Source organism: Bulleidia extructa W1219 (genome assembly GCF_000177375.1).
In the GTDB taxonomy this organism is placed as follows: Bacteria; Bacillota_I; Bacilli_A; order Erysipelotrichales; family Erysipelotrichaceae; genus Bulleidia; species Bulleidia extructa.
In genome coordinates this window covers 1-57,671 of the sequence record NZ_ADFR01000003.1, presented here as the reverse complement: position 1 = coordinate 57,671, position 57,671 = coordinate 1, and the positions used below count along the sequence as shown (strand labels likewise).

58 protein-coding genes and 7 tRNA genes (1 of these 65 running past the window's edge) are annotated in these 57,671 nt (G+C 36.6%); 13 read left to right on the top strand and 52 right to left on the bottom strand.

Annotated elements, in window-relative coordinates; all coding sequences use genetic code 11:
* A protein-coding gene (locus HMPREF9013_RS02760) for a penicillin-binding transpeptidase domain-containing protein (RefSeq protein WP_006626849.1) crosses the window boundary here: on the top strand, positions 1 to 222 show its end. The gene continues 1,101 nt to the left of window position 1, outside the view; 222 of the gene's 1,323 nt are visible here — the last part of the coding sequence; its start codon lies off the left edge, out of view; it ends in the stop codon at positions 220 to 222.
* A 4-nt stretch (positions 223 to 226) separates the two neighbouring features.
* Here HMPREF9013_RS02760 and HMPREF9013_RS02755 read toward each other — a convergent pair whose 3' ends face one another.
* From HMPREF9013_RS02755 to HMPREF9013_RS02725, 7 genes are all read right to left on the bottom strand, one after another.
* Entirely contained in the window at positions 227 to 1,486 is a 1,260-nt protein-coding gene (locus HMPREF9013_RS02755) for an AraC family transcriptional regulator (RefSeq protein ID WP_006626848.1), read from the bottom strand.
* Between the two features lie 78 nt (positions 1,487 to 1,564).
* Positions 1,565 to 3,025 carry a YfcC family protein gene (locus HMPREF9013_RS02750; protein ID WP_006626847.1) on the bottom strand — a complete coding sequence of 487 codons (1,461 nt, stop codon included), beginning with the start codon at positions 3,023 to 3,025 and terminating at the stop codon, positions 1,565 to 1,567.
* A gap of 37 nt (positions 3,026 to 3,062) precedes the next feature.
* The gene (gene arcC / locus HMPREF9013_RS02745) at positions 3,063 to 4,004 is read right to left on the bottom strand and encodes a carbamate kinase (protein ID WP_006626846.1); all 942 of its coding nucleotides are present in this window, start codon (positions 4,002 to 4,004) and stop codon (positions 3,063 to 3,065) included.
* A 2-nt stretch (positions 4,005 to 4,006) separates the two neighbouring features.
* Positions 4,007 to 4,999: an ornithine carbamoyltransferase gene (gene argF, locus HMPREF9013_RS02740; RefSeq protein ID WP_006626845.1), complete on the bottom strand. Its 993-nt coding sequence runs from the start codon at positions 4,997 to 4,999 to the stop codon at positions 4,007 to 4,009.
* A 38-nt stretch (positions 5,000 to 5,037) separates the two neighbouring features.
* Positions 5,038 to 6,267: an arginine deiminase gene (gene arcA, locus HMPREF9013_RS02735; RefSeq protein WP_006626844.1), complete on the bottom strand. Its 1,230-nt coding sequence runs from the start codon at positions 6,265 to 6,267 to the stop codon at positions 5,038 to 5,040.
* Positions 6,268 to 6,432: 165 nt separating this feature from the next.
* On the bottom strand, positions 6,433 to 8,091 hold the full coding sequence (gene argS, locus HMPREF9013_RS02730) for an arginine--tRNA ligase (protein ID WP_006626843.1): 1,659 nt from the start codon (positions 8,089 to 8,091) through the stop codon (positions 6,433 to 6,435).
* Between the two features lie 79 nt (positions 8,092 to 8,170).
* A tRNA-Arg gene (locus tag HMPREF9013_RS02725) sits at positions 8,171 to 8,244 on the bottom strand.
* Positions 8,245 to 8,455: 211 nt separating this feature from the next.
* On the opposite strand from HMPREF9013_RS02725, the gene guaC reads away from it, so the two are divergent.
* A complete protein-coding gene (gene guaC, locus HMPREF9013_RS02720; RefSeq protein WP_006626842.1) occupies positions 8,456 to 9,442 on the top strand; it encodes a GMP reductase in 987 nt (328 codons plus the stop codon).
* Between the two features lie 17 nt (positions 9,443 to 9,459).
* Complete coding sequence (locus HMPREF9013_RS02715; protein ID WP_006626841.1) at positions 9,460 to 9,969, top strand: phosphatase PAP2 family protein; 510 nt, start codon at positions 9,460 to 9,462, stop codon at positions 9,967 to 9,969.
* A gap of 102 nt (positions 9,970 to 10,071) precedes the next feature.
* On the opposite strand, the gene HMPREF9013_RS02710 is transcribed toward HMPREF9013_RS02715, so the two are convergent.
* The 13 genes from HMPREF9013_RS02710 to HMPREF9013_RS02650 all read right to left on the bottom strand — a co-directional run bounded on the left by HMPREF9013_RS02710 (position 10,072) and on the right by HMPREF9013_RS02650 (position 23,359).
* Complete coding sequence (locus tag HMPREF9013_RS02710) at positions 10,072 to 10,863, bottom strand: HEAT repeat domain-containing protein (protein ID WP_006626840.1); 792 nt, start codon at positions 10,861 to 10,863, stop codon at positions 10,072 to 10,074.
* 408 nt (positions 10,864 to 11,271) lie between these two features.
* Positions 11,272 to 11,342: transfer RNA gene (locus tag HMPREF9013_RS02705), tRNA-Gly, on the bottom strand.
* A gap of 2 nt (positions 11,343 to 11,344) precedes the next feature.
* A tRNA-Asp gene (locus tag HMPREF9013_RS02700) sits at positions 11,345 to 11,421 on the bottom strand.
* A gap of 6 nt (positions 11,422 to 11,427) precedes the next feature.
* Positions 11,428 to 11,518, bottom strand: a tRNA-Ser gene (locus HMPREF9013_RS02695).
* A 160-nt stretch (positions 11,519 to 11,678) separates the two neighbouring features.
* Positions 11,679 to 13,250: a UDP-N-acetylmuramoyl-tripeptide--D-alanyl-D-alanine ligase gene (locus HMPREF9013_RS02690; protein WP_006626838.1), complete on the bottom strand. Its 1,572-nt coding sequence runs from the start codon at positions 13,248 to 13,250 to the stop codon at positions 11,679 to 11,681.
* Positions 13,247 to 14,011 (bottom strand): alpha/beta fold hydrolase, encoded by a 765-nt coding sequence (locus tag HMPREF9013_RS02685; RefSeq protein WP_006626837.1) that lies wholly within the window; start codon positions 14,009 to 14,011, stop codon positions 13,247 to 13,249. Before HMPREF9013_RS02685 ends, HMPREF9013_RS02690 begins: the two co-directional genes overlap by 4 nt.
* Before the next feature lie 7 nt (positions 14,012 to 14,018).
* Entirely contained in the window at positions 14,019 to 15,269 is a 1,251-nt protein-coding gene (locus tag HMPREF9013_RS02680) for an ATP-binding protein (RefSeq protein WP_040333359.1), read from the bottom strand.
* On the bottom strand, positions 15,266 to 15,922 hold the full coding sequence (locus HMPREF9013_RS02675) for a response regulator transcription factor (RefSeq protein WP_006626835.1): 657 nt from the start codon (positions 15,920 to 15,922) through the stop codon (positions 15,266 to 15,268). Before HMPREF9013_RS02675 ends, HMPREF9013_RS02680 begins: the two co-directional genes overlap by 4 nt.
* A 28-nt stretch (positions 15,923 to 15,950) precedes the next feature.
* On the bottom strand, positions 15,951 to 17,276 hold the full coding sequence (gene glmM / locus HMPREF9013_RS02670; RefSeq protein ID WP_006626834.1) for a phosphoglucosamine mutase: 1,326 nt from the start codon (positions 17,274 to 17,276) through the stop codon (positions 15,951 to 15,953).
* Between the two features lie 17 nt (positions 17,277 to 17,293).
* On the bottom strand, positions 17,294 to 18,649 hold the full coding sequence (locus HMPREF9013_RS02665) for a CdaR family protein (RefSeq protein ID WP_006626833.1): 1,356 nt from the start codon (positions 18,647 to 18,649) through the stop codon (positions 17,294 to 17,296).
* Positions 18,636 to 19,733 carry a diadenylate cyclase CdaA gene (gene cdaA / locus HMPREF9013_RS02660; protein WP_006626832.1) on the bottom strand — a complete coding sequence of 366 codons (1,098 nt, stop codon included), beginning with the start codon at positions 19,731 to 19,733 and terminating at the stop codon, positions 18,636 to 18,638. The genes HMPREF9013_RS02665 and cdaA overlap by 14 nt, the downstream gene beginning before the upstream one ends.
* 57 nt (positions 19,734 to 19,790) lie before the next feature.
* Positions 19,791 to 20,837 (bottom strand): ribonucleotide-diphosphate reductase subunit beta, encoded by a 1,047-nt coding sequence (locus tag HMPREF9013_RS02655; RefSeq protein ID WP_006626831.1) that lies wholly within the window; start codon positions 20,835 to 20,837, stop codon positions 19,791 to 19,793.
* Between the two features lie 11 nt (positions 20,838 to 20,848).
* On the bottom strand, positions 20,849 to 23,359 hold the full coding sequence (locus HMPREF9013_RS02650; RefSeq protein WP_006626830.1) for a ribonucleoside-diphosphate reductase subunit alpha: 2,511 nt from the start codon (positions 23,357 to 23,359) through the stop codon (positions 20,849 to 20,851).
* Between the two features lie 119 nt (positions 23,360 to 23,478).
* Between HMPREF9013_RS02650 and HMPREF9013_RS02645 the strand changes: the two genes are divergently transcribed.
* A complete protein-coding gene (locus HMPREF9013_RS02645; RefSeq protein WP_006626829.1) occupies positions 23,479 to 24,240 on the top strand; it encodes an Abi family protein in 762 nt (253 codons plus the stop codon).
* Between the two features lie 59 nt (positions 24,241 to 24,299).
* Here HMPREF9013_RS02645 and HMPREF9013_RS02640 read toward each other — a convergent pair.
* A tRNA-Thr gene (locus HMPREF9013_RS02640) sits at positions 24,300 to 24,370 on the bottom strand.
* A gap of 41 nt (positions 24,371 to 24,411) precedes the next feature.
* Positions 24,412 to 24,969 carry a Maf family protein gene (locus HMPREF9013_RS02635; protein ID WP_006626828.1) on the bottom strand — a complete coding sequence of 186 codons (558 nt, stop codon included), beginning with the start codon at positions 24,967 to 24,969 and terminating at the stop codon, positions 24,412 to 24,414.
* A 71-nt stretch (positions 24,970 to 25,040) separates the two neighbouring features.
* Between HMPREF9013_RS02635 and HMPREF9013_RS02630 the strand changes: the two genes are divergently transcribed.
* Entirely contained in the window at positions 25,041 to 25,955 is a 915-nt protein-coding gene (locus tag HMPREF9013_RS02630) for a nucleotidyltransferase family protein (protein WP_006626827.1), read from the top strand.
* 180 nt (positions 25,956 to 26,135) lie between these two features.
* Here the strand turns inward: HMPREF9013_RS02630 and HMPREF9013_RS02625 are convergent, their stop codons facing one another.
* From HMPREF9013_RS02625 to HMPREF9013_RS02580, 10 genes are all read right to left on the bottom strand, one after another.
* Positions 26,136 to 28,334, bottom strand: a complete 2,199-nt coding sequence (locus HMPREF9013_RS02625) for an InlB B-repeat-containing protein (RefSeq protein WP_006626826.1) — start codon at positions 28,332 to 28,334, stop codon at positions 26,136 to 26,138.
* Positions 28,335 to 28,712: 378 nt separating this feature from the next.
* A complete protein-coding gene (locus HMPREF9013_RS02620) occupies positions 28,713 to 29,339 on the bottom strand; it encodes a hypothetical protein (protein WP_006626825.1) in 627 nt (208 codons plus the stop codon).
* A gap of 4 nt (positions 29,340 to 29,343) precedes the next feature.
* Complete coding sequence (locus HMPREF9013_RS02615; RefSeq protein ID WP_006626824.1) at positions 29,344 to 29,961, bottom strand: hypothetical protein; 618 nt, start codon at positions 29,959 to 29,961, stop codon at positions 29,344 to 29,346.
* Between the two features lie 140 nt (positions 29,962 to 30,101).
* Positions 30,102 to 31,718 carry a putative manganese-dependent inorganic diphosphatase gene (locus HMPREF9013_RS02610; protein ID WP_006626823.1) on the bottom strand — a complete coding sequence of 539 codons (1,617 nt, stop codon included), beginning with the start codon at positions 31,716 to 31,718 and terminating at the stop codon, positions 30,102 to 30,104.
* A 94-nt stretch (positions 31,719 to 31,812) separates the two neighbouring features.
* A complete protein-coding gene (locus HMPREF9013_RS02605; protein WP_006626822.1) occupies positions 31,813 to 32,238 on the bottom strand; it encodes a flavodoxin in 426 nt (141 codons plus the stop codon).
* A 69-nt stretch (positions 32,239 to 32,307) separates the two neighbouring features.
* Complete coding sequence (gene nrdG / locus HMPREF9013_RS02600) at positions 32,308 to 32,832, bottom strand: anaerobic ribonucleoside-triphosphate reductase activating protein (protein WP_006626821.1); 525 nt, start codon at positions 32,830 to 32,832, stop codon at positions 32,308 to 32,310.
* A 43-nt stretch (positions 32,833 to 32,875) separates the two neighbouring features.
* Positions 32,876 to 35,074 (bottom strand): anaerobic ribonucleoside-triphosphate reductase, encoded by a 2,199-nt coding sequence (nrdD, locus tag HMPREF9013_RS02595; RefSeq protein WP_006626820.1) that lies wholly within the window; start codon positions 35,072 to 35,074, stop codon positions 32,876 to 32,878.
* 544 nt (positions 35,075 to 35,618) lie between these two features.
* Positions 35,619 to 36,581, bottom strand: coding sequence for a 3-hydroxyacyl-CoA dehydrogenase (locus HMPREF9013_RS02590; RefSeq protein ID WP_006626819.1), 963 nt, complete (start codon positions 36,579 to 36,581; stop codon positions 35,619 to 35,621).
* 141 nt (positions 36,582 to 36,722) lie between these two features.
* Complete coding sequence (bcp, locus tag HMPREF9013_RS02585; RefSeq protein ID WP_006626818.1) at positions 36,723 to 37,175, bottom strand: thioredoxin-dependent thiol peroxidase; 453 nt, start codon at positions 37,173 to 37,175, stop codon at positions 36,723 to 36,725.
* A gap of 27 nt (positions 37,176 to 37,202) precedes the next feature.
* Positions 37,203 to 37,727: a phosphatase PAP2 family protein gene (locus HMPREF9013_RS02580; protein WP_006626817.1), complete on the bottom strand. Its 525-nt coding sequence runs from the start codon at positions 37,725 to 37,727 to the stop codon at positions 37,203 to 37,205.
* Positions 37,728 to 37,967: 240 nt separating this feature from the next.
* On the opposite strand from HMPREF9013_RS02580, the gene HMPREF9013_RS02575 reads away from it, so the two are divergent.
* The 5 genes from HMPREF9013_RS02575 to HMPREF9013_RS02555 are packed head-to-tail and all read left to right on the top strand — an operon-like array spanning position 37,968 to position 41,313.
* A complete protein-coding gene (locus HMPREF9013_RS02575; protein ID WP_006626816.1) occupies positions 37,968 to 38,372 on the top strand; it encodes a Fur family transcriptional regulator in 405 nt (134 codons plus the stop codon).
* A gap of 26 nt (positions 38,373 to 38,398) precedes the next feature.
* Positions 38,399 to 39,385 carry a metal ABC transporter substrate-binding protein gene (locus tag HMPREF9013_RS02570; RefSeq protein WP_040333355.1) on the top strand — a complete coding sequence of 329 codons (987 nt, stop codon included), beginning with the start codon at positions 38,399 to 38,401 and terminating at the stop codon, positions 39,383 to 39,385.
* Positions 39,386 to 39,398: 13 nt separating this feature from the next.
* On the top strand, positions 39,399 to 40,064 hold the full coding sequence (locus HMPREF9013_RS02565) for a metal ABC transporter ATP-binding protein (protein ID WP_006626814.1): 666 nt from the start codon (positions 39,399 to 39,401) through the stop codon (positions 40,062 to 40,064).
* Complete coding sequence (locus tag HMPREF9013_RS02560; protein WP_006626813.1) at positions 40,061 to 40,891, top strand: metal ABC transporter permease; 831 nt, start codon at positions 40,061 to 40,063, stop codon at positions 40,889 to 40,891. Before HMPREF9013_RS02565 ends, HMPREF9013_RS02560 begins: the two co-directional genes overlap by 4 nt.
* Positions 40,888 to 41,313 (top strand): hypothetical protein, encoded by a 426-nt coding sequence (locus tag HMPREF9013_RS02555; RefSeq protein ID WP_006626812.1) that lies wholly within the window; start codon positions 40,888 to 40,890, stop codon positions 41,311 to 41,313. The genes HMPREF9013_RS02560 and HMPREF9013_RS02555 overlap by 4 nt, the downstream gene beginning before the upstream one ends.
* Positions 41,314 to 41,324: 11 nt before the next feature.
* On the opposite strand, the gene HMPREF9013_RS02550 is transcribed toward HMPREF9013_RS02555, so the two are convergent.
* Positions 41,325 to 42,785 carry a DUF438 domain-containing protein gene (locus HMPREF9013_RS02550; RefSeq protein ID WP_006626811.1) on the bottom strand — a complete coding sequence of 487 codons (1,461 nt, stop codon included), beginning with the start codon at positions 42,783 to 42,785 and terminating at the stop codon, positions 41,325 to 41,327.
* A gap of 99 nt (positions 42,786 to 42,884) precedes the next feature.
* Between HMPREF9013_RS02550 and HMPREF9013_RS02545 the strand changes: the two genes are divergently transcribed.
* Positions 42,885 to 44,051, top strand: a complete 1,167-nt coding sequence (locus HMPREF9013_RS02545) for a CapA family protein (RefSeq protein ID WP_006626810.1) — start codon at positions 42,885 to 42,887, stop codon at positions 44,049 to 44,051.
* A gap of 118 nt (positions 44,052 to 44,169) precedes the next feature.
* Here the strand turns inward: HMPREF9013_RS02545 and HMPREF9013_RS02540 are convergent, their stop codons facing one another.
* The 7 genes from HMPREF9013_RS02540 to HMPREF9013_RS02510 form a co-directional block, all read right to left on the bottom strand.
* Positions 44,170 to 44,943: a DUF554 domain-containing protein gene (locus tag HMPREF9013_RS02540; RefSeq protein ID WP_083793758.1), complete on the bottom strand. Its 774-nt coding sequence runs from the start codon at positions 44,941 to 44,943 to the stop codon at positions 44,170 to 44,172.
* A complete protein-coding gene (locus HMPREF9013_RS02535; RefSeq protein ID WP_006626808.1) occupies positions 44,933 to 45,511 on the bottom strand; it encodes an NUDIX hydrolase in 579 nt (192 codons plus the stop codon). The genes HMPREF9013_RS02540 and HMPREF9013_RS02535 overlap by 11 nt, the downstream gene beginning before the upstream one ends.
* A 79-nt stretch (positions 45,512 to 45,590) precedes the next feature.
* Positions 45,591 to 46,244 carry a hypothetical protein gene (locus HMPREF9013_RS02530; protein ID WP_156780623.1) on the bottom strand — a complete coding sequence of 218 codons (654 nt, stop codon included), beginning with the start codon at positions 46,242 to 46,244 and terminating at the stop codon, positions 45,591 to 45,593.
* A 320-nt stretch (positions 46,245 to 46,564) separates the two neighbouring features.
* Positions 46,565 to 46,648: transfer RNA gene (locus tag HMPREF9013_RS02525), tRNA-Leu, on the bottom strand.
* Positions 46,649 to 46,674: 26 nt separating this feature from the next.
* Positions 46,675 to 46,923, bottom strand: a complete 249-nt coding sequence (locus HMPREF9013_RS02520; RefSeq protein ID WP_006626806.1) for a DUF1653 domain-containing protein — start codon at positions 46,921 to 46,923, stop codon at positions 46,675 to 46,677.
* Complete coding sequence (locus HMPREF9013_RS02515; RefSeq protein ID WP_006626805.1) at positions 46,920 to 47,201, bottom strand: hypothetical protein; 282 nt, start codon at positions 47,199 to 47,201, stop codon at positions 46,920 to 46,922. The genes HMPREF9013_RS02520 and HMPREF9013_RS02515 overlap by 4 nt, the downstream gene beginning before the upstream one ends.
* A 61-nt stretch (positions 47,202 to 47,262) precedes the next feature.
* A complete protein-coding gene (locus HMPREF9013_RS02510) occupies positions 47,263 to 48,450 on the bottom strand; it encodes a cation:proton antiporter (protein ID WP_006626804.1) in 1,188 nt (395 codons plus the stop codon).
* Positions 48,451 to 48,575: 125 nt separating this feature from the next.
* Between HMPREF9013_RS02510 and HMPREF9013_RS07430 the strand changes: the two genes are divergently transcribed.
* A complete protein-coding gene (locus HMPREF9013_RS07430; protein ID WP_006626803.1) occupies positions 48,576 to 48,995 on the top strand; it encodes a hypothetical protein in 420 nt (139 codons plus the stop codon).
* A gap of 10 nt (positions 48,996 to 49,005) precedes the next feature.
* Here HMPREF9013_RS07430 and HMPREF9013_RS02505 read toward each other — a convergent pair whose 3' ends face one another.
* From HMPREF9013_RS02505 to HMPREF9013_RS07180, 8 genes are all read right to left on the bottom strand, one after another.
* Entirely contained in the window at positions 49,006 to 49,263 is a 258-nt protein-coding gene (locus HMPREF9013_RS02505) for a hypothetical protein (RefSeq protein ID WP_006626802.1), read from the bottom strand.
* 37 nt (positions 49,264 to 49,300) lie between these two features.
* Positions 49,301 to 50,929: a DUF5605 domain-containing protein gene (locus tag HMPREF9013_RS02500; protein WP_006626801.1), complete on the bottom strand. Its 1,629-nt coding sequence runs from the start codon at positions 50,927 to 50,929 to the stop codon at positions 49,301 to 49,303.
* An 11-nt stretch (positions 50,930 to 50,940) separates the two neighbouring features.
* Positions 50,941 to 51,585, bottom strand: a complete 645-nt coding sequence (locus HMPREF9013_RS02495) for a trimeric intracellular cation channel family protein (protein WP_006626800.1) — start codon at positions 51,583 to 51,585, stop codon at positions 50,941 to 50,943.
* A gap of 43 nt (positions 51,586 to 51,628) precedes the next feature.
* Positions 51,629 to 51,940 (bottom strand): single-stranded DNA-binding protein, encoded by a 312-nt coding sequence (locus HMPREF9013_RS02490; RefSeq protein ID WP_006626799.1) that lies wholly within the window; start codon positions 51,938 to 51,940, stop codon positions 51,629 to 51,631.
* 93 nt (positions 51,941 to 52,033) lie between these two features.
* Positions 52,034 to 54,106 carry an elongation factor G gene (locus HMPREF9013_RS02485; protein WP_006626798.1) on the bottom strand — a complete coding sequence of 691 codons (2,073 nt, stop codon included), beginning with the start codon at positions 54,104 to 54,106 and terminating at the stop codon, positions 52,034 to 52,036.
* A gap of 13 nt (positions 54,107 to 54,119) precedes the next feature.
* Complete coding sequence (locus HMPREF9013_RS02480; RefSeq protein ID WP_006626797.1) at positions 54,120 to 54,788, bottom strand: ankyrin repeat domain-containing protein; 669 nt, start codon at positions 54,786 to 54,788, stop codon at positions 54,120 to 54,122.
* 51 nt (positions 54,789 to 54,839) lie between these two features.
* On the bottom strand, positions 54,840 to 55,031 hold the full coding sequence (locus HMPREF9013_RS02475) for a hypothetical protein (protein WP_006626796.1): 192 nt from the start codon (positions 55,029 to 55,031) through the stop codon (positions 54,840 to 54,842).
* A 23-nt stretch (positions 55,032 to 55,054) separates the two neighbouring features.
* Positions 55,055 to 55,780: a M48 family metallopeptidase gene (locus tag HMPREF9013_RS07180; RefSeq protein ID WP_006626795.1), complete on the bottom strand. Its 726-nt coding sequence runs from the start codon at positions 55,778 to 55,780 to the stop codon at positions 55,055 to 55,057.
* A gap of 43 nt (positions 55,781 to 55,823) precedes the next feature.
* On the opposite strand from HMPREF9013_RS07180, the gene HMPREF9013_RS02465 reads away from it, so the two are divergent.
* A tRNA-His gene (locus tag HMPREF9013_RS02465) sits at positions 55,824 to 55,897 on the top strand.
* Positions 55,898 to 55,970: 73 nt separating this feature from the next.
* Here HMPREF9013_RS02465 and HMPREF9013_RS02460 read toward each other — a convergent pair.
* The 4 genes from HMPREF9013_RS02460 to rsxE form a co-directional block, all read right to left on the bottom strand.
* Positions 55,971 to 56,249, bottom strand: a complete 279-nt coding sequence (locus HMPREF9013_RS02460; protein ID WP_006626794.1) for a (Fe-S)-binding protein — start codon at positions 56,247 to 56,249, stop codon at positions 55,971 to 55,973.
* Position 56,250: 1 nt separating this feature from the next.
* Complete coding sequence (locus tag HMPREF9013_RS02455) at positions 56,251 to 56,445, bottom strand: hypothetical protein (RefSeq protein WP_006626793.1); 195 nt, start codon at positions 56,443 to 56,445, stop codon at positions 56,251 to 56,253.
* A complete protein-coding gene (locus HMPREF9013_RS02450; protein WP_006626792.1) occupies positions 56,445 to 57,017 on the bottom strand; it encodes an electron transport complex protein RnfA in 573 nt (190 codons plus the stop codon). The genes HMPREF9013_RS02455 and HMPREF9013_RS02450 overlap by 1 nt, the downstream gene beginning before the upstream one ends.
* Positions 57,018 to 57,019: 2 nt before the next feature.
* Positions 57,020 to 57,671: electron transport complex subunit RsxE (rsxE, locus tag HMPREF9013_RS02445; RefSeq protein ID WP_006626791.1), on the bottom strand; the 652-nt coding region annotated here is incomplete at its 5' end.

Here is a 57,671-nt window from a genome sequence, read left to right as displayed (position 1 = left end):
CAAAAATTAAATCCCTATCTAGCCAGCACAGCTCAGCTATATGGTTTAACAGGAAAAGTCTATGCAAAAACAGGAACGGCTGAACTGGCTGATGGGAAAACTCATATTTATTTATTAGCCTACACAAATGACTATGCCATATGCTTATCTTTGAATCATCAAACTCAAAGTAGTCGCTTAATTCCTTTAGCCAATCGTTTACTTCATTATTTACAAAAATAAGAGCCTACTCGGCTCTTATTTCTTTTCCATCTTTCAATTGTAAACTAATCGTCTTTCGATATACGGATGGAGACATTCCGGTAATTTCATTAAAATGAATATTAAATGTTTTGACATTGGAATACCCCACATCTAGAGCAACATCTAAAATGGTTTCTTCTCCCATTAAAATAAGTTCACAAGCCTTATTGATCCGAACTTTATGCAATAATTGATCTAATTTTTTCTCAACAAAGAAAGTCATAGCTGTATTTAATTGCTTTTCAGACACTCCAAATTTAGAAGCCATGCGACTAATCGTTAAGCTTGGATCATGGTAGTGATTATAGATATATTCCGTCACCTGTAAAGCCAGCTCTTGATTAGATTGAGACTCTCCTTTCGAAAGATTTTGGTACTGTTTTCGAAAAGCAATTGGACTAATCCCCATCGTTTGAACAAAGTGCTTTGAAACATGAGAAGCGTCTACATAACCCATTAAATGAGCAATTTCATCTAAATTCATATCTGTATATAACAGAATAGATTTCAATTTATCCATCTGGATACGTTCAATCAATTCTCCAAAAGATAAACCCGTCAAATCATGAATCGTTTTAATAATCTTGCTCTCCGATAAGAAAAAGATCGTCGAAAGTTTTTCTAAAGTCAACTTATCAAAAGAATGAGCATACATATAACTTAAAATATGTTTCGGATCTTTGACACTTCGATCTTGCCTAGTACTTCCTGCATCTGAACTATATCGTCGATATAAAACAACTAGTTCAATCAATTTATTTAAAATATAAATTTGATGTAATGGTTTTTCTTCGTTACTCAATATTTCATAACTTGAAGTTAATTCTACCCGTAAAATTTCATAAATAGACTGGATAGCGGATAATTCCATCTCATTCAACATCACCACAGGGTTTTTATGAATTTGCGTTAATAAATCCGCCTTATCTTGATTAGATCCATTAAGTCCTTTAATCGTTTGAGATAATCGTCGATAATCATAAGCAATAATTTCCATGGATAATGAATCATCCACTTCAATGATATCTGTGATGCTATAAGGGGTAACCGCAATCAAGCATGGTGCTTTTAATGGGAAACCTTGACCATCCACAAGAATGGTTCCTTTTCCTTTCTCAATCAATAAAAATCTAGCTTTTTGGTGCATAATCGCCCGGGTTGGTTTTTCAATAAAATCTACCAAAAACTCCGCCAGTGGTAAAACAGGGGTTTGAATTTGGCTTTCATCCTGTAAAACTGCCATTTCAGTTGTTGACCTCATCCCTGATATTGTAGCACAAAAAAAGAAGGATTTTGTATGAAATCCTTCTCGAAAGGGGGCTTATAACAACATCATTGCAGCAACGATCACAACACCAGTTACGACCGCAATCGTTACAACTGTCTTCCAAGACCACTTAACCCAAGTAGAATATGGAACGCTAGCTAACGCTAAACCACCCATAATAGCTCCAGATGTAGGAGTAATCAAGTTGATAACACCGTTTGCTGCCACTTCAGCCATAATAGTAGCTTCTACAGAGAATCCCATAGCTTTTGCAATTGGAGGTACAATTGGTGAAGAAATACCAGCAATACCAGAACTTGATGGAACTAAGAACGATAATCCTAAGTGTAACAAGTAGTCCAATGTACCAAAGATACCATTACTTACCTTAGCCGCTTGCATCGCTTGTACGGAAGCTTGTACTAAGTAAGGTCCAACACCTGTAGCATTCATGATAACAGAAGAAGCACGAGCTAAAGCGATTACCAAGTTAACAGAAATCATATCAGCCACACCGGAAACGAAAATAGTTGATAACTTACTACGATCTTCGATACCGACGAAACCAATGATGAAGCCCATTAATGTAAACCACATAGCCGCATCTACGAAGTACCAATCACCAAGCTGTTCACCTGTTAAGTATTTGGACCAACCCATAGCGTTGTAAATTGTTTCGTTCAATTTGCCCATTGGGATAAAGCCGAAAATCATGACAACAAATGTAAGAGCGAAAATCCATAAAACAGCCTTTTGACGACCTGTTAGTCTTTCATCCTCAGAAATTTCTTTACCAGAGTTATATTTTTCTTCAAATTCAGCTAATTCTTCACCTGTGAAGATAGATTTACCCTTGTCTGCTTTAACCTTGTTAGCGTACTTAATCACAGAGAATGTAGCAATCAAATAAGCAACGATAACTAAAATCAAACCGATCATGATAATCTTAGACATATCTGCTTCAGCACCAGCAGCCTTAGCAGCATCAACTGCTACTGTAACTGCAAATGGGTTAACCGTTGAGCCTAAGCAACCAACCCCAGCACCTAACAAGGCGGTCGCAACACCAACCATTGGATCCATTCCAGCTGCTAACATTGTGGAAGCTAATAGTAAGTAGAAACCAACTGTTTCCTCACACATACCATAAGTTGTACCACCTAAGGCAAAGACAGCCATTAAGATAGCAATCATGACATTTTCTTTACCATGTAATTTACGAACTAACGAACGAATACCTGTTTCTAAAGCACCGGTTGCTGTTACTAACGCTAAGAATCCACCCAAGCAGAACACGAAACCAATTACTTCTTTCGCATCAAAGAAACCATTGATTGGAGCCGTTACCAATTGAGCAATCGTAGCATGCTGAACTGTCATTTCAGCCGCTTTTCCAGCATCATCTGTACCGATATAAGGTTTGCCATTGAAAATCCAAGAAATAGCAAATACGAATAATAATACAATTAACAGAATACCAAACGTACCTAATGAACGTTTCTTCTTTGTACTCATAATTTTTTTCTCCTATAAAAATATTTAAACTTCTTCTTTATTTTTTGATAATTGTTCCCGTTTCTCCACGCAAAGCTTCTTTAGCTTTTTCAAGAGAAGTAATTAAAGCTGTTCCACCAAAAGCATTTTCTTTTACATAGCCCATACAAGCTTCTACTTTTGGTAACATGGAACCTTTAGCAAATTGACCATCAGCGATATGCTTTTCAGCTTCTTCTAAAGTCAATTCAGATAAAGCTTCTTGATTTGGTTTATTAAAGTTAACGCATACCTTTTCAACAGCCGTTAAAATCACCAAGGAATCTGCTCCTAAATCTAAAGCTAACTTAGCACTGGAACGGTCCTTATCAATAACTGCCGCAACACCTTCATAGCCAACTTCTTTCTTGACAACAGGGATTCCGCCACCACCACAAGCAATGACAATATGACCTTGTTCTACCAAAGACTTGATGACATCCAATTCAACAATCTTAACTGGAATTGGAGAAGGAACAACTCGACGATAACCACGTCCGGCATCTTCTACAAATGTATAACCCTTTTCAGCTACAATCTTATCCGCTTCTTCTTTCGAATAGAAACTTCCGATTGGCTTGGTAGGATTCTTGAATCCAGGATCATTCTTATCCACTTCAACTTGAGTAACTACCGTAGCTACTTTTTGACCCATCTTACGGCTTTCTAATTCACCTTCGATAGCCTGTTGTAAATGATATCCAATATATCCTTGGGACATAGCACCACATTCTGGGAACGGCATACTTGGTGTACCAGCACCATTATTTGCGGAATACTCCATAGCCAGATTAATCACTCCAACTTGAGGACCATTACCGTGAGCCACAATCACTTGGTACCCATCTGCCACTAAATCCACAATAGATTTAGCCGTGTTTTTTACAAGCCCCAATTGTTCTTCAGGGGTGTTGCCAAGGGCGTTTCCGCCCAAGGCAATTACAATTTTCTTGCTTCCCATAATTACTTCAATGTTGCATACATAACTGCTTTAATTGTATGCATTCTGTTTTCTGCTTCATCAAATTGACGAGCTTGCGTTCCTAAGAACACGTCGTCCGTTACTTCCATAGCTTCTAAGCCAAACTTTTGATAAATATCTTCACCAACTGTTGTATTTCTGTCATGGAAGGAAGGTAAGCAATGTAAGAAAATAGAAGTCTTCTTAGCCATTGCCATAACGTCTTTATTAACTTGGTAAGGAAGTAATAATTCAATTCTCTTAGCCCAAAGTTCAGCCGGTTCACCCATGGATACCCAGATATCTGTGTAAAGAACATCTGCATCCTTAGCACCTTCTTTAACGTCTTGTGTGAATTGTAATTTAGCTCCTGTCTCCTTAGCAACTTCTTGGCACTTAGCAACCAAATCTTCACTAGGCATCAATTCCTTAGGTCCACAAGCACAGAATGTCATTCCTAACTTAGCACAAACAATCATCAAAGAATTAGCCACGTTATTACGAGCATCGCCGAAGAATGTTAACTTGCGACCACGAACATCGCCAAATTCTTCTTTAACCGTTAAGATGTCAGCTAACATTTGAGTTGGATGATACAGATCTGTTAACCCATTCCATACCGGAACACCAGCATACTTAGCCAAATCTTCTACTACTTCTTGCTTGAATCCACGGTATTCAATACCATCAAACATACGGCCTAAAACCTTAGCAGTATCTTCCAAAGATTCTTTCTTACCCATTTGAGAAGATCCAGAATCTAAGAAAGTAACACCCATACCTAAGTCACGAGCACCCACTTCGAATGCACAACGAGTTCTTGTTGATGTCTTTTCGAATAACAAAACGATTTGCTTGTCACTTAAGAACTTGTGTTCTACGCCATTTGCTTTCATTCTCTTGAATTCAGCAGACAAGTTTAATAAATAGTTAATTTCTTCTGGAGTATAATCCAAAAGTGTTAGGAAGCTTCTTCCTCTTACGTTGATTCCCATAAATTTGTTAAAATCCCTCTTTCTTTTTTTTGACTAATTTAGTCTTCACGAACTAATGGCATGGACATACATCTTGGTCCACCACGACCCACACATAAGTTCGATGCTTCTAATTCTAACACATTGAAGCCATTTTTCTTCAAATATTCGTTTGTTACGTAGTTTCTCTTATAAACAACAATCTTACCTGGAGCGATTGTCAATGTGTTTGAACCGTCATTCCATTGTTCACGTTCAGCAGCTAATGGATCTCCGCCACCACATGGGAATAAACGAACCTTTTCCAAGCCCATAAAATGAGCTAAGATTTCTTCCAACTTACCAGTGTGCTCTTCAATATGAATGTCATGATTTGCACGATCAGCTGTAATAGCAAACACTTGTAATGTTCCCATAATACCAGGATGAATCGTGAAAGCATCTTTATCAATTTGTGTAAACACAGTATCTAAGTGCATGAACGCACGACTTACCGGAATATTGAAAGCTAAAATTGTTTCAATCTTATTACCTTTGTTTTCATAGAACATCTTCATAGCTAACTGTTGAATAGCATCTGGTTGAGTTCTTTGCGACATACCAATGAACAATAATTTTTCATTAACGTTCAATACGTCACCACCTTCAATGTGGAATGGGTTCTTACGACCATATAGGTCAGGAACATTTCCAGCATACTCTGGATGGAAACGGAAAATGTAGTCAGCATAAATTGTTTCACGATTACGTGTTACAGAATACATTCTGTTAATAATGGCACCATTACCTACAGAAGCAAATGGATCACGTGTGAAGTATAAGTTAGGCATTGGATTAACTAACAAATAAGAATCCGCAGAAATGCAATCCACCAAGTTATTCGTCTTAACATCACCTAATTCATCAAAACGAACACCAGACATTGTCTTCAACACCAACTCTTTATTATTTGTGAACTTACCATAGTATTCTTTTAAAATCTTATGGTATTCAGGTGTATGGATACCTGCTTCTTCAATAAATTGATCCAAGAACTGTTCTTTGATTTCTGGATGTGCATCCAATGTTTCTGCCATTAAATCTTCAAGATAAACAACTTCTACGCCGTTATCTCTTAAGATGTTTGCAAAACGGTCATGTTCAACTTGAGCTTCCTTTAAATCAGGAATATCATCAAATAACAATTCTCCTAATGTATCTGGAGTAAGGTTTAATAATTCCTCTCCTGGCCGATGCAAAAGCACTGTTTTAAGTGGAGCAATCTCACTTCTAACACTAATACCTTTCATTTTTTCCTCCTTATTGATTCTAATTAGAAATGTAATCGGTATCATTTCTATCTATTATTATCTCTGATAGAAAAAACGAAGTAGGAAAAAAAAGCGTTCCATTTTTGTATAATCCAGTAAATAACCCACATCAAAAAAGCGATGAAAATCACCGCTTTTTTTAACTTACATTTGTTCTAAAGCTTCAACACCAACTAGTGCAAAAGCATTCTTTAAAGTAATTTGAAGAGCCTTTAATAAACCAATACGTTGGTTAGTTAGTTCAGGATCATCCAAATTATTCACCTTAGCCATTCCATAATAACTATGATAAGTCTTTGCCAGATCTAAAATATATTCTGTCACTTTATTTGGTTTACGCAAACGAGCTGCATCTGCTACTAATTTAGGAAATTCAGACATCAACTTCATTAAATAAAGTTCTTTTTCATTCGTTAAACGAGAAAAGTCATCCGTTGGTTTAAAAGCAGGCAAATCTTCTTTTCTCAAAATAGAACTCATACGAGTATACGCATATTGGCAATAATAAACCGGGTTATTATTATCTTTTTTACGAGCCAGGTTAAAGTCGAAATCCATGTGGGAAGCCACATCCTTAGCCACAAAGAACCAACGAGCTGCATCGACGCCTACATCTTCACAAAGTTCACGCAATGTAATGGCATTCCCTGTGCGCTTAGACATTTTCACTTCTTGCCCATCTTCGACCATGCGAACCATCTGAATAATATCCACATCCAATGTGCCTTCCGGATAACCAAGGGCTTTAAGTGCCAATTTCATACGAGTCACATAAGAGTGGTGATCCGCCCCCCAAAGGTTGACTAAATGTTCATAGCCACGTTCTACCTTATAAACATGATTCGCAATATCCGGTGTTAAATACGACAAAGAACCATCACTTTTTCTCAAAACACGATCCTTATCATCTCCATATTCCGTTGCTTTAAACCATAAGGCACCATCTTTTTCATACGTAAGATTCATCTTATCCATCTTGTCTAAAACCGCATTGATTCTCTCCATGTTATTTTCATAGAAAAATGACTCCGGCATCCAAGATTGGAAATGCACACGATAAAGGGCAAGATCCCTTTCAATTTTCTTTAATTCTTTCTTTTTACCCACCAACTTAAAGTGTTCCAAGCGTTCTTTCGGATCAGTTTCTAACCACTTATCGCCTTCTTCCTCTAAAATCTCTTTAGCGATATTTTTAACATCTTCTGCATGATATCCGTCTTCCGGTAAAGGATAATCTTTGCCTAGCCATTCAAAATAACGAGCAACTAAACTTTCTCCCAACATATCGATTTGATGGCCAGCATCATTGATATAAAATTCTCTTAAACAATTATAACCGGATTTTTCCAACAAATTTGAAATACAGTCACCCCAAGCCGCATTACGAGCATGACCGCAATGCAAATCGCCTGTCGGATTCGCAGACACCCACTCCACTAAAATATTTTTACCGGCACCCGAAGTGTTTTCACCATACTTATCACCAGCCTTCAATACCGAATTAATGATTTCAAACAACACTTCTCTCTTGATTCTAAAATTAATAAAACCAGGCTTTACAAATTCAATCGATGAAGCTTCCGGTAAAGTATTTTTTAAATCATTCACTAATTCCTCCGCAATCACAATCGGAGCCTTATGCAATACCTTCGCAAGTCGCATAGCCACATTGGTCGAATAGTCCCCTTTTGATCGGTCACGAGGTTCCTCCACCATTAACAAACCAGCTTCCGGTTGAATCTGGAAAATATGGTTGACACTCTTTTCAAGCGCTTTAATAATCGTTTCTTGTATTTGACTCATCCTAAAACACTCCTTCATTCATTCCCCCTTATTCTACTGTAAAAGAAAGAAAAAAGGAAGATTTCTCTTCCTTAACCAGCGCGCCGAGCAGGAGTCGAACCCGCAACCTTTTGATTCGTAGTCAAATGCTCTATCCAGTTGAGCTATCGGCGCATAACTTCTTTACAACTAATATTATACAAACTTTTTAAAAAATAACTAGAGGTTTCTTCCTGTTTCATTAAAAGAAAATCTAAAAAATGTAAACTTTTCATTTTTATAGAAAAGATTCTCTTTCTTTCTAAACCCTTTCCATTTTTTCATCAATTTATGTTATATTAAATAAGGATATTTCTTATTTCCCTATGAAAAGAGGGCTTTTTTTATGGATCATTTTTCTGTTTTTGATTATGAAGACATTCAATTAATCCCAAACAAATGTATTGTTAAATCACGTTCAGAGTGTAATCCTAGTATTCTTTTTGGTCAGCACCGGTTTCAATTGCCGGTAGTTCCAGCCAATATGCAGACCGTTATAGATGAATCCTTATCAGAAAAATTGGCGAAGAAAGGTTATTTCTACGTCATGCACCGCTTCCAACCGGAAAAACGTTTGGCCTTTGTCCAACGCATGAAATCTCAAAATCTGATTTCTTCCATTAGCGTCGGAGTTAAACCAAGTGAATTTGATTTTATTAAAGAATTAAACCAACAAAACCTACATCCGGACTATATTACCATTGATATTGCCCATGGGCATTCCAACTTTGTCATTGAAATGATTCATCATATCAAACATCATCTGCCAAACAGCTTTGTGATCGCCGGTAATGTTGGAACTCCAGAAGGTGTTCGTGAATTAGAAAACGCCGGGGCTGATGCCACAAAAGTGGGTATCGGTCCGGGAAAAGTTTGTATCACAAAATTAAAAACGGGTTTTGGAACAGGTGGATGGCAATTAGCAGCCCTTCGTTGGTGTTCCAAAGCGGCTCGTAAACCTATCATTGCAGATGGCGGAATTCGTACTCATGGTGACATCACAAAATCCATTCGCTTTGGAGCTTCTATGGTAATGATTGGCTCTTTATTTGCCGGTCATGAAGAATCTCCTGGTGAAATTATTATTCAAAATCATCAAAAAATGAAGGAATACTTTGGGTCTGCTTCAGAATACCAAAAAGGAATCCACAAAAATATAGAAGGAAAGAAACTGTTAGTTCCTTGCAAAGGTTCTATTTTTGATACTCTACAAGAAATGGAACAAGACCTTCAATCCTCCATCTCCTACGCTGGAGGAAGAGATTTAAATGCCATTCGTCATGTAGATTATGTCATCGTTAAAAATTCTATTTTTAATGGCGATCGTTTTTAGTTTATAATTAAATAATCATGAAACTGAAACGATTTGAACTGAAAATATTGCGATTCTTACAAGACTTATTTCCCAATTCCTTTTGGATTCATCTCAATCAAGGTATGTCTTTTCTAGGTGATGGAGGACTGATTTGGTTTTTAACAATGATCGTGCTTTGGTTTATACCAAATTACCGTCACTTATCTAAATTAATGTTCGTCACCATTGCCATTCAGGCTTTAGTGGTCAATGTCATGTTAAAACCTGTTTTCAAGCGAACCAGGCCTTTCTATAATGAAAGAAGTCGTTTACTGCTTCGAAAAGAACCGAAAGATTCATCTTTTCCATCTGCTCATAGCAGTTCTTCTTTCTCTATGGCAGGATTGATGATCTTTACCGGGTTTCCTTATTGGCCAATCTTTCTAGCTATTGCCTGTGGGATTGCCCTTAGTCGATTGGTGTTATTTGCTCATTGGTTAAGTGATGTGCTGATAGGGATTGGAATTGGACTATTCATTGCTTATATCATGGTTTATTATTTTTAGGATTCTTTAGAATCCTTTTTTAATACCCTGTCATGATGATTTGCCCATTATCTTTTGATAGACACCTGGCTGTTTTCAAAACAGTCAATCTTTATGTTTACTTTACTGCTTGCTTAAAAAACGGATAGCAGATTTCTGGGCTTTTCTGATCTTTTCAAATTCTCTATTTTCCACAGCTGAAAAAGGTATCCATTTTTTACCAAATAATGTCTGAGAGGCTTCCAATATCATTCCACAAACATATAAATCTGTTTCTTTTTCAAGAGCTTGAACAAAGGTTGCCTTTGTGTTTTCACAAATGATTTCTGCTTTCACTCGATGAAAGGTCATTTGCATCAGGCTCGTGGCAGCCCATGCCCGACAAAAAGCGTCCTCATCCTCTAACATTCGCTTCGCTAAAAGATCTATTTCTTGAAAAGTACCTACCCAGCCGAAAGCAATCAGAACCTTTTGTCGAAGGATAGGATTACTTGTATCCATCAATTCAACCAGAATCGGAATGAGTCGGTCGCAAAAAACAGTATAAAAATCTCTATGCTTGACTTTAGAAAGAATTTCCGCCATCAGAAAGGCCGTTGTTATTCTGGATGGTTCCTCTTTCAATTCAGATAACCGCTTCAATAAAAATTCCATTCCTTCTCTTCCATGTTTATCAAAACTGTTTTCTAAATGCAAATTCCAACCCTTTTCCCAATCTTCCTGAATTAGCTCATAATGATATTCGATTTCTTTAGAGTCTCCCAATTCTGCTATAAATCGAATTCTTTTACCAGCAGGGAAACCTTCTTTTTTCAAATTAAGATATGATTTTTGTAGATTCTCTTTAGTAAGAGTTGTGCACCCATCCCGCTCTGCTTTAAACTCTTCTGAAAACGTTAATTTCGATTTTTCCATTACCTTAGCCTCCCTAAATCATCAAATTTCATGGTCAATCTTTCCTCATAGCTACTCTTATCAAAAAAACCGATTAAGTGACACGAACCATGAGACTTTGGAACCAAATACGTATCCATTTTCATGACAGAATACTCTTTTATTTTCTTAACGTAACTCATCTCCCTACATTTTGTAAAAACAGATGAAAGTCTGACTGAAAATAGAAATTTTTTATAACGTGTGTCATCTTTCTTTGCCTTTTATGATTTTCAAATGCAACCTTCATCTTTGCAAAGACAATCCTAGCTGATAGAATACCCCTCTATCTTAAAGAAATTTCCAATATAACTATACCTCAAAATCAATGGCTTCAAAAGTTGATTAAAACATTAAAAAAACCTCATTTTACTGAGGCATTTTACTTTAAGCGAGTGAGCGGGATCGAACCGCCGTATCCACCTTGGCAAGGTGGTGTTCTACCATTGAACTACACTCGCAATGGCGGTTCTGACGAGATTCGAACTCGCGATCTTCTCCGTGACAGGGAGACGAGATAAGCCACTACTCCACAGAACCATTTAATGGCGAGGAAAGAGGGATTTGAACCCTCGCGCCGATTTCTCGACCTATGCCCTTAGCAGGGGCACCTCTTCGGCCTCTTGAGTATTTCCTCATGAGCTGCCAAGTGCATAACTGTTTTATTCAGTGCTTTGTAATATTACCATGGCAGCTTAACTATTGCAACCTATTTTTAAAACTTTTTTACAAGGGGAATGTTCCCTACTAAAGGCAGATACTTTTTTGCCTTTCAGCTAGATGATATATTCAAAAAATTAACGACTGAATGCTTCCGGCAAGTCATTTTCCAACAAGATGGTATCGTGTTCATCTGCATGTTCATAAACATACGCTAAAGCTTCTTGCACCGTTTGATAAACATGAATATGATCCGCATCAAAGTTCATTTCCGCCAAACCTTCTTGAATCGCTTTCGTTTGTTTTGGACCAACCAAAATGACCTCATCCACAAAATGCTTCATTCGTTTACCAAATTCACGATTATATTCATCTTGTTTTTTGCCCAAATCAATCATCCCCGGTGTAATAATGTAACGCTTTCCCGGCATCATAGATAGCACTTCTAAAGCCATCTTAGCCCCAATCGGATTCGCATTAAACGCATCATCAATAAAGCGATGTCCATTTATTTTCTTCAATTCCAAACGATGTTCCACCTGTTCCATATTCGCTACCGCTCTTTGCAAAGATTTCCAAGAAATTCCTAAATGACGAGCCACCACAATTCCACTGAGAATATTCATAATGTTCAATTCTCCCAATAATTTGGTATGAAACGCCACTTCTTCTTTTGCATGTACTACTGTAAAATATGACCCTGTTGTCGTATAACTAATTTTCACAGCCCGATAGTCCACATCTTCAGACTGAATGCCAAAACTAATCAAAGGAACCGAATTCTTAACTCGATATTGGCGAATATAATCATTATCCAAGTTGATAACACCCAAGCCATCCTTCGGAAGGCGTTCAATCATTTGCATTTTTTCATGAATGATATTTTCTAAAGAACCAAAAGTCAATAAATGTTGCGGACCAACGGATGTTACAACTCCAATTTGTGGCTGTACATACTTCATTAACCGTGTAATTTCCCCAACATGATCCGCTCCCATCTCACAAACAAAAACTTGGTGAATTGGTTTTAGATAATTCCGAATCGTCATCGTAATTCCCATTGGCGTATTATACGAAGCCGGTGTCATCAACGAATGATATTCTTCTCTTACAATGGATTGAATAATATTCTTTGTACTAGTCTTACCATAGCTGCCGGTAATCCCAATTTTGATTAAATCCCTTTGTGCATACAGACGTTTTTTCCCTAAATGAATGTAATATTGTTGAAGCATTTTCTCAAATGGCCAAGTCATCCATCCCACTACATACATAAAAAGCCAAGGAGTAAACACCAAACAAAGCAACCATAAATAATCCAATTGAAAATAAATCAAACTAAAAATAGTTACCCCTACCAACCATGCGGAAATAAATAATTGCCTTTTAACTCTGGCGGTAAATACCAACGGTTTGATAGTGATATGAAACTGATTTTGAAAATGATTCATAACCATCACCAAAAAACTCAAGGCCATAAGCCCAATCCATTTGATAGAAAGATTCGGTATAAAAGCCCAAAAAACACCTATAATAGCTACCCCAAAAGGAAACCATAATTCCTCTTGAATCTCTTTTCTTTGATCCGACATCCAATGATAGAAACGATGAATTTCATAGCGATTCTGTTGAAACATATGCAACACATACTGAAATTCCAAATAAAAACCAAAAAAGAATAAAACAGCTTCTAATCCTATCCAAATCATACTGTTTTTCCTCCTAAAAATGCCCATAATACTTGGTTAAATCGGTTTGCTTCATTCCAATACGCAAAATGATCCTGCTTTTCAAACACCACTAGTGTAGCTTCTTTCATTTCTTTTTCCATTTGCTGACCCATCCATAAAGGAGCTGCTGCATCTAATTCTCCCCAAACCAATAAAGTCTCACAAGTTACTTGGTTTAATAAAGAAGATAAATCTTCATTCACCACTTTCACTAAGGTAGGACGCAATACTCCCTTCGCAGCTCGATAGTCTGCTGAACCACGAGAGTTTTGATATCGTTCCAATTTCGCCAACTGATGAGATTTCGTTAAATACCATTTTCCCAATTTATAGGCATACATACGCACCTTTGAAACCCAACTTACTTTTGGACGAATGCCTGCCGCTCCCGTCAATACTAATTTTTCAACCTTTTCCGGATAATCACTGGCCAAACGAATCGCCACACGCCCACCAAAAGAATGGGCTATGAAAATGGCCTTTGGAACATCTAATTGATTCAATAATTCTAAAACCCAATTTTCATAATCTTGAACAGACCATGCTTTTTTCGGAGCTTCACTTTCTCCAAAACCTGGAAAATCAAAAGAAATGACTCGATAGTTTTGACAAAACTCTTTACGGATTTCGTCCATCATTTCAAGATTTTGACCCCAACCATGCAGTAAGACCATTGCTTCTCCTTGGCCTTCATCCACATAACAAGTCTGTAAATTTTGTACTTCCATTCTTTTTTTCATACGCCTATTATACCTTAGTTCTAATTTCTTTTCCTTTTATTTCAAAGCCAACACCATCAGAAGTATTATACGCTCTTACCCGATAACCGTATCCTTGACTTACCCGATCTACAATAGCCAAGCCCAATCCAAATTGACCGTCCTTTCCTTTGACATAAGGATCAAACAGCTTACTTAAATCTTCTTTGGGAATCGTAGGACCATCGTTTTCAATGCGTAATTCATTGTTTTTTAAATCAATACGAATTTCACTCTTCGCATACCGTAACGCATTATCCAACAAATTAGAAATCACATTCCGCCAAGGTTCTTCTTCACCCTTAAAATGAACATCTTCACTATCCACTTTAAATTCAATATCACAGCGAATTGCCTTTAAAGAAATCACAACACTGTCTATCAAAGGGGCTAAATTTGTAAGGGCATTTGTCTCTTGTTCCGCTAAATATCCGTAACGATTCAGCAATAACAAACTTTTCACTTTCTTTTCCAAACGATCGGCATGATCTTGAACCACCGCAACAGACTCTTCCAAAGTGCCATATGGATAAACACCATCTTGAATTGCTTCCGCATAGGATTTGATCGTGGCAATCGGTGTCTTTAAATCATGAGAAATATTCTGAATCATTTCTTCCTTCTCTCGCGATTGTTTTGACAACGTTTCTTCCATTTCAACCAAAGCTTCTGAAACAGCTCCAATTTCATCATGATGTGTGATTTTCAAGGGTGAGGGTTCGTTTAATTTCACGTGTCGAATATGAACTCGAATTCGATGTAAGCGATAAATCAACGAAGATAACCATATCAACATAGCCATCATGAAAAGTCCCAATACCAACATATTGATGATATTGAGGGATTCTCCCACTCTTTTTTCCACATCCGGAACAGCTTCTTTATCAATATAAATTCGATACTCCTGACCATCAATTTTTACTAACTTTTGATGATACTGATCTGGACGGTATAAATTCGGCTCATTTTTTGAATAAGCGCGCCAAGTAGTTCCTTCTTTTTCGTAGACATAACTTCCCCATGGTAAATACAAAGTACTCTGTTGATCCGCTTTTGCCTCTTGAATAGCCGTCTCTATCGTCGCAAAAGTCTTCTGTAAATCTTGAGAAGCACTAAAATGAATGTTTGGCCAAACCAATGTAGCTAAGCCTATCACTAAAACTAAGCTCAATATAAATAAAAGAGAAATGAATTGTTGCGTTAGAGAAAACGATCGAGCCCACAAACGAAACCGTTTCATCCTAAACGATACCCATATCCATAAATAGTATGAATGTTTAAATCAGGACATTTCTTTCGCAATCTCCGTAATGTATCATCCACAACACGATCTGATCCAAAGTAATGATCATCCCAAACTTGTGTCAATATTTGTTCACGGGAAAACGCAATTCCTCTATGCTCGACAAACAAAATCATCAGTTCAAATTCTTTAGTGGTCAATTCAATCTGTTTATCCCCACGCATCACAATTCGTTTTTCTTCATCAATTCGATAACCATCCACTTCAATACATTTGCTATCCGGATAGGATCGTTTCATCACATTTAAGACTCGTAAGACTAATTCCTTTGGTGAAAAAGGCTTTGTAATATAATCATCACTTCCCTTTTCCAGTCCCAAAATACGATCAAATTCTTGATCACGAGCCGACATAAAGATCACCGGAGTTTTACTATTTCGATGGCGAATTTCATCCATTAAATCGAACCCTGATTTATCCTTTAACATAATATCCAACACCCATAAATGGACGGTATGATTTTCCAGATATTGATAAGCTTGATCATAATCCAAAAACGAAACAACTTGAAAGCCTTCTTTCTCTAAATAACGAGAAACCAACTCATTTAAATCTTTTTCATCTTCTACAACTGCAATAATTTTCTTCATACTTCTATTATAAACAAAAAGGATGCCCTTAGGCATCCAAAGCGGAAATAATCGTTTCCACTTCTTTCTCACAAATTTCCAACGTAGTGGCCTCTACCATGATTCTTAATAACGGTTCTGTGCCGGAAGGACGAACTAAGACACGGCCATTTCCAGCTAAACGCGCTTCACTTTCCTGAATCGCTTTTCGTAAAGTTTCTCCTTCTAACACCGTTTCTTTATTTTCGACTCGCACATTTTTTAATACCTGTGGATAAATAACCAATCCTTCTTCCAATTCCAACAAAGATTTCTTGGTTTCTTGCATGACATATAAAACGGCCAAAGCTGTTAACAAACCATCCCCTGTTGTCGCATATTCTTTAAAAATAATATGACCGGATTGTTCTCCACCAACTTGATAGTTATGCTGACACATCTCTTCATACACATATTTATCACCCACTTGAGTCTTAACGGCCTTGATACCTTCTCGTTCGAATGCTTTGAATAATCCTAAATTAGCCATAACCGTTGTCACAACCGTATGATTCACTAACTTTTTCTGATCTCTTAAAAATTTACCAAATAAGTAAAGAACAAAATCCCCATTCACTAAATGTCCATTTGAATCAACGATGATCTGACGATCCGCATCTCCATCAAAAGTGAGCCCAATATCATAGTGTCCATTTTTCATCATTTCCTGCATATCTTCAGGATGTGTCGAACCGCAATGAGTATTAATATTCACACCATTTGGATTCATGTGAATCGCTGTGACCTTAGCCCCTAAGTTTTCCAAGACTTCTTTAGCAGTGTAGGAAGCGGCTCCATTTGCCGTATCAATAGCGATATGCAACCCTTGTAAATTTAATGGGAAACGATTGGAAACCCACTTTTTGTAATGTTCCAATCCCTCACTGTAAGGATAAACTTTACCGATTCGATCTTCTGTAGCGTAGTCCAATTCTACTTTTCCATCAATAAAGTCCTCTATTTGTTCTTCCAAATCAGCAGAAATTTTAATTCCTTCTGTTGAAAACACTTTGATGCCATTGTCATAAAAAGGATTATGCGAAGCACTAATCATCGCTCCACAAGCAAAGTCTTCATTATGTGCAATATAACAAGTAGCCGGTGTTGGACCATATCCCAATAAATAAACATCACAACCTTGCGCCGTAATACCGGCAGCCAAAGCGCTTTCCAACATATCACTTGAAAGACGTGTATCCTTTCCTATGACAATCTTATTTTTCTTTTCTTGACTAAAATAATAGCCCAAATAGCGCCCCACTTGAAAAGCACGATCGACTGTTAAATCAATATTAGCCTTCCCTCGGATACCATCCGTTCCAAAATATTTTCCCATTTTCCACTCCATTCTACTTATTTCTCACCAATCACATTTAGATTGTATCTAGACTCCGTCAATTGATAATTCACTAATTTATTCTTTGGCGGATCTACTTTTAATTCAAAATCTTGTAAACCCGGTTTAGCATTAGCCAGATCAATATACACATAAATATCTTCTGCCTTCACTTGATTCACATGATTGGCTGTTCCCTTGATAATCACGGAAGTGGTCTTCTTCTGATTGGCTTGACTGACTTTATAGCCATTAGTGTTATTGCGGTAATTAATCGGAATATTTTCAATTTTTCGACTCACCATATCTCCTAACTTAATATTCATTGAAACTTGTTCCAAAGAAGCTGAACTGACCCCTGCTGGCAAATCTAAAGGACGAAGAATTGTCGCATCTTCTGTTAAATTTTCCGCATTCACAGTCACTTCAATCTGCTCAATCGTTTCTAAAACAGATTCACTACCATAAATAGTGACCGTCTCTTGTGCCATTTGAACACTTTCAATAGCTTTATTATTAGGGATATTTCCATTGACTTTCAGCCGAATCGGAACCGTCTTATGGTTATCCGTAATCGGCACTTTCACCGATACTGTTTGTGGAATGATATCGGCTTCTACCGGTTGTCCTTTACTGTTATACGCCACTAACCGAGCTTCTTGAGTAAACGTTTTACTCTTCCCTGAAACATCAATAAAAGCTTTCACAAACGCAATGGAATCTAATGTGTCTTTAGAAGCTCGAACATTCACCTTATTTTTAGATAACTCAGGAGATCCCAAGCTTAATTTAGGATCCATTTTAGACGTATTGATAAAATCATAGGAAATATCGAAAGCCTTGGTTGTCTTTTTCTTCAAAGTCACCACCACTGTTGTCGGATCTACCGCCGCATCTAAATTATCTCCATAGCCTTCTGTTTTTAAACGAATCGTATGTTGTCCTTCTCCCAAATTGCTTAAATTTGCTACTACATTACCATTCGCCACATTGGCACCGCTTAAACTCGTTGCATCTCCTGATAGAATCACCTTAGCCGTGGTCGGTAATCCCGATAATTCAAAATTATCCCGATTATAATTTGCTACCACTTTCACCCCACTAACCGTTCTGGAAGTTTTTAGCGTAGAAGCGTATAGCTTAGAAATATCATTCAAATTCACCAAGCTAAATAACAATAAAGCCATGGAAAAAGAAACCAATCGGGTATGCCTTGTATTAAATAAGAACCTATCAAAGCCAGAAGAAATAGCCGATAAAATCTTTCCTATTTTTTTACCATAGGTATTAGAATGGTTGGACAAGGATTTCTTCTTTTCCTTTAAATGAGAAGTCAAAAAGGAAGAGAGATTTGGTTTTTTATCTTTGTTCATCTTCTTTGCCTCCTTTATTATTCTTATCTAATTCTTGAATCGCACGTTCTCTCAGTCGTTCCACTTCTTCTTGACTCAAAGTTGGTTTTTGCCTTTCTGGATAACTGGCCTTGGATCTTACTTTCTTATGTGGTAACTTCATACCCGCTGATTTAGCTACTTGATCTAAATTTTCTTGTTCATGATGTTCATAAATTTCTTGTTGGCCATCATGAATTTCAACCGCATCGACCAGTTCACCATGATTTAATGAATCCTTAGTTGAAAACGAATTCATTTTGACTGTACTTGATTCACTAGAATTCTGATTAAAAATAATATTTTTCAATAGTCTTCTTAATTCAGCCGGATTAACGGTTTCAATATTACCTCCTCGTGTTACTGAAATTGATCCTGTTTCCTCTGAAATCACAATAGTAATAGCATCGGTCACTTCGCTAATTCCAATCGCCGCCCTATGTCTAGATCCATACCGAGAAGAAACCATCCGATTGGTCGGTGGAAAATAAGCACTGGCACAAACCACCCGATCTCCTTGAATGATCACTGCTCCATCATGCAAAGGTGTACTGGTCACAAAAATAGATGTCAATAATTCCGCTGAAACTTTCGCTTCCAATTTAGTCCCTGTATTGATGTAATTTTCAAGATTTGCGGATTGTCCAAGAGTAATCAAAGCTCCGGTTTGATCTTTGCTTAAAAGTGTCGTCGCCGTCACAATGGCTTCAACCACCTCACTTTTATCATCATTCGACATTGTTGAAAAAGTGGAAAAAAAAGTGCTCTTTCCTAACTTTTCTAACAAAGAACGAATTTCCGGCTGAAAAATAATAATGATAGCTAAAAATCCCCAGTTGATAAACATATCTGCAATAAATTGAATGGTGTTTAAACCGATAATTTTAGCCAAAATATCAACAAGAATCACAAAGAAAATACCCTTAAAAATTTGGGTAGTTCTAGTATTGGTTCGGATGACTTTCAAGGAAAAATAAATCACAAACCAAATGATTAAAATATCTAATACGGAGCCGATAATTCGCCATACACCCTGAAACGACGCCGCTAAACTTAAGATAGACAAAGGAGTACCCCCTTTCAGCTTTTTTATTATAACAAAAAAAGAAGCTTTCGCCTCTTCTTATAAATCATCTTCAATGGCAGAACTTTTCGCATAAGCGGTCACACGTGCTTCAAAGAAATCTGTTTTTACCATATTCGCATCAGAGTATTGTTTGACCCAGCGCATCGTTTCCGGTTCCTCTTCATAGCCTTCGTATAAATTACCCAGACCCAAAGTCGCAAAACGAGTATTTCCTAGATACTTAATATAATCTTCCACCATTTGTGAGTTTAAGCCGGGGATATTATTACCAATTACGTACTGCCCCCATGCGATCTCTTGTTGCACTCCTTCATGAATCATATCCTTTATCATTTGAATATTGCTATCGGTAAACAATTCCGGCTCTTCCTTTTGCAATTCCAAAAGAATATTTCGAAATAACCATAAATGGGTGTTTTCATCTCGATTGATGTATCGAATCTCTTGTACCGAACCCGGCATTTTTCCATGTCGAGCCAAGTTATAAAAGAACATAAATCCGGAATAGAAATAAATTCCCTCCAAAATAAAATTCGCAATACAGACTTTTAAAAATGATTGTTTATCTTGATATTCTAAAAATTCATTGTATAAATGACCGATAAAGGTATTCCGTTTCAATAAATGTTCGTCGTATTTCCATTGGTATAAAATCTCATTTCTTTGTTCTGGTGAACAAATGCTGTCCAGCATATAACTATAGGATTGTGAATGAATGCACTCTTGAAAGGTTTGAATAGATAAACACAAGTTGACTTCATTCGCTGTCACATAACTGGCAATATTGGGCAAATTGGCAGATTGAAGAGAATCTAAATATACCAAAAAGCTGAGGATTTTATCATACGCCGACCGTTCTGCTAAGGATAAATTGAGATAATCTGATTTATCTTGGTTTAAATTGATTTCCTCCGGTATCCAAAAATTATTCATAGCTTGACGATACCAATTAGAAACCCAAGTGTATTTCATATTATTAAAATCATTAATATTGGTGGTATCGAAATTTAAAAGACGACGATGACAAACATCGATATCTCCTTCCGGGTTAAATAGCGGTTTTCTTTGAATTCCTTTTGACATATTTTTTCTCCTTAAGCTGAACAGCTTTCACAATCTTCCGGATCTAAGGCTTTACTACGAGTATAGTAAATGGTCTTAACTCCACAATCATAAGCAAGCGTTAATAATTTAAGTAATTGTGACATCTTATACTCGTTGGTGATCCAAAGATTAAAACTTTGGGACTGATCGATATGCCGTTGGCGAATTCCATTAGCTCTAATGGAATAGTTTTGATCGATCGTATGAGCACTTTTGTAATACCAATAAGTTTCCAGACTTAACTCTGGAGCTGTTCTTGGTAACATCGTCCCCTTCTTTTCTTCCATAAAGAAACGATTTAAGACAGGATCTAAACCGGCAGTTGTTCCAATCAAAATGGAAGTTGAACTTGTCGGGGCAATGGCCATCACATAAGCATTACGCATACCCCCTTTTTGAATATCCTTTTGTAGCTTTAACCAACGTTCACTTTCATATTTTCTCAAACGGAAATAGTCCCCATTTTCCCAATCACTGCCTTTAAATAAAGAATAGCTCCCTCTTTCTTTCGCCAATTCGTGAGAAGCTCGAATTGTCATATAAGCAATGTCTTCAAAAACACGGTCAACAAATTGTAAGTGTTCTTCACTTTCCCATTGAATCCGGTTTTTCGCTAACATGTGATGATAACCCGAAACTCCCAAGCCAATCGCTCTGTAATTTTGATTAGTGATTTTTGCGTTAACTAGAGGATAGAAATTCAAATCAATCACATTATCTAAAGCCCGTACCGCTGTACTGGTCACTCTTTCAAGGTCAGCTATATCATTTACATTGATATTTCCTAAACACAAAGACGCTAGATTGCAAACCACAAAGTCACCCGGTTTTTGAGTTTGTACAATCACCGTTTCGCCATCCCTTGTTTCAATAGTTCGACTTTCAATACAAGCTTCACTCATATTTTGAGCAATCTCGGTACACAAATTGGAGCAGTAGATTATACCGGCATGCTTATTCGGATTGGCACGATTCACCGCATCCCGATAGAACGCAAATGGTGTTCCGGTTTCCACGATTGATTTTAAGATCAACCGAACCACTTCTTTGATGGACATCACTCGTTTAGAGATACGATGATCTTGTATGCACTCTTCATATTTTCTTTCCCACTCTTCACCATAAGAATCTTCCAGATGATAACCTTTAACCACAAAAATGTCATGTGGATCCATAAAATACCAATCCTGATTGATATCTTCTTTTACTTTTTTCCAGAATAAATCCGGATAACAGATCGCCGGGAAAACATCATGTGCCTTCATCCGATCATCTCCATTATTAGTACGAAGTTGAAGAAATTCAGGTAAGTCTTTGTGCCAAACATCCAGATAAACAGCCACAGCTCCTTGGCGAACCCCTAATTGATCCACCGCTACAGCCGTATCGTTAATAACCCGAATCCAACGAATGACACCTCCTGAGGCCCCTTCAAAACCACGAATCATACCACCTCTGGATCTAACTTTTCCAAGATACATTCCCATTCCTCCACCAAACTTGGAAACATCCGCAAAATTCGCAATGGATTGATAAATACCATCCAGACTATCCGGAACAGTGTCGATAAAGCAACTGCTTAATTGATGATATGGTTTACGGGCATTACTAAGAGTCGGTGTGGCCATCGTCACTTCATGCCGAGCTAACATATCGTAAAATTTCTTCACCCATTCCATACGATACTTCTTTTCTTTCAAAGCCAAATGCAACGCAATTCCTAGGTACATTTCTTGCGGCGATTCTAAAATCACGTGTTGACGAGAATGAATCAAATAGCGGTTGGCTAATAAATCCAATCCGGCATAAGTAAAGCGATAATCATGACTAAAATCAATGAAGTGATAAGCTTCTTCAATTTCTTCCTGATGGTATCCTTTCAAAATATAGTCTCCATATAACCCTTCTTGAGTCAAGTACTGTAATTTCTCATAAAAAGAATGGATACCTAAGCTATCTTCTGCTTGTTTTAGCTTTAAAGACAACTGAAAAGCCAACAGCCGACCAGCCACCTTTTCCCAAGTCGGCTCTTCTTTAGATGTTAACTCTGCAGCTGAACGAACCAACAATGAAAGGCGATCCTCTTGACCGGTGATGGTGTTTTCATAACGCTCTTTTAACCGTTTCAAAGATAAATTAGGATACGTTTTTTGTAAGGATAAAAGATGTTCCTCCAATCCCTCTATCGCCATCAACTCCAATAACTCATTTCTTTCTTGGCGTTGGATTGTACGGACTTGTCGGTATAAAATATATTTTTTTGCGACTTCAAAATAGCCTTTTTCCATTAAAGATTGTTCAACTTTATCTTGAATGAATTCCACATCCAACTTTTCTCGGTTTATAATCTTTTGTTCCAATAAATCCAAAATAGAAGCTAAGTCTTCTTCTGAAATATCTGCTTGTAAAGACGCAAAAGACTTACGAATAGCCATTTGTATCTTTGTACTATCAAAAGGCACTTGTTGCCCATTGCGTTTAGTAATATATCTATCGTTCATAAGGTCCTCTTTCTTTACAGAGGATACCAAAAAATAAACCTCATTCCCAATCAAATGCCCAGTGAACCATTTTGCTTTTTGATACAAAAAACGTATGATATAAACAAGAAAGGTTTTCTATGAAGACACACTATAAAGATCCCTTGACTTTAACCAAAATGACTGCCTATTTACAAGAAACCAAAAAAGTAGTTTATATTCAAATCCCCGAAAAACAAGCTCAACAATACCTATACGAATATTCTTATGTCAATCTGATTACCCCTTTTAAACATCGTTTTAAAACAAATGGTGTTTATCGTCAAACGGATTTTAAAGAATACTTAGATGCTTATCTAGAAGAAAGAAATCAATATCCCCGTTTATATCAAAACATCATGTCTTTGGAATGTTATTTAAAGTCTATTCTTTCTTATGAAATTTTAAATGCTTATCATTTGAATAGTTCTTCCCAGTTTCAAGAATTAGCCGACACCCTACATTTCAACGCCCAACATACACCATATACCGATTCCATTAAATTTCATATGTATAAAATCATTGATAAAATGAAAGAAGAAATTCAAAATTACCGAAGCCCTTATTTTCTTTTAGGTCAGTTAACTTTACATGAATGTTTATCCCTTCTCTATTCTCTAGACTCTCACCTAAAAAATCGGTGTCGTCAAGAATTTCTCAAACGCCAACATTTTATCCAAGAATCTGATGATCAACCATTTTATAAGAAACTGGATATGATTATCCAGATTCGAAATTGTATCTGTCATAATGATAGTCTGGAAAATTTAATTCGTTATCAACAAGAATTTAAAGGAATTCTCCGTTCAGAAGAAGAACAAGATGAATTTTCAAAATTAATAGATTATTTATTGAAAAAATGACTTAAAAAGTGCCATCAAATTAAAAAATCCCCATTTTACTGGGGGTTTTTAAACTTTTATGCCGCTTGGCAGAATTGAACTGCCCGTTCATCCTTACCATGGATGCGTATTACCACTATACTAAAGCGGCGCGCCTTTATATCTTAAACAAAGACACCTCAATTGTAAAGACTAGAGGACTTGTTTCAACAAAGAATTTACCTTAGAAACAGGAAATCCCATAATGGCATAGTAATCTCCATCAATCTTATCAATGTACCGAGCCGCCCAACCTTGAATGGCATACGCTCCTGCTTTATCTTTCCACTCACTACCTCGAAGATAAACTTCCAAATCTTCCTTTGGGATTGGTAGAAAATACACATCACTGACTGAAATATCACTTAAAATCCTATTTCCTTCTCGAACCACAATAGATGTATAAACCTGATGAATGGAATCACTCAACTCTTCTATCATTTTTCTTGCCTCTTTGACACCTTTTGGTTTACCGAAAACAAAATCATTTTTAAGTACAATGGTATCACTGGCAATAATCACTGCTTCAGGTTTTTCTAAAAAAATAGCTTGTGCTTTTTCTTTGGCAATGTTCAAACTATTTTCTTTCGCTGTTAACAAAGGATTCCAATCTTCTCTCGTATGAGAAGCCATAACAGAAAAAGGTAATCCGAGAGTTTCCATCAATTCTTTTCTTCTGGGACTTTTTGAAGCCAATATAATTTCTTTCATAGAAGCGTTCTTCTTTCTATTTTTATAAATGCTATAATAGGGATACTATAAGTATACAACAGGAGACAACTATGAATCATCAAAAACCAACACTTGTCATATTAGCTGCAGGACTGGGTAGTCGCTATGGTGGTATGAAACAAATAGATGGCGTTGGCTCTCATGGCGAACCCATCATTGAATTTTCAATTTATGATGCCAAAGAAGCAGGATTTGAACAGGTGGTCTTAATTATCCAGCGTCAACATGAAGCTCTTTTCAAAAAAGCTTTGACCGATCGTGTTTCCCAAAAAATGAAGGTTCAATTTGCCTTCCAAGATATCTATGACATTCCTGGAGATCCCATTGATCGTAGTAAACCATGGGGAACGGTACAAGCCTTATTATCGTGTAAAGATATTGTGAAAGGTTCTTTCGCTATTATCAATGCCGATGATTATTATGGTAAAGATGCTTATCAAAAAATCTATCAATTTTTGAGTACCAAAGTAAATGAAAATCGTTACGCCATGATTGGTTATCACCTCCATGAAACCATTACCGAAAATGGTTCAGTTACAAGAGGCATTTGTGAAGTTGATGAAAAAAATCACCTACAACAAATCACTGAGATCAAAGAAATCTACTTGAAAGACAAACAAATCTACGCTAAAAAAGAACTTCAAGATGTACCATTAGACCATGATTGCCTTGTATCTATGAATTTCTGGGGATTCCACCCTTCCATTTACGAAAAGCTGACCCCTCTTTGGGAAAAATTCGTAGCTAAAGCCAGAATAGACAATCCGACAAAAGCGGAATACGTCATCCCGACGGCGATTGGCCAGTTGCTTCAAAACAAACAAATCCAAGTGGATATTTTAGATACTCATGATACCTGGTTTGGTGTCACTTATCCGGAAGATAAACCAACTGTTGTTAAAAAGATTGCAGAATTAAAGAAAAAGGGCTCCTATCCCGATGTTCTCTGGGAAGAAACCCATTAAGCAAACCATTCTTTATTCTATGATAAAAGTCTCCTCTCTTAAAATGGTATAAAGCTGATACCACCAAGAAAAGAGACTTTTTTATGTTAGACTCACCACCTTCTATCATAGATCTTCACAATCATGAGACGAACCATGACCAAAATCATTTTCATTCAAGTTTCTATTCTATTTTCACTTCTATGAGGCCTTGTCCCTTCTATGGAACCATATCCACAAGAAGCTTAACAATGACATACCAAGAAAAACCATATACGATTCAACTTTTGAACCATCCGCTGTATTTGGTGTTTGAATTCTCTTGGTCTTTTTTATATTTTTATCCTTGGGCATGTTCTTACTGTAGACAAATTCCAACCGATTTATTTGATCAGACGAGGATAATGTTAGGTTTTTAGAAGTATAATCCGCTGTATAATTGGCAATCTTCTTGGCATACACAGTTAATACAGAGTATAAATTACTTGTCCCTATATCCGATTCAGAAAGTACTTTTCCGTTTTTATCCACATATCTTATGATCCATTTAGCACGAGCACGACCTTTCCACTTGGCATAAATCGTCATATCTTTATCAATCTTTTCATTCACATCAAACGGCTTAGTAAATTCTGCATCTTTATACCATCCATCAAACCAATAACCATCCCTTGATGGAATAGTAGGAATTTCCTTATGAATACTTGAATTCATTGGAATTGTCACTGAAGAAGGTAGCTTTGAAGTAGCTCCATTACTTTTAATAGTAACTTTGATGCGAGGCTCTTCCCATTTGGCATATACAAACCGATTTTGTGTTCCCATAGTAGACTTTAAATTCAGTTCGCTTCCTTTTTGGAAGGTAGAGGTTGTATACCAACCGCCAAACACATAATGACGTGGCACCGATGCGGGCTTTATAGGATGATCAAGACTATTCTTTGCATAAGATAGTGGAGCTCCATAAAATAATGAAACCGGTCGATTATCCGCATTCACAAACTTTAATTGAAATGATTTTCGACTTAGATAAAAATGAATATAGCTGACACCATCCCCATCATAGTCATTGACCGGTTTTTTATTTCTTAAAACATAAATACGTTGACCCGATTGATATTGCACTAAATTAGGGTTGGAAGAACTTACATCTGTGGTAAACTCATTTTCACTATTTGTCCAATAGTAAAGAGGATGAAAATAGCTCGAACTTTCTGGGAAATAGTAATAAAAATTACTTTCGTCCGTCACTAATCCTTGCTTTTTTGTGCGAATGTCTTTTGTCCATGTGCCATCCGTATTTTGATAATGTACGACTGCATAAACCTTGATATCTTTATTGGTTGATTCTAATTCTCTTGCATGATATTCCGTATGATAATCATCTGTCATATAGTATTCTTGCTTACCAAACGTACTAGGCGTATCCGTCTGTCTTCCTGGATCCGTTTTTGATGTCCATTTATATTTGGGATTAAGTGAAAAAATACCGGTTGTTGAATGGCCATAAATCGCTTGATACTTTTCTCTATGATCCTCTTTCTTGGTAGATAAATTATAATAAACCAATGTAATGGTCATCACCGGTCGATCATAATATACGTTGACAACCGTCGTTCCATCTAGACGAACTGTCTTTCTGGCGTTTTCCGCTTCTGTTTTACGTCTATTATATTTTCTATATGTACTTTCATATAGCGTACCATTATAAACAACGTCGGTATTAATATCCTGTGTTTTGGTTTCGGTGGCATACAAAGAATAGTTTTTTTCTGCATCACTATATGATAATTGATCAGATGATTTTTGGTACCAATAATTAATCACATACGTTGATTTCATAGGAACATTATAGCGAGCATATACTGTCAAATCGCCTGCTTGTTGTATGCCGGGGTTCCATACCTTCCAATTTCCTTTAGCATCTCTATATTCCCAATAACGAAACGTTTTGCCAGGAATACGAGGTTGAGCAGGAGTGGATTGTTTTGTTCCATATAAGAAAGTTTCATAGAAGTCTTGAGATGAATCACCCGTTTTAAAGTAGGTTGTAAATTTTCTTCTGGCATAATAAACAGATACCGTAATATCCCCACTCGGTGCAATAGTAACCTGTTCTGGAATCAGTGCTTGAAAACCTTCATAAGATCGATTCGCCATAGCCTTAGTTCGGTTTCCTACCCTACCGGTTAGTGTTTCATAATACGCCAAAGATTCATCACGATAGGTTCCATCCACACTTTGTCTAATATGTCTAACCCGATAGCTTCTTACCTTAGGAGCTCTTTGTGTGGTGACCGGTTCTTGAGCATATACCGATGTTGGTGCAATAGACAAAATAATGGTCATCACCATAAACATTGATAACAATACATTGAATCTTTTCCGAATTCCTCTCATCTTCATTTCCTCCTTCTTATCGCTTTATTTTCAATTATGGGTTTTTATATAACAGTACAAATAACAATGTCGTCTATACCCCAATAAAATCTCTCTTTGCTAATGATATCAATTCTAGCAAAACGCAAAAAGGTTAGAATCTATTCACCAATTTTAGTCCTCCTCTCTTCATCCTTGTCAATTTCCTTTTCTTGCTTCAAGACTTTTTCATATTGTACAAAATAAACTATGCCGTTGTAAACTTGCCTATCACTTACCAAGTCAATATTTTACGAAGTCTAATGGAACTACTCTAAATAAAAAAGAAGATAATTCCATATCTTCCTCCTTTTAAATACCAAAATAACTAACGATTTTTAGCATTTTTTCTGTCACCAATTATACTTTAAAATCATTCCCTCTTTCCACTTGTACATTTGATAACACTTTCTTTCCATCTTTCTTGGTCAAAAGGTGTAGAATGATTTCTTGCCCTCGATGGTGCTCGGATGAGGATGGCTCTTCTAAAAGACAAACTTTAAAATCATTACCTATCATTGCTTCCAAACGAGCCCACAGCTCTTCTGTTGCCCTATTCTCCAAGGAAAAATAAATACGCACATCATCAATATGGTGGAAATCTCGATACTCATCTAAATATTTCAATTCTCTGGTCCACTTTAAAGAAGCACAATCTTGGTTATTTTGAATCTGGAGAATCTTTTCAAAATAATGATTTTCTAAATCGAAATTATCCAATATTTCAATATCCACTTCTAAAATCTCATCACTTTCATAACAAACACTCGGCACTTCATTTTCTTCATAGAAAGACTCATTATCTTTAGATAAAGATATCACCTCAAAACAAAATCCATCCTCATGATCCACATACCCATAAACCATAACCGATTGAATATCCTGATATTGATCATAATCCGCTAATTGTGGACGGATGGAGTCTGTCACCGGTAAAACACAAAGTTTATTTTTAAAAGGTCGAAACCCCACTTGTTGATATTTCATACGATTACCCTCTTCCCGTGTATAAGAAAATGAGACTGTTATCTTCCAACTTTTGTGGAATAAAAGTCACTCGATTAGATTGATGAATCCCGATAGCTTGATCCGGTTCCGACAATAAAGTGCCGACAAAAGTATCTCCTTTGACTCCTTCAATACGAATCCAAGCACATTCTACTTGTAAACCCGCTTGAGCAAAATACACAAAAATATCATCCACAAAAAATAAATCCCGGTAATTATCTAATACTTTTTTCGTTCTGGTCCAAGCAATATCCTCAGTAACATCATATTGGCATAACACGGATAACTTATGTTGATAACGTTGTGCCAATTGATTATTTTCTATGATTTCAATTTCTTCTTTTTGAATACGTTGTGCTCTTAAGAAATAGCGGTTTTCTTCATCACTATCAAAGAATTTGTAGCCATCTTTCACTTTTTTAGTAGCACAAATCACTTCAAAGGTAAACCCGGAGGCATGGTCAATATACCCATAACAAAGCAACCGATCCGCTTGCTCAATATTTGGATAATGTTTCAGCCCCTCTAAATAAACCGTTCGCATCGGAATGAGGCAAAAGCGATGATCAAACGGTCTAAATCCTACCTCGCAATACTTCATAATTTCACTTCCTTTTAATGATGACGACTTGCCTTTTCTTCAAGTTTATCTTATCATCGCTATTCTATTCACACCCTAACAAAAAGGGGAGAAAAATTGTATAAAAAAACACAAGTCAGTTTATACTTGTGCTTTTCTTTCTATTCTAACACTTTAGAAACCATTGGAACCACTTGTTTCTTACGGGAAATAATTCCCGCCGCAAAGCAACTTTCTTGACTTCCTAAAAAGGCTTTCAATGTCTCCTCTTTTTTTGGACCAACAGCCATGATATAAGACCCGAGTCCCAAAGGATCCGTGAATAAGAATAAAATCAAATCAAATTTTTGTTGACTCATGATATTTTTGACATATGGTTCAAAGCGATCTTTGACAGATTCAAATTCTTCGATTGTTCGACATGGTTGTTGCCCAATGCCCACTTTAAAATCTCCAAAACGAAATTCTTTAAAATCATCGTACATAATCGCTACATTTTCCTTAGAAGTCAAATCCGAGGTCGCATTCATCATTTCTTGATACAACTCTAAAGCGGTTATCCCAGCCAGTTTCTCTAACTCTTGAACTGCCACCTCATCTTCTTTCGTTGTTGTAGGTGATTTCAAGCACATCGTATCATTGATCACTCCACCCAACAGTAGACCTGCCATGTTCCTACTAATCTTCACATGCTCATCTTTGTAGAAATAATAAATGATTGTCGCTGTACTGCCAATAATTCGACAAGTAATGCGAATTGGTTCAGGTGAGATAAACCCGGCAATACGATGATGATCCACAATCTCAATCACACGTGCTAAATGAATATCATCTACCGCTTGAGTTTTTTCATTATGATCCACTAAAATCAATTCTTTCTTATGATAATTGAATAAATGGTAACGAGAAATCGCTGCCACCACTTTTCCTTTCTGATCCAAGACTGGATAAGTACGGAAACGTGTCTTCGCCATCTTTTTGCTGACTTCCTCTACTCCTTCGCTTTCTTTAAAGCACATGACTTCCTTTTGAGCAATGGTCGAAACCGATGGAACTTGATAAATCAAACGACTCACTTCTAAAACTGTTTTATGACAATGAAGAATGGACGTGTTGTGCTTCTTAGCTAATTCTAATGTCACATCATCTAACCAATCTTCTCCACAAACCACCAATAAGGAGGCACCCGATTCAATCGCAAATCGCTGTGATTCGGGAGTATTTCGAACAATCACAATAGCCTCTTTCAATTCCTTAGCGTTGTCACTTAATGACGGCTGTACAAAGACTTTTCCATTCGTTTTAAAATCAGAAGTTTGATGAAAATAGTGCCCTTTCAACACATGTAGGACATGCTCTAAACGGATCGTTGAAACCAATTGTTCCAATTCATTCGCCGGTTTTAACCAAACGCGGCTTAAATCAGACATAGATACGACCCCTTTTAACTGCCCCTTTTCATCCACGATGAATAAACCCTTATTCTTTCTAGCTAAAACATACTCCAGTGCATCGTGAATAACGGTATCTCCTGAGATACACAAAGCCTCATCTTTATCAATTTCTGCTAATGTGCAACTTCCTTTCAATAATAAAGGTGGTGCTTCGAAATGGTATTTCTTCAATAAAAACTGTGTTTCAGCAGGGGGACATCCTTGAGCTCTGGCAACAGCATGAACACCCAACTTCTGTTTTAAATGGGCATAGGCAATCGCCGCTACAATCGAATCACAATCCGGATTCTTATGTCCAACCACATAAATTTCCTTATCTTTCATAATTTCATTATGGAGAACAGCCGTTAGACCGTCCTAACAATTTTCCCTCATTTTCTTGTAAAAAAAAGGATGATTCAACATCACCCCTGTTAACTTACTTTACTAAAGCAGCACCCAATTGGCGACAAGCTTCTAGCCCTTCTTCATCTGGAGTCAGATTAGCGATCACTCCTTCTTGAATAAGATTAGCTCCATCTGCTACCACACGATCTTGCCACTCACGCATCCAGCTACCATCGCCCCAATCATACGATCCAAATAAACCGATGGTTTTACCCGATAATTGACCTTCTACTTCTTGGAACATCGGTTCAAATGTACCTTCTTCCAAGTTTTCAGCCCCGTAAGCTGAGCAACCAAAAGCGATCGTATCGTAATTCGCTACATCACCAGCCGTGAAATCACCGGCTTCAATCAATTCCACTTCACCACCGGCACTTTGCCCTCCGGCAACAACAGCCTCTGCCATCATTTGACAATTTCCAGTAGCACTATAATAAACAACTGCTAATTTAGCCATACTATATTTTCCTCCTAGTTCATATCTACACATTAACAAGCCTATCAGTTAGTGTCAATGAACAAGCATTCATTTTGGTTCAAATAACACAACTTTTCCACATTCTCTCGTTTTCTTCAAATCAATCAAACGTTGATTTTCCGAACCTCGAAACTTTAATTGAATATTTTTCTTTTGCCACATAAACGGTCCATCTACCAAGACATCTAACAAATCCAACATTTCATCGGTATGCGGACCATATCGTCTTCCTCCAGGTACAAGATCACGATCATAAACAAAACCGGTATAAGACCAATAATTCTTATCAGGATAGCGTTTTTTAGCTTCTTTTAACAATTCCACAAGCTCTTTTTGATTTTCCAGTTCAAACGGTTCACCTCCTAATAATGTCAAACCTTCAATATACGGTCTGTCCATGGCTTCCAAAACATAATTCTTAGTTTCTTCCGTATATTCTTGACCATAACAAAAATTCCATGTTTGAACATTAAAACAACCTTTGCAACGGTTGGTACATCCTGATACAAAAATAGAAACACGCACCCCCGGTCCATCTGCAATATCGTATTTTTTGATATTACCGTAATACATGCTAACCCTCCTTTAGAAAAAACGATTGTTTGACCAATCGTTTTTATAAGTGCAAAACACGTTCCTTAATTTCTTGTGTACGTCCTTGGTTCCAAAATTGAGTACCAATATATCCACAAGTACGACGAGCCACGTTCATCTTATTTTGGTCACGATTACCACAACTTGGACATTCCCAAACCAATTTACCACCATCTTCTTCCACAATTTTAATTTCCCCAGAATAACCACATTCTTGGCAATAATCTGATTTTGTGTTCAATTCAGCATACGTGATGGTTTCATAAATATGATTCATCAAAGCCAATACGGCATCAATGTTATTTTGAAGATTTGGAACTTCCACATAGGAAATGGCGCCACCTGGAGATAAAGCTTGGAAGCTAGCTTCTAAACTCAACTTATCAAACGCATTGATTTCTTCTTGAACATGCACGTGATAAGAGTTGGTGATGTAGTTATGATCCGTCACTCCCTCAATAATTCCAAAACGCTCTTGTAGACATTTCGCAAATTTATATGTGGTGCTTTCCATCGGTGTTCCATAAACCGAAAAATCAATATTCGTTTCTTTCTTCCATTTTTCACAAGCATCATTTAAATATTGCATCACACGCAAGCCGAATTCTTTTCCTCTTTCAGAAGTAATGGTTTCTCCTGTCATATATTTGACACATTCGTTTAGACCACCATAGCCTAATGAAATGGTGGAATAACCATCAAATAACAATCGATCAATCACCTCACCTTTTTCCAGACGAGCAATTGCTCCATATTGCCACAAAATAGGAGCTACATCCGATGGCGTTCCCAATAAACGACGATGACGAATCATCAAGGCTTTATAGCACAATTCCAGACGATCATCAAACACCTTCCAGAATCTTTCTTCTGTTTGACTTGAAGAACAAGCAATATCCACTAAGTTAATGGTAACCACTCCTTGATTGAATCGACCATAATATTTATGTTCTGAACGATAGCTTTCAGCCTTTGCCAGATTACCTTTACCAGCATCCGTAAAACGATCAGCTGTTAAAAAGCTACGACAGCCCATACAAGGATATACATCCCCTTTTAGTTGTTTCATAATCTTAGCGGAAATATAATCCGGAACCATTCTCTTAGCCGTACATTGAGCCGCTAATTTCGTCAAATAATAATATTTGGAATTCGGATTCATATTATCTTCATCTAAAGCATAAATAAGTTTCGGGAAAGCCGGTGTGATCCACACTCCATTTTCATTCTTAACGCCTTGCATGCGTTGTTTCAACATTTCCTCAATAATCAAAGCCAAGTCTTGACGAATCTGTCCATCTTCAACTTCATCTAAATACATGAAGACTGTCACAAATGGCGCTTGCCCATTGGTAGTCATTAAGGTAATGATTTGGTATTGAATGGTTTGTACACCCGTTTTAATTTCTTTACGTACACGAAGTTCAGCTAATTTTTGAATTTCTTCTTCACTGCATTCTACACCCGCCTCTTTCATTTCTTTGCGTACACTTTCTTGATGTTTTTCACGAGAAATTTGTACAAAAGGAGCCAAGTGAGATAAAGTGATCGTTTGCCCACCATATTGATTAGAAGCCACTTGAGCGATGATTTGGGTAGCAATATTACAAGCTGTCGCAAAACTATGAGGCTTTTCAATCAAAGTACCTGAAATGACCGTTCCATTTTGCAGCATATCCTCTAAATTCACTAAGCAACAATTGTACATAGGTTGAGCAAAGTAGTCCGAGTCGTGAAAATGAATGATCCCTTTTTCGTGCGCTTCCCAGATTTCTTGTGGCAAAAGAAAGCGCTTGGTAATATCTTTGGAAACTTCACCGGCCATGTAATCACGTTGAGTACTGTTTACTGTTGGATTCTTATTGGAATTTTCCTGTTTAGCTTCTTCATTATTTCTCTCTAATAAAGAAAGAATCTTCTTATCGGTCGTATTCGCCTTACGCACCAAAGCTCTTTCATAACGATAAGTAATATAGTTATGTGCCACTTGATACACTTTCGCTTCCATCAAAGCATTCTCTACCATATCTTGAATTTCTTCAACCGATACAGAACGATTTAATGCTTTACATTTCGCTACTACACCTTCACTGATTTGTTGAATAACTTCTTCACCGGCTTGATGATGAACCTCTGTGGCTTCATTCGCTTTTTGAACGGCTTTTTTAATTTTATTGGCATCAAATAAAACTTCTTCTCCACTTCTCTTGATTACTTTCATATGATTTCCCTTTCCGTTTTTGAAAATTAGTTGCGTACGCAACTAATTGAGACTGTGAAGTTATCATACAACCAAAAAATCAGAATTTCAATCAAAATAACTCATGAAAATCATTACATTTTTTGTGATGAAAAGCACAATACCAGAAACCCTTTAAATACGCCTTCTTTACGTGTTTTCATTTTCATTAAAATAATCAAAATAAAAATCATTTTTCCCATAGATCGCCAAAACAAATCAGTTATACAAAAATCTTATCATGTAAAAATGATGACACCCTTTAGAAATATATTCTTTTAGTACAAGGTTCACAAACCATCTTTCAATCACTCAAAACTTAGATACAAAGAAAAAATCATCAAACAAAGTCACTTCAGTCACACCTCTTTGCATGACTGGATAGGTATTTTGTACAATTCCATTAAGAAATACCTAATCACAAGCCATCTTAAAAATAATGTTGATCGCTATCCTATCCGGTTGAACAGAATAGACCATTTATTTTCCCTTTCCTAAGAAAAATAAAAAGGTGATTTTAATCACCTCAATATTGATAAAATCCTCTCCCGGATGCTTTTCCGGTTCTGCCCTTATCTAAATATTCTTCTTTTAACATTTTTGCCAATTGCGCATGAATATTATTTTTATCTTTAGCCGTGTCTGCATAATTTTTCAAAATATGATAAGCCGTTTGGATACCCACAATATCTAAAATTTGAAGAGGGCCCAAAGGAGCACCGGTCGCCATACGCCATGTACAATCAATGGTTTCCGGATCCGCCACTCCATGTAGCAATAATTTCTGTGCTGCTTCTAAGAAAGGCACCAAAATCGCATTTAAGATATACCCTGGATATTCTTTATGTAGTGGCAAAGGAATCATTCCTATCTCTTTTGCGAATTGAACCACTTGATTGAAAACCGTTTCATCTGTCCCTGCATGTCCCATCACTTCAGCTGTATTATTACGCCAAATCTCATTGGCGAAATGAAGAGCTAAAAAACGATCGGGTCTTCCCGTTGTCTTCGCAAAAAGAGATGGCAATAAAGTAGAAGAATTCGTCGCAAAAATGGTTTTTTCCGGGGCTACTTGCGCTACTTTTTTATAAAACCTCTCTTTAATTTCAATATCTTCTGGAATAGCTTCGATCATTAAATCCGCATCAGTCAAAGCCAATTCCAAATTGTCGGTCAATAAAATTTGTGATGGTAATCCATTAACTCGTTTAATGCCTTTTTCCACTTTGAAATAAAACATTTCATCTAATCCCGGTAAAAGGTTGTGATTATAGTTGATGTGACCAGCTTTCTCTCGATACTCTTTTTCAGCTTGACTGATTTCCTGACTATACACTTCTGCCAGCGATTCTATTTTTTCTTTTCCTGAAGCCAAAGCCTTTTCATTAATGTCATAGACGACAACATCAAATCCTTGATAGGCAATTTGAAACGCTATCTGACTACCTAATACGCCACTTCCTGCAACAGCGATCTTTTGAAAACTCATTTTTCCTCCTGGTAAGCAACTTAGCTTACAAGAATGAATATAAACGAATTTCTCATCATCCATCATACAAAGAGTTGACCATTTTTTGTATAATGATACATATTTTGTGAATTTATTTAAAAAATGCACAAAAAGGGATTTCTATAATCCTTTCAGCACATCCTTGGAATGATTGGTTGGTTTTACTTTCTGAAATGTTTTTTCAATAATGCCTTCTTCGTTGATCAAATACGTCGAACGTTCCACGCCCATATATTTTCTGCCATACATTGATTTTTCCACCCATACCTCATAAGCTCGAATGACTTCTAAATCCGGATCAGATAATAATGTAAAGGGAAGTTGAAACGCTTCTTGAAACTTTTTATGCGACGTCACACTATCCTTGGAAATCCCTAAAATGACAGCTCCCTTTTCTTGGAATTGTGGATAATTCTCTTTAAATTCACAAGCCTCTTTCGTACATCCACTAGTGTTATCTTTCGGATAAAAATATAAGATAACTTTCTTTCCCCTATATTCTTGTAGACTGTGTTTCTGACCATCTTGATCCAATAGTTCAAAAGATGGTGCTTTGGTACCTATTGCTAACATATAAATCTCCTTTTTCTTATGATCTTCTTAAACATTAATTCGAGAAAAATGCTCAAAACGTTGGCTATATACAGCTAAATAACTGATGCCCAATCCAATCCCGATTCCCGAAAGAATATCACTAAACCAGTGCACGTATAAAATCATGCGACTAAAAGCAATCATCATTGCAAAGGTAATCATCACAAACCGATACCTGGTTTTAGACCAAAGAAAAACACCGGCAACCGCAAAAGAACTGGCACTATGACCCGATGGCCAAGAATAATCCTTTGGGCAAAAACTTCCTTTCAGCAAAGAAGGATTGACCATACAAGGTCTTGATCGATGCAAAAGCGGTTTTAAAAACAAATTCACCAAAACAGCTTCCACCACCAAAGCAGCAAATCCCAATAAAGCCATTTTTCTCGTCTTTTTAAAACAAAGCAAAAACAGCAAAAACAGGATCCACACTTCTCCATGTTCAGCAATCATACCTAAGAATTGACTGACTTGAACTAGACAAGGTATTCCCATATATCGTTGTATCGCCAATAAAATCGTCTGTTCCATGAGCACCTACTTATTAACAAGAATAATCGTCATTAAACCTTACCTTTAACACGTCCTATTGTAAGCCACTTTTTTTGATTTGAACATTTCCAAGCATGAATTCTTCTTATATTTCTATATTTCACTTCTTTCTTGAAAACAGACAATTAGTAAAGCCAAATTGAAAATGATTTTCATATTGACATTCTATGATAGTCTTTTTTAAAATGAAAATGGTTTTCAAATTCTGGGAGGTTTTCAATGAGTCATTCTAGGTCTAATTATCATACCAAGCAAAAAGAATTGATCCAATCCTTTTTCAAAAAACAACCGGGCATCCATTTCACGATCGCTAACGTTCACAAAGCTTTGCAAGAAAAGAATATAGCAATAAGCATAACAACTCTCTACCGTCAAATAGAAGCCTTAGTCAAAGAGGGAATTTTACATCAATATCCCTCCATTCCCGGTGAAGCGGCTTGTTATGAATATTTATGTGAACATGAACAAATTTTTGCCCATTTTCGTTGCGAAAAGTGTGGGAAACTATACCATCTTCCATGTGAAGAACTCTTGGAAATCCAGAGTAAACTTCAACAAAGCCACCAATGCAAGCTGAATTTAACGAAGACCGTTTTTGTTGGGCAATGCCAACAATGCCAATGATATTTCAAGGAAGAAAGGGAAAATTTATGAAATTATTTAAAAAAACAATGTTAGCTCTTGTTCTGTTCATAGCTGTATTTGCCAGTGCGTGCACAACGAAGCCCACTACCAAAACAACGACGAAGAAAATCAAGATCGTAGTCGCCATCTATCCAGCTTATGATTGGATCAAACAAATTATGGGTGACAATTTTAAAAATGCTGACGTCACTTTTCTATTGGACAAAGGAGTAGATATACACAACTACCAAGCCAGTGTAGAAGATATCGCCAAAATAAAAGAGGCTGATATTTTTGTACACGTTGGAGGAGAATCTGACAAATGGGTGGCCAATGCCTTAAAAAATCCAAATAATAAGAATCGTAAAGTCATCAACATGGTAGAAACCATTGGTAAAAAGACATTAAAAGAAGAAACTGTAGAAGGTATGCAAAAAGATCACGATCACGACCATGATCATCATGAACATGAAGAAGAGCCGGAAACAGACGAGCATGTTTGGTTATCCTTATCAAACGCAAAAACAATAGTTCAAGCCATTTCCAAACAGCTCATTTCCGTTGACCCTGACCACAAAGATCTTTATACTAAAAACACCCAAGATTATTTATCGAAACTAGATCAGCTACACCATCAATACAAAGAGCTTACCTCAAAAGCCAAAAATAAAACTCTTGTTTTCGGTGATCGTTTCCCTTTCCGCTATTTGACTCATGATTACGGATTGAAATATTTCGCTGCTTTTTCCGGATGTTCCGCAGAATCAGAAGCCAGTTTTGAAACGGTGGTTTTCCTAGCTAAAAAAATAGATGCTTTAGGTCTTAAAAATATTTTGGTCATTGACCGTTCCAATCAAAAGATTGCTAAAACTGTTATTTCTAATACAAAGGCCAAAAATCAAGGCATCTTAACGCTAGATTCCCTCCAAACATCCACCACAAAAGACGACACCTCCTATTTAAAGGCTATGCAAAAAAACCTGGAAACATTAACAAAATACTTGAATAACTAAAGAAAGGAGCTTTATGGAACAACTTCTTGTCAAAGACTTAAGCATCGGTTATGAACACCATGTATTACATTCTTCTATCACCTTCTCTATTCAAAAAAAAGATTATCTTTGTGTCATTGGTGAAAATGGAAGCGGAAAAAGCACTCTTTTGAAAACTTTGCTTGGTCTAATCCCAAGTTTATCAGGAACTATCCACTTTGATCCCAAAGTAACCATTGGTTATCTTCCACAACAAAGAAATATCCAAGCGGATTTTCCTGCTTCCGTTAAAGAAGTTGTTCTATCCGGTTTTATTGCTCAATTAAAATGGCGTCCTTTCTATTCGCAAAAAGAAAAAGAAAAAGCCTATTTCTTTATGAAAAAAATGGGCATCGACTCTTTTTGTGATAAAACATTCGCCACTTTGTCTGGTGGACAACAACAACGCGTCCTGTTAGCCAGAGCTCTATGTGCCAGCCAAGAACTCTTGTTTCTTGATGAACCAACAGCGGGTTTAGATGAACAAGTCACCCACGAACTCTATTCTTTAATTGACGAACTCAATCAAACAGAAGGAATGACCATTGTCATGATCACTCACGATCGTCAGTATGCCTTAAAAAGAGCCAGTCATATTCTCAGCTTTGAAAAAGACTTCTTCTTCGGTAAAAAAGAAGACTATCTAGGAGAAAAAGAATGAATACCTTATTGTTATATCTATCTTATCCTTTTGTGCAATATGCGTTTATCGTGACAATTTGTGTTTCCTTATGTGCTTCTTTATTAGGAGTCACTTTAGTATTAAAACGCTATTCCTACATTGGTGACAGCTTAAGTCATGTGGCGTTTGGAGCTATGTCTGTAGCTGCTGTGACAGGTTTAAGTAACGATATTTGGATTACTTTACCCTGTACCATTCTAGCTTCAATTGTTCTATTATCCGGGCGCACTAAAATCAAAGGTGATGCCAATATGGCTTTAATATCCGTCAGTTCTTTGGGTATGGGCTATTTAATTATGAATATCTTTGCAAAAAGGGCTAATCTATCAGGAGATGTTTGTGCTTCTTTATTTGGAGCCACTTCCATTTTAACTTTAAACATAGAAAAAGTTGTTTTGTCTCTATCTTTATCTGTTATATTGATTTTATTATTTGCGTATTTACATCACCGCATCTTTGCATTAACATTTGATGAAGGGTTTACCAAAGCTACGGGTTTTAATACCAACCTATATAATATACTCATGGCCATATTGATTTCCTTGGTGATTGTTTTAGCTATGAATTTAGTTGGCTCTTTATTAATTTCTGCTTTGATCATCTTCCCGGCCCTTTCAGCCATGAGGCTATATCATAGTTTCAAAGCCGTTACGATTTGTTCGACAATTCTATCTGTTTTATGTTCAGTTAGTGGATTACTTCTATCTATTTTATTGGGTTCACCAGTAGGATCCACCATCGTACTAATGGATATGATCGCGTTTATTATTATATGGCTATGGAAAAAAATGGAGGGATCAAAATGAAAAAAATAATTGCGTTTCTCTTTGTTTTCTTATTGGTGGGAGGCTGTTCCACTGCTTTCAGCACACCTAAAAGTGATGCTCAAGTAGATTTGACCCAATTATCCTCAACCATGGTGTATTCGAAAGTATCGCAAATGATCATGCAACCACAGGATTATATTGGTAAAACGGTTCGTATGAAAGGAATTATCGTCCACTTCAAAGATGAAAAGACCAAAGAAACCTATGTTTCTTGTTTGATTATGGATGCTTTAAAATGTTGCCAACAAGGTATTGAATTCAAATTAAAAGAAAATACTAAACTGCCTCGAGACGGAACAGAAATCACCTTAAAAGGTGTGTATGAGTTCCAACCCGATGATGTCGGTCATACCGTAAAATTAAAAGAGGCTGTTTTAGAAAAAGTAGAAGAGGTCAAGTAACCTCTTCTTTTTTATAGATCAATTGGACCTTTTTTTCCTTTTAAGATAGCCTTTTTTAAGCCGGTTACTACCTGCACCGCTTCTAACGTACCTAAATAGTCGCCTTTTTTATTTCTTAAGGCATAATAGTTTACCAAAACATCCTGTCCTTGTTTTTCTGAAAGAATGTGCATAGAATTTCTCTTACCCGTCTTAAAATCATGTATCAACAGACGCACCATTGGTTCCACACGCATTGGATGACAAGAATACACGGGACGACCAAGTGCCATTTGTGGACGAGTGAATAACTTTTCCCCTTCGTTAAAATATACATTGATGTCTTTTTCATCAACTAATGTAATTTCCATTGGTAAAGTATTTAACATAGCCTTCAATTGTGCCAAAGACATATGACCACCCGATATTTGAATCTCCTGATCATTCAAATCAAGCTTATCTTCCTCTACTTTCACTCGATCCCAACGAGGCATTTCAGCCATCAAACAAGGACCATAAGTAGGGAAATCTTTAGCCATAGCCAACCATTCTTCTTCCTTAAAATTCGCCACACAAATAGGAAATAAAATATTCTCTTCTTTGTAAATCATTTCATGAATACGATCTAAAGTAAGTTGTAAAGCCTTTCGATGTTTTTCATCTAAATGAGAAAGCACATGGGATAATGAAGTCTTGATTTCATCTTCCACACCCCACATCACTTCTGATGGCCCCGGATAGTCATAATTAACTTTCAATAAAGGATATATGGTTTCTTGTTTCTTTTTGTAGTGTCGAGTGATTTCTTGCAATTCTCTTAGTTGTTTGTCTAAGGTTGAAATTTCTGTTCCTTGATTCAATATCGTTTGAATATGAGTCACCTTTTCCTCAATAGCTCTATTTTCAAGACTCAAGATATGTAAAGGATGGCCTCTTTCTTGAATACACGCCTCTGTTTTGTTCGCTATTTCTTGATCAAAACCAGCTGTGGTCTCTTTCCTTCTTTCTCTTGTTGTTGTTCCGTGAAATAAAGCAGAATGGACATCACAAAGCTTTTGAACATCTTTCAACTTTACTCCTTCTTGCAACAACGCCTGTTCAGCCCGAGCAATTTCAACCGCTGATACATCCTTGAAATGAGCTTTGAAATCTTGGCGAACCGCTTCCATATCTTCTCCTTGTGTTAACCGTTGCACATAGCTTTTTAACAGTGCCTCTCTTTCCCTTGAAACCTTCGTATCCTTTGTTTCAGAAGAGAATTTCGGTTGATGAATCACTTCAAATCCTTTTTCTTCTAAGGTCTTTATAATCTGATCCAGTGGAATTTTTTTAACTTTAGATCCTTTTTTCAAAGTCATTATTTTTCCCATTGTATTAAACATAATGGGGTTTACAATCTCACTAAATCCTAAGTTTAATAAAATTTCTTTTAACTCTGGGTATTGTTGCACAAGTGTAAATACCGTTGCTTCTAAGTCAATCACCTTTGTCATAAAATCTCCTTTTGTCATCAGTATACTATCCAATTTAACAAACTATAGGAAAGATTATCTTAGCAATGATAAAATAGCCGTAATAAGGGAGAGAAAAAGATGAAGAAAAAAATTTGGAAAATAGCGTATAGCATCTTACTGGTTAGCAGTATGATCACGATCTATTTCTTACATCATTACCTAAATGGTCAACCAAATAAAGTAACAGAAATTCAACAACCATCCGAAAAGAAGAAACCACAAACCACTAAAACATCCGCCACCTTATTCATGGTAGGGGACTCTTTGATTCACAATTCCATCTACCGAGAAGCTAAGACGGGGAATACTTACGACTTTACCAAACAAATCGAACTCATTGGAAAAAGTGCCAAGCCCTATGACCTTCGTTATTACAATCAAGAAACTCTATTAGGAGGTACTGCTTTAGGACTCAGTAGCTATCCCTTGTTCAATTCTCCACAAGAGTGGGGTCAAAACATGATTGACCAGGGATTTAACCTAGTTTCTACAGCAACTAATCACTCCTTAGATAAAGGCGAAGCCGGTATTCTAGCTCAGAGAAAATTCTTTGATCGACACCCGGAAATTATTGCTGAAGGAACCTATGCTTCCAAAGAAGCCCAGCAAGCCATTCGTATTCATGAAGTTAATGGCATTAAATACGCCTTCTTTTCCTGGACCTATGGTATGAATGGTTTTAAAACTCCAGTCGGAAAAGAATATTTGGTCAATTGCTATGCAGGTCGAGAACAAGAAATGTTGAATCAAGTCAAAAAAGCCAAAGAAAAAGCCGATGTTGTTTTAGTAGCGATCCATTGGGGAATTGAATATCAAGCTCAGCCAAGCTCTGAACAAAAACGCTTAGCCCAAGAATTAGCGGATGCTGGTGCGGATATCATCATCGGCAATCATCCTCATACCATTCAACCTATTCAATGGCTTAATAATCATAAAAGTATCGTTTTCTACGCTTTTGGCAATATGATTAGTGATCAATGGAATCGTGAACAAAGTATGAATGGTTATATGGCTTCTATTCGCATCAATAAAACCACCACAGATGGTATTTCCACCATTACTTTAGACAATTTAAAAACAGAGTTCATTTACACTTATTCCAAACCACGCAATCATAACTTTAAGGTTTATCCTTACAGTCAACTAAGCACAAAACTATATCCCAATAAAGAAACTATGAACAAGACTTTAACTAAAATTTTAACTTCCCTAGATCCCTCTATTCCCGTCAATAATATGCATTAAAAAGGTTATGTAAAAACCGCTGATGAAAACATCGCAGGGTTACATAACCTCTTTTCATATCTACGATTAGGTAAAGTTTCTAAAACAAAGTCTTTGGGCTGATCTACAAGCCCAGCCACTACCAAGGCCAAAAAAGAGCAATCACTAATGCAGGTAATAAATTCATAACCCGTATTTTTTTATCAAAAGCCACATTTAAACCAATACACATAATTAAGACACCCCCCATTAAAGTTAGACGATTCAAAGTAGATGGATAAATCATGTCTCCAAATAAACTGAAAAGGGCTGTTAATCCGATTTGTAATAAGAACATCGGAACATTCGCAAAAATAGCTCCTTTTCCTAAAGAAGCACTCATTAAAGCCACTAAAATCAAATCAATGATCCCCTTTCCAATCAATAAAGAGTGATCACCACCAAGAGCATCCTGCACACAACCCAAAATTCCCATTGCTCCAATAGCAATCATACAAGTGGTTGCCAAAAAAGCTTGTACAAACTGAGGATCTTTCACATTTCCGGTCTTTTTCTTAATAAATTCAGCCAAATGTTCTAATAAATTCTGAATATGAAATAGCTCACCAATCAAGGTTCCTAAAGGTAATCCAGCCAATAATAACATGATATTTTGTGTACGAAGGTGATTCCCCTCCAAATAAATCATGCCGGTAAAAACATTGGAAAGACCTAAAATAATAAGAGAAATACCTACCACCGTTAATAAAGCTTCTTGTAAATTTTTATTCAATCTAGGACCACAAATAATTCCTATGATACCTCCAAGCAGACCAAGGGCTGTATCAATCACGGTTCCCATCGCAAACATAAAATTCCTCCATACAATTTTAAGAATACCATTATAAAGACAGAATTCCTGTTCATTTTTCATCAAAAAATTGTATGATTCGGCTATTTAATTTTTGATAAATTCGTTCTTTCATCCAGACTTCATTCACTTGATTCATAAAGGAAGAACGATCAAACCAAGCGATGGCTGAATTCTCATCTTCTTTAATATGAATTTCTTCTTGATCATCAGCTTGAAATAAATACGTCACATTAAAATGAAGATGGCTCGATACATATTTACCATTTTTTTCATGTCCACCAACCACCAACGTCTCAATAGAAAAAGGGTTCTTTGATAATACTTGTATATGACTTAATCCACTCTCTTCCCTAGCTTCTTTCAAAGCTACTCGTAAACAATTTTCATCTCCATCACAATGACCACCTAACCAAGCATAAGACTGAAAAAAATTATGATAGGCCAATAAGACTTTTGTATGATCTTGGTTAACAATCCAGCAAGAAGCCGTAAAATGTCCCACTTCATTTTCTCTTTGAAAGATATTCTTGATGTTTAATTGTTCCAAAAAAATCCTTTTATCTTTTTTCTCTTGTTCATTAAAAGGAATATACGCTTGTAATTGTTGAATGAGATGTTTACGGTCCATATAATTTCCTCCTTTGCTATTATAAAAAAAGATGTCACAAACTACAATTTGTCACATCTTCTTCACTGCTTTCAGTCATTCACTTTTTTCTAACTCGAACTTCGTAAATACCATCACAATATAACCGATGAAATTGATTTCTTCCCTTCACCATATAGAAGGTAGTATCCCCTGAAATCTCATAACCAATAGGATAAAAATAAATGGCTATAATACCTTCTTTTAAATGAAAATCTTCCATATACCTAAATCTATGTGAAATCGGCAACGAGGTATTCACACCTATCAAGCGACTTAGTATTTCTTTATTCTGAAGAGCATCACTTTGTAAATGATACTCTTTTCCATCTTGAAAACCACCCAGGATACTTTTATCTACTTTATAATCAGCAGTCAGTTTAATTGGTGACATAAGAGTTTCTTTCATGACCAATTGTTTGATAGGTTTTTCGGATATATCATAAACTTCTTCCTTTAATTGAAGTGAACGTTTTATATCAATCGGATGAAATTCTAAATCATAGAAAAAAGAATTCTTTTTCATTTTTAAATCTTCACTGGAGATTGGCTTTAATGAGCGAATAGGTAATACTTCATTTTGCGCTTTAGAATCACCAACAGAACCACTTTGAATAGATGACGGATTAGAGGTTATCTTACAACCTAAAAGTAGAACTAAAATACAACATAAAACAAGGAAACAAAGCTGCTTTTTAACGTAAGATAACTTCATATAACCCATCCGTAAATGATCCTACTTTCTTTAGGAAATATACCCTACCATTCAATAAATTTTTTGCCTGTTCAATTGTTACAGGATTCCCGTGTACATCTAGGATGTTTATTTATACCAAGAGAAAATTTATCTTGGTTTTTAATTTTGCACACTTTTTCAATCTTTAATTCTCTAAAATAAATTAAACCTTACATTATTCTTTTCTGCCATTTGATTTCTATTAGAAAAATCCATAGTCTGGTAAATATATGATTCCTGCGTTAAAATTTCATGATAAATGAAAAAAGAAGCACGATTTCGTACTTCCTTAACCATAATGCCCTCGGCCGGACTCGAACCGGCACGGTATCACTACCGGGGGATTTTGAGTCCCCTACGTCTACCAATTTCATCACGAGGGCGCTTAATTATTTTATCCAAAAAATCATTACTTGTCTAGAACACTTTCTATATCTTTTAGCTCAAAGCGGTATTTTTGTGGACAATTCGGATATTTCTTTGTATCCACTTCCTCTAAAAACATGGATAAAGGGCGAATCCATAAAGAACCATCTCCATATAACATACGATAGACCACATACTTCTCCCCTGTTTCTGAATGGAAGGCTATATCTTCAACCAAATAATCCTTCCCTTTAAAGTGATGGTAAACGTGATGAAGTTGAATTTCTCTCATTCTTTATTTTTTAATTTCTCCATAACAGATTGAACGGTTTTTTGAAAATCTTCATTGGCCATAAGTTCCTTGGCTTGATTTAATAAATTTCCATCCATCTGTTTTACCTTTTCCATTAAATCACCTAAATTCTGATTCTCCGGAATCATATCTCTTACCTGATCAGTCACTTGTTGTAAAACATCATTCTCACTATTACTTGAACCATCGGAATCTTTTTCACGGTTTTCCGATTTCTTTCCCAATTCCTTGATCATCTTTTCCAAATTTTCATCCATGATTATCTTCTCCTACGTGCTTTCATTATACCTTAGCCGTTCTAAAAATAGATACCTCTTCTTAAGATTTAGCTCCAAACAATTTCTTTAAAGCAATAGGGGTGATAAAAGAACTGATTAAAATTAAGAAAATCACAGGCGTAAAGAATTCAGCCGTCAATAAACCTGCCGACAATCCCTTTTGTGCTGTAATCAAAGCCACTTCTCCACGAGCCATCATGCCCGATCCAATTTGCAAAGATTCTTGCTGATCAAACCCCAACAAACAAGCAATTCCACCACAACCGATCACTTTACCCATCATAGATACAATCACAAAAGCAATGGAAAACAATAATAAAGTCAGATTCATGGAATTAAAAGTTGTTTTTAATCCAATACTGGCAAAAAATACCGGTGCAAATACCATATATGAACTGATTTCAATTCTTCTTTCAATGTAAGTAGAATCATTTAAATTACAAAGAACAACCCCGGCCACATAAGCTCCTGTAATATCCGCAATTCCAAAATACTTTTCCGCTATATAAGCCATCATCAAGCAATACACAAGGGAAGCCACAGAAACTCTTCTTTGTTTAGAATAACGAGCCGATAACCAGGCAAAAGTTCGATAAATAATCATACCTAGCCCAATAGATAATGCGAAAAATAAGAAGGCCTTTAGAATAACCATACCAACACTCGCACTTGGATCTTTCAGGCTCATCACCAGTGTTAAGACTATAATTCCAATCACATCATCAATGATAGCCGCTCCTGTAATAGTCGTTCCAACTTTTCCATTTAAAACCCCTAATTCTTTTAAGACAGCTACTGTAATAGAAACAGAAGTCGCAGACATGATCGTACCCACAAATAAGCCCTTTATCATTTGTTCAGAGCCAAATGTACCAAATCCGTAGAATAACATAAATAAAACGGTTCCAAAAACAATAGGAACGAAAACACCAGCACAGGCTATCAAAGTAGATTTTAGCCCCGTTTCTTTCAATTGTTTCAAGTCTGTTTCTAATCCAGCCTCAAACATCAACAATATGACCCCGATTTCCGCCAACTGATCAATAAAGTTCGTTTCTTTAACAATGGAAAAACAAGCCGGTCCAAGAATCAAACCCGCAAAAATCATACCAACCACTTCTGGAAGATTTAATTTCTTAGCACCAACACTAAATAATTTTGCCACGAACAAAATAATTGCTAAATTAAATAAGTATTCCATTTGATCTCCCTCTTTATTCTTAAACAAAAAAAGACTCCTTTTCGGGCCCTTAGCCTTCGAGTCCGTGACTATTATAAAACCAGCTTCTTAATTTTTCAAATCAAAATAGATATACTAATGGTATGAATTACACTCTTTTTCTCAAGTGGATAATGCCCCTTTTTTATTTTAGCTTATGGCTTAGTCATCCCCAAGATAATTTAAGCGGTTTAGTCAATCAGTCTTACTTATATCAAGTATTCGCTTTTCTTATGGCCACGCAAGTTTCTTACACTCTTTATCGCATACATTATCGAACCATCGCCATATTCCTATGGATTGCCTTGATTTCAACACTCTTTTTTTCTTATCTCAACCATCCACAAATCCATTTGGTTTTAGCTAATACTGCTTTTGTGTTATACACCTATCCTTTCTTAAGAAAATTTCAGTACTATCCTTCCACTTGGAAAATCATCAGTCTCCTACTGGCTTTAGCCGCTTTATCTATTGTCAGTCAAGGAACAATAACAGGATTAAGTGAGTATAGCTATTTAATCGCTCTTAGTTACTTTTATAGTTTCCAAGTCTAAAAAAGGGCCTTTAGCCCTTTAGTCCATTTTGTTGGCGTTCCATATTTTCAACAACCACATCATAAATGTCTCCAATCGATTGACCATACTCCAGAATTTGCCAAGGCTGATTCGTATGAAAATGAATCTTAATCAAAGTATCATCTCCTACTACTAATAAACTATCCCCTTCAAAATGTTCTGTAATATACTCATCAATTTCATCTTCATCTAGATTTTGACCATCAATTAACAATTGCGTATCAAATTTAAATTCTAATGGTTCCATAATTTATTCTCCTTTTAAAAACATTATACACCACTACTTAAGAGTGAAAACGAATACTAGGTATTTCTAAAGAATCCTCTTTATCCACATCCAACTCAAAAGAATGTGTTTGTGTCACAATATCAGGCAATTCATCATCCACCAAATCCAAATCACTTGGTAGTTGTAAAGAATCTGACAACGAAATCGATTTCGTTTCATCTTCTTCTAAATCCTCTATATTTAAAGATAACGAATCTTTTAATTCATCAATTAAATCTTTTTCTGCCGGTACATCAGGCAACGCAAAATCCAGAACATTTAAAAAATCCGGATTTTTTTCATGTTCAAGCTGATGGGTTTCAACCACTACTTCCTTTTGAACCGGTTCTTCATTCTCTTCATCATAATCATAAGCTTCTTTCAACAAGACCATTCCCTCTCCCTTTTGTACCAAAAGAGCCATATAAGGATCCCCTTGTAATTCAATCGTATCTTGTCCATGGTAAAGGTCCATTGAAGAATCTAAGTGCCAAGTATCTAGAGTCTCTACTTGATAGATTTCTTCAGCGTCAAGATGTAACTTCATTTCCGAAGGAGTATGGTAACCAAAGTACCGTAAGAAAACGCTAGGCTGTTCATTCTTTTCTTCCTGTTTTAGCACTAAGGTATCCTTTAGCACTTGTGATGGTACTACAGGTTTCATCTTTTCTACAAAAGTCGCTAATAAAGATAACCGTTTTAACAAAGAATCTTGTACAAATAGATAAGCCCCTTTTAAAACAATATCCCACATGCGGCGAGTTACTTCTTCGGACATAATAGAATTTATATCCCTACCTTCATAACCATAAGAGCGAACTATTAACGGCTTATGATAGACCTTCAAAGCCTCTATTTCCATATCGTAATGATCACCAGCATTCCATTCAATATGTGTAAAAGCCGGATTTTCCATATCTTCTTGTTCCTTAGAAATGACACTTAAAACACGATGATCTTGATCTTTCACAATCTCTTGCACCAAAGAATCGAAGTCTTTCTTGGATATCATTTGTTTGGCATCGCCCAAATTCCACCAGATATTCGTATAGATTGACAAATGTTTCAAAGCCTTTTTTAACCAATCTAAACGAGAAATGATTGGGCTATTCCCCTCTTTAAATAAAATCAATTCTGCTTGGATATGAGCTTCTTGAAGACCAGAAATCACCTCTTCCAAATGTTCCCAATAAGCATCACCTAACTCCTCTTGTTCACTAGGAAGAGCTAAAAAAGAGACTAGATTCACCCCATTTTCCACCCAATCATGAATACAAAATTTAAAATCCTCTTCCGGATATTCTAACAAATATAATTCTTCTGTCCCAAAGGGATGAAAAAAAGTGCCATCTTGATATAGAAATTCACTTCCTTGAACTTGAATCTGACCATGAAAATAACCTTTTTCAACATCCATCGTTCCATGTTCTTGTAAACCAAAATTACTTTGGAAAACATAATTGTACTTACCCTCATATCTAGGCAAAAAACAAGCTACATAGTTCCCATCCTCATACTGTGTATCTAAAATTTTACTCTCCCATTTATTGGTAACCAACACTTTAGCCCATTGGCCTTCCAACCATTTTGCTCGGGCTTTCAATTTAACTGGACGATAGAGGACTTGTTTATTTTCTTCACTCATGTTCTTCTCCTTTATTTCAACTTCGGCAACTCCCATTTTCGATACGCCGCTACCAAACGTATAATCGCTATTAATATTGTACCAAATAACATCCAAATACTCACAGTTACTTGCATACGAATCAACCAAGTACAAACTAGCGCTCCTATGATAGAAGCACTTGCATAAATATCCTTACGAAAAATTTGTGGTAATTCATTCACGATTACATCACGAACCAATCCTCCACCAACACCAGTCATCACTCCCGCTAGCACCAATAAAGAATTGCCACCTTCCGGGTATAAGCGATATGCTTGAGCGATCCCTACAACTGTAAAAATACCCAAGCCAACGGAGTCCATCCATAACAAAACCATTCGTGCCTTTTTACGACGAAGGACATGTTCTCCTACTTGAAAATAAACCACATAAAAAGAGATAATTCCAACCAGAATCGAAACTAATATATAGATGGGGTTTTGTAAAGAGGCAGGAGGGAATACCCCTAAAATAACATCTCGGATCAAACCGCCACAAGTCGCTGTAATTACCGCCAACATAGAAACTCCAAATAAATCTAATTGTGAACGCATACCAATAATTGAACCTGATATAGCAAACGCAATCGTTCCTAGCATTTCCAAAATCCACTGAAAAGTCAAAAACGCATTCATATGCACTATTATGGCATAAAAAAACACGGTTGAAACCGTGTTTTTAACTTTTTGGTCGGTAAATATCCTCTGCTACAATTTGAAGATTATAACGTTTCGTACCATCTTGCGTCATGTAATATTGTTTCCGCAGATGTCCCTTTACTCCAATTTTTTCTCCTTCATGATAAGAATCACGAACTACGTTGGCTTGATCTCCCCAAGCTACGATATTCAAAAAATCTTTTGCCTTGGAAGGTTCCTTTCGTTGCACTTTAATAGAGAAAGTTGACATTCCTTGGTCATTTTTAGTGGTTCGATACACAGGTTCTTCTGCAATCGTTCCACTGATTTCTACCACATTAGTATCACACATAGCATTCCTCCTGGGCTTTATTGCCTCACCTACTTCTTTCCCGAGGAATTTAGAATTCCCCCTTCTAAAAAAGGAAATCTTTTCCGATTTCCTTTATTCCGCTTCCTTTCTGGTTGCAATCACTTTTTCTGATACATCATGAGGAGCTTGTTCATAACGATCAAAACTTAAAACATACGTTCCAACCCCTTGACTCATGGACCGTAGTTCGGCCGCATACGTCAACATTTCTGCCATTGGCACTTCTGCCTGAATGATTTGTTCACCTGTTTCATTCGCATTTACATCTGTAATTACGCCACGTCTCTTTGTGAAATCACCCATAATCGTCCCTGTATACTCTTCCGGAGCCATAACCGTCACCTTGCCAATCGGTTCCAATAAGACAGGTTTCGCCTTTGGTAACCCTGCCTGAACAGCCAAACGAGCCGCTTCTTTAAAGGCATTCTCTTTTGAATCTACCGGATGATAGGATCCATCGTATAAAGTTGCTTTAATACCAACCACTTTATAACCGGCTAAAGGTCCTTTCTTCATAGCTTCACGCAAACCTGTTTCCGTTGGCGCAAAGAATTGTTTTGGCACAGCACCACCAAATACTTCTTCTTCAAAAACCATTTCTTCACTATCACATGGTTCAAAGCGTACCCATACATCACCAAATTGACCAGCGCCACCATTTTGTTTCTTATAGCGACCTTGTGCTTCAGCCGTTTGTGTGATTGTTTCACGGTATTGAATGATTGGAATGGAAGTGGTGACCTGAACTTTATATTTTGATTTCAATTTACTAAGAATCACATCAATATGTTGATCTCCTAACCCATACAATACTTGTTCATGTGTTTCTTCATTATTCACAAAATGGATAGTCTTATCTTCTGACATCAAGTTATGAATGCCCACTGATAATTTGTCTTCATCAGCCTTGGAAACCGGGTGAATGGCATAACCTAGCATTGGTTTTGGATACTCAATTTCCGGATAAATGACTTCTTTTGCTCGTGTTCCCAATGTATCTCCAGTTTCACTCTTTTGTAATTTCACAACCGCTCCAATATCACCAGTGAATAACTTACCCACACCAATTTGATATTTACCATTTAAGACATACACTTGTGAAACCTTTTCCGTGATTTCTTTCTTAGGATTATATACCTGTGAATCACTATTCAAAACACCACTCATCACCTTTAGATAAGAGATCTTACCCACATAAGGATCAACGATTGTCTTAAAGATGAAGGCACTCAAAGCTTCTTGCTCATTCGTTTCTAACAGAACTGAATTTCCTTTGAGATCTTCCGCTTCCACATTTCCTTTTTCTGCATAGCTTGGGAAGTATTCATGAATCAAATCCAACAAACGTTCAATACCGGTCTGTTGATCAGCACTTCCGCAATAAACAGGGCGAATCTCTCCTGAACGAACACCCAAACGTAAGCCCTTAGCCAATTCATGCTCATCAAAGGCCTCTCCCGAGAAGAATTTTTCCATCAATTCATCATCACCCATCGCAATGGCTTCACTGATTTCATTGTAATACGCTTCCACTTCATCTTTTAACTGATCCGGTATCGGCTCCGGTTTATTTGGACGATCATAATACCAAGCTTTCTTACGAAGAATATTCACCGATCCTAAGACTTTGCGGTTTTCGATGATTGGTCTTTCAAATAAAATCACCGATTTACCAAATTTTTCTCTTAATTCTTCATAACGTGTTTGGAAATCTGCCTGATCATCGTCTAACTTATTGATAAAGAAGATGGTCGGTAATTGTTGTTTAAGAGCCGCTTCTTTCCATGCTCGAATCGTTCCTGATTTCAAAGATTCTTTTGCGTCCACAACAATCAAAGCATTATCACCCACTCTTAAACCGGTCGCCTCTTCACCTTGATAATCCAAATATCCCGGGGTATCAATAAAATTGATTTTCATTTCTTTCCAGAGAACAGGAGCTACATGGCAATAAACCGATAACCCACGTTTTCCTTCTTCTGCATCATAATTTAAAGTGGTTGTTCCATCTTGGTTTTTACCGTATTTATCAATTTCTTTAGTATAAAACATGGCTGCTTCAATTAAAGAAGACTTACCTGCTCCAGAGTGACCAAGAACAACAACATTACGAACCTCATTGGCTTTATAATCTCTTAATTGCATCTAGGATACCTCTCTACGCTAAAACGCCTTTCAAATCTTCAAAACATTCCTTGCGAACATAATGGATTGCTAATTGACCATTATGATCTTTAATCGTTCGATCGGCTCCTAAATGTAGTAAGGTTTGTACTAAACTTGGAATACCTGTATAAGCAGCTCTCATCAAAGCTGTACAGCCTTCAAAATCAGATTGATTCACATTAGCTCCATGATGAACCAATACTTCAACCACATCCATGCTGTAAGAATTCACTGCTTCCATCAAAGCTGTTCTTCCTTTTTCATCTTGTGAATTTACATCCGCCCCTTTTGAAATTAAATATTCAACCGTCTCTTTTTCACCTAATAAAGAGGCCCTAGCTAAAGCACTGCGCCCTTTATTATCACGAGCATTCACATCGGCACCAGCATGTTCTAACATCCGAACGATCTCCAAATGTCCCTTCTTAGCAGCTCCCATAATGGCTGTTTTATTATTTTTATCACGCATATCCACTTTAGCTCCATGATCCAGTAAAAAACGAACGATGTCTTCATAACCACGCTTAGCGCTTCTCATCAAAGCTGTTCTACCGTCTCCATTGGTGACATTCACATCAGCACCTTTAGCTATTGCACTACATACCTTCGCAAAATCACCACTCGCTGCAGCTTTGAAGAATTCTAAGTTTGTCTGATCCATTTTCTTTACCTCCTTGTCTCAAACGGGTATAGAAAAAGTGAACCAATATAATTAGTCCACTTTAAAACCTACACCATTGTCCGCACCAAAGCCCAAGATGACCCCCTGAATGGAATCAATGAAAATGAATTGTGTTTGAACGACCCTTTCCATGACAGTCACCTCACTTTGGTTTTCTTCTAATTTTATTGTAGCAAGCTTTCCAAACAACTCAAGAGCTTTTGAATCATTCTTATCAATCATTTCATTAAAATATGAAAGCACTTTCAAATAAGATCGTTACATTCCAGATCGTATGATTCTTTTTTCAACAGTTTTAAACGTTCTTTATAATCCGGTAGCCAAGATAGTAACACCTGATAAAACTTTAAACTATGATTTCGTACTAAAACATGTGCAAATTCATGAGCTAAAACAGCTTCTAACGCTAATTTAGGATAAAAAATCAACTGTTGATTCAAATGAATTCGATTCGTTCTAGCTGAAAAAGATCCCCAGCGTGATTTCATCTTGGAAACATAAAGAAGAGGGATTCTATCCACTCCTGCTCTTCTAATTTTTTCATCGTAAGTTGCTCGTACCGTCATAGCTTCATTCAAAATGCGAAAACGATAAAAAGGCTGTACCACTTGATCAAATTCTTTTTGCGTCAATTCAGGAATTGTGACCACATAACCGTCCTTGATTGGAGTAATATTTCTAACTTCTCCTCTTTTTAAAGTAACTAATCGCTTCTGACCAAAAATAGTTAAGTATCCGTCTTGAATACGAGTCTTTCTCACTTTTTGACTGATATTAGAATGTTGACGAATCCACGATTCCTTTGCTTGAATAAAATGAAGAATTTGTTCCTTTTCAACAAAACGATGACAATTAATTTGTATGAGATGATCTCCAATAACCCTTAAATACAAATGTCGAATATTTTTAACCTGGACTTGAATAGTATAAACTTCATAACCAATGGTATATAAAAATTTTGTGTTTTGCATATTGAACTCATCCTTTCTATATGCTAGAATACTTAGGCATATGGCGGTTGTGGTGAAGTTGGCTAACACTCTGGATTGTGGCTCCAGCATTCGCGAGTTCGAGTCTCGTCAATCGCCCTTATGATTTAAAAGCCCTTATTCTAAGGGCTTTTCTTATTTTATCGGTATACAGTGAGTCTATACATCCGTTCTATCTATTTTCAGCTAAATACCGATTGATCGCTTCCTTTTGATCCGGTTTAGATGGACGACAACGGTCAACACTGATTTCACCATTCACAAGCATTTGTGCCATGGCATCACAACCAGGAGTTCCACATGCCCCACAATTCAAACCTGGTAGAAGAGCACGAACATCTTCTACTCGTGTATCCACTTCCACCGCAAACTTCTTAGAAGCAAAGGACAAAATAGCCCCCAACAAAGCACCTAAAACGATCATTAAGACTGTCGGATAGACAAATTGCATATTATTTTCCTTTCTCCACTTTACTTTCTTTGTATAAATGACGTACTTCACAATCCGATAGACAGCACGCTTCACAATCCGGTTTTATATTTTCACATCCCTTTGGAACTGGTGTTTTACGATTAGCTCTTAATAGCCAAACATTTAAACCCACTAATCCAACGGCAATCAGCGCCGCAACCACTCCTGCCGGCATTAAACCAAACCCGCTAAAGCAGAGAAAGCAACCGCCATAATAGCCGCACAAATCATTGCAATTGGATTTCCTTGAAACGCCTTTGGAATATCATTTTGTTGAAGACGTGTACGAATTGAAGCGAAAATTAATAACATTAGTGCAAAACCAGCTGGAATCGCAATAGAATTAACCATTGTATGAACCAAATCATAACCTTGTGCAATGTTATCTTGAGCAACGAATAAAACCGCACAATTGGTTGTAATCAATGGAAGATAAATGCCTAAACTCTTATACAAAGCCGGCGTGCTCTTTTTAATAAACAACTCCACAAATTGAACAAAGGCAGCAATCAATAAGATAAAGGTAATCAACTCCATATATTCAATGTGAAATGGAACCAATACATAATGATAAATCGTCCAAGCAATAACGGATGATCCGAAAATAACGAATATCACCGCAACTCCCATGCCTAAAGCCGATTCCAATTTGGTGGAAACCCCCATAAAAGGACACATACCTAAAAACTTTGTCAGGATGATATTGTTAATGAATAAACCACCAATCAATAAAGTAAATAAATCCATTTTTATTTACCTCTCTTTCCTTGTGTCGCTAATCTATTTTTATAATTAGCCACTAATGCTGCAATACATGCAAAAGTAATAAAGGCCCCAAACTGTTCTGTAAATAATGGAATTTCAAAGCCTACCGGAATCAATTGAACTTTGAAAATCAACTGATCGGTAAAAGGATTTGATAAGGATAAAATCCCTGTTCCTACAATTTGACGAATCACCGCCATGCACAATAAAGCTCCCGTATAGGCTAACCCCATTTGGAAACCATCTTTGACAGAATCTACCACATTGTTCTTACAAGCAAACGCTTCGGCACGACCTAAGATAATACAGTTCACTGTAATCAAATCCAAGAAAGCACCCAATGCTGTAAACAAGGTTGGAGTAAAAGCATGCATCAACATTGATAAAACCGTTACCAAAGTAGCAATAATAGTAATATAAACAGGAATGTGAATATCATCTGGCGTGATGTGGCGAACCATGGATACCAACATATTCGATAATACCAATACAAAGATAACACCAATCCCCATACCAAGAGCATTATTCAAACTGGTAGAAATTGCCAGCGTTGAACACAAACCAAGATACATACTAAACACGGGACTTTCGGAGATTAAACGACCTAGGAATCCTTGTTTTTTAACTTGTTTTTCA

Excerpts from the sequence above, each read along its gene's own strand:
- HMPREF9013_RS02500 (WP_006626801.1), bottom strand. The coding sequence starts at position 50,929 with ATGAGTGAAGAAAATAAACAAGTCCTCTATCGTCCAGTTAAATTGAAA.
- HMPREF9013_RS07430 (WP_006626803.1), top strand. The coding sequence starts at position 48,576 with ATGCCCCTTTTTTATTTTAGCTTATGGCTTAGTCATCCCCAAGATAAT.
- HMPREF9013_RS02620 (WP_006626825.1), bottom strand. The coding sequence starts at position 29,339 with ATGAAATATCAACAAGTGGGGTTTCGACCTTTTAAAAATAAACTTTGT.
- HMPREF9013_RS02645 (WP_006626829.1), top strand. The coding sequence starts at position 23,479 with ATGAAGACACACTATAAAGATCCCTTGACTTTAACCAAAATGACTGCC.
- bcp (WP_006626818.1), bottom strand. The coding sequence starts at position 37,175 with ATGTTAGCAATAGGTACCAAAGCACCATCTTTTGAACTATTGGATCAA.
- HMPREF9013_RS02685 (WP_006626837.1), bottom strand. The coding sequence starts at position 14,011 with ATGAAAAAAAGAATGGAAGTACAAAATTTACAGACTTGTTATGTGGAT.
- HMPREF9013_RS02630 (WP_006626827.1), top strand. The coding sequence starts at position 25,041 with ATGAATCATCAAAAACCAACACTTGTCATATTAGCTGCAGGACTGGGT.
- HMPREF9013_RS02575 (WP_006626816.1), top strand. The coding sequence starts at position 37,968 with ATGAGTCATTCTAGGTCTAATTATCATACCAAGCAAAAAGAATTGATC.
- arcA (WP_006626844.1), bottom strand. The coding sequence starts at position 6,267 with ATGAAAGGTATTAGTGTTAGAAGTGAGATTGCTCCACTTAAAACAGTG.
- HMPREF9013_RS02495 (WP_006626800.1), bottom strand. The coding sequence starts at position 51,585 with ATGAATGCGTTTTTGACTTTTCAGTGGATTTTGGAAATGCTAGGAACG.
- HMPREF9013_RS02570 (WP_040333355.1), top strand. The coding sequence starts at position 38,399 with ATGAAATTATTTAAAAAAACAATGTTAGCTCTTGTTCTGTTCATAGCT.
- HMPREF9013_RS02460 (WP_006626794.1), bottom strand. The coding sequence starts at position 56,249 with ATGCAATTTGTCTATCCGACAGTCTTAATGATCGTTTTAGGTGCTTTG.
- HMPREF9013_RS02690 (WP_006626838.1), bottom strand. The coding sequence starts at position 13,250 with ATGATTTGGATAGGATTAGAAGCTGTTTTATTCTTTTTTGGTTTTTAT.
- HMPREF9013_RS02650 (WP_006626830.1), bottom strand. The coding sequence starts at position 23,359 with ATGAACGATAGATATATTACTAAACGCAATGGGCAACAAGTGCCTTTT.
- HMPREF9013_RS02750 (WP_006626847.1), bottom strand. The coding sequence starts at position 3,025 with ATGAGTACAAAGAAGAAACGTTCATTAGGTACGTTTGGTATTCTGTTA.
- HMPREF9013_RS02590 (WP_006626819.1), bottom strand. The coding sequence starts at position 36,581 with ATGAGTTTTCAAAAGATCGCTGTTGCAGGAAGTGGCGTATTAGGTAGT.
- arcC (WP_006626846.1), bottom strand. The coding sequence starts at position 4,004 with ATGGGAAGCAAGAAAATTGTAATTGCCTTGGGCGGAAACGCCCTTGGC.
- nrdD (WP_006626820.1), bottom strand. The coding sequence starts at position 35,074 with ATGAAAGTAATCAAGAGAAGTGGAGAAGAAGTTTTATTTGATGCCAAT.
- HMPREF9013_RS02545 (WP_006626810.1), top strand. The coding sequence starts at position 42,885 with ATGAAGAAAAAAATTTGGAAAATAGCGTATAGCATCTTACTGGTTAGC.
- HMPREF9013_RS02515 (WP_006626805.1), bottom strand. The coding sequence starts at position 47,201 with ATGGATGAAAATTTGGAAAAGATGATCAAGGAATTGGGAAAGAAATCG.
- HMPREF9013_RS02535 (WP_006626808.1), bottom strand. The coding sequence starts at position 45,511 with ATGGACCGTAAACATCTCATTCAACAATTACAAGCGTATATTCCTTTT.
- HMPREF9013_RS02635 (WP_006626828.1), bottom strand. The coding sequence starts at position 24,969 with ATGAAAGAAATTATATTGGCTTCAAAAAGTCCCAGAAGAAAAGAATTG.
- HMPREF9013_RS02675 (WP_006626835.1), bottom strand. The coding sequence starts at position 15,922 with ATGAAGAAAATTATTGCAGTTGTAGAAGATGAAAAAGATTTAAATGAG.
- HMPREF9013_RS02550 (WP_006626811.1), bottom strand. The coding sequence starts at position 42,785 with ATGACAAAGGTGATTGACTTAGAAGCAACGGTATTTACACTTGTGCAA.
- HMPREF9013_RS02450 (WP_006626792.1), bottom strand. The coding sequence starts at position 57,017 with ATGGATTTATTTACTTTATTGATTGGTGGTTTATTCATTAACAATATC.
- HMPREF9013_RS02680 (WP_040333359.1), bottom strand. The coding sequence starts at position 15,269 with ATGAAACGGTTTCGTTTGTGGGCTCGATCGTTTTCTCTAACGCAACAA.
- HMPREF9013_RS02520 (WP_006626806.1), bottom strand. The coding sequence starts at position 46,923 with ATGAGAGAAATTCAACTTCATCACGTTTACCATCACTTTAAAGGGAAG.
- HMPREF9013_RS02565 (WP_006626814.1), top strand. The coding sequence starts at position 39,399 with ATGGAACAACTTCTTGTCAAAGACTTAAGCATCGGTTATGAACACCAT.
- HMPREF9013_RS02610 (WP_006626823.1), bottom strand. The coding sequence starts at position 31,718 with ATGAAAGATAAGGAAATTTATGTGGTTGGACATAAGAATCCGGATTGT.
- HMPREF9013_RS02560 (WP_006626813.1), top strand. The coding sequence starts at position 40,061 with ATGAATACCTTATTGTTATATCTATCTTATCCTTTTGTGCAATATGCG.
- HMPREF9013_RS02665 (WP_006626833.1), bottom strand. The coding sequence starts at position 18,649 with ATGAACAAAGATAAAAAACCAAATCTCTCTTCCTTTTTGACTTCTCAT.
- HMPREF9013_RS02505 (WP_006626802.1), bottom strand. The coding sequence starts at position 49,263 with ATGGAACCATTAGAATTTAAATTTGATACGCAATTGTTAATTGATGGT.
- HMPREF9013_RS02485 (WP_006626798.1), bottom strand. The coding sequence starts at position 54,106 with ATGCAATTAAGAGATTATAAAGCCAATGAGGTTCGTAATGTTGTTGTT.
- glmM (WP_006626834.1), bottom strand. The coding sequence starts at position 17,276 with ATGGGAAAATATTTTGGAACGGATGGTATCCGAGGGAAGGCTAATATT.
- HMPREF9013_RS02710 (WP_006626840.1), bottom strand. The coding sequence starts at position 10,863 with ATGGAAAAATCGAAATTAACGTTTTCAGAAGAGTTTAAAGCAGAGCGG.
- HMPREF9013_RS02480 (WP_006626797.1), bottom strand. The coding sequence starts at position 54,788 with ATGGATCAGACAAACTTAGAATTCTTCAAAGCTGCAGCGAGTGGTGAT.
- HMPREF9013_RS02715 (WP_006626841.1), top strand. The coding sequence starts at position 9,460 with ATGAAACTGAAACGATTTGAACTGAAAATATTGCGATTCTTACAAGAC.
- HMPREF9013_RS02555 (WP_006626812.1), top strand. The coding sequence starts at position 40,888 with ATGAAAAAAATAATTGCGTTTCTCTTTGTTTTCTTATTGGTGGGAGGC.
- HMPREF9013_RS02605 (WP_006626822.1), bottom strand. The coding sequence starts at position 32,238 with ATGGCTAAATTAGCAGTTGTTTATTATAGTGCTACTGGAAATTGTCAA.
- HMPREF9013_RS02490 (WP_006626799.1), bottom strand. The coding sequence starts at position 51,940 with ATGTGTGATACTAATGTGGTAGAAATCAGTGGAACGATTGCAGAAGAA.
- nrdG (WP_006626821.1), bottom strand. The coding sequence starts at position 32,832 with ATGTATTACGGTAATATCAAAAAATACGATATTGCAGATGGACCGGGG.
- HMPREF9013_RS02615 (WP_006626824.1), bottom strand. The coding sequence starts at position 29,961 with ATGAAGTATTGCGAGGTAGGATTTAGACCGTTTGATCATCGCTTTTGC.
- HMPREF9013_RS02475 (WP_006626796.1), bottom strand. The coding sequence starts at position 55,031 with ATGATTGATAAGAATGATTCAAAAGCTCTTGAGTTGTTTGGAAAGCTT.
- HMPREF9013_RS02455 (WP_006626793.1), bottom strand. The coding sequence starts at position 56,445 with ATGCCGGCAGGAGTGGTTGCGGCGCTGATTGCCGTTGGATTAGTGGGT.
- HMPREF9013_RS02540 (WP_083793758.1), bottom strand. The coding sequence starts at position 44,943 with ATGAAAAATGAACAGGAATTCTGTCTTTATAATGGTATTCTTAAAATT.
- HMPREF9013_RS02655 (WP_006626831.1), bottom strand. The coding sequence starts at position 20,837 with ATGTCAAAAGGAATTCAAAGAAAACCGCTATTTAACCCGGAAGGAGAT.
- HMPREF9013_RS02580 (WP_006626817.1), bottom strand. The coding sequence starts at position 37,727 with ATGGAACAGACGATTTTATTGGCGATACAACGATATATGGGAATACCT.
- argS (WP_006626843.1), bottom strand. The coding sequence starts at position 8,091 with ATGAGTCAAATACAAGAAACGATTATTAAAGCGCTTGAAAAGAGTGTC.
- argF (WP_006626845.1), bottom strand. The coding sequence starts at position 4,999 with ATGGGAATCAACGTAAGAGGAAGAAGCTTCCTAACACTTTTGGATTAT.
- HMPREF9013_RS02625 (WP_006626826.1), bottom strand. The coding sequence starts at position 28,334 with ATGAGAGGAATTCGGAAAAGATTCAATGTATTGTTATCAATGTTTATG.
- HMPREF9013_RS07180 (WP_006626795.1), bottom strand. The coding sequence starts at position 55,780 with ATGCAAAACACAAAATTTTTATATACCATTGGTTATGAAGTTTATACT.
- guaC (WP_006626842.1), top strand. The coding sequence starts at position 8,456 with ATGGATCATTTTTCTGTTTTTGATTATGAAGACATTCAATTAATCCCA.
- HMPREF9013_RS02755 (WP_006626848.1), bottom strand. The coding sequence starts at position 1,486 with ATGGCAGTTTTACAGGATGAAAGCCAAATTCAAACCCCTGTTTTACCA.
- HMPREF9013_RS02530 (WP_156780623.1), bottom strand. The coding sequence starts at position 46,244 with ATGAAGTTATCTTACGTTAAAAAGCAGCTTTGTTTCCTTGTTTTATGT.